Source organism: Mycobacterium sp. IS-1742, assembly GCF_001500125.1.
Taxonomy (GTDB): Bacteria; Actinomycetota; Actinomycetes; order Mycobacteriales; family Mycobacteriaceae; genus Mycobacterium.
Genome location: NZ_LQIV01000042.1, coordinates 170,235 through 226,051, shown reverse-complemented (window position 1 = coordinate 226,051; position 55,817 = coordinate 170,235). Strand labels below are relative to the sequence as shown.

The 55,817-nt window shown below is 69.0% G+C and carries 57 protein-coding genes and 1 pseudogene (2 of these 58 cut by a window edge); 21 read left to right on the top strand and 37 right to left on the bottom strand.

All coding sequences use genetic code 11. The annotated features are described in order from the left end of the window. Positions 1-553: the start of a flavin monoamine oxidase family protein gene (locus AU196_RS21670; RefSeq protein WP_059097123.1), read on the bottom strand. The gene continues 800 nt to the left of window position 1, outside the view; 553 of the gene's 1,353 nt are visible here — the first part of the coding sequence; its start codon is at positions 551-553; its stop codon lies beyond the left edge, outside the window. Between the two features lie 28 nt (positions 554-581). Between AU196_RS21670 and AU196_RS21665 the strand changes: the two genes are divergently transcribed. Next, a complete protein-coding gene (locus AU196_RS21665; RefSeq protein WP_059097173.1) occupies positions 582-1,565 on the top strand; it encodes a TIGR03617 family F420-dependent LLM class oxidoreductase in 984 nt (327 codons plus the stop codon). Positions 1,566-1,609: 44 nt separating this feature from the next. Continuing rightward, positions 1,610-3,094, top strand: a complete 1,485-nt coding sequence (locus AU196_RS21660) for a flavin-containing monooxygenase (RefSeq protein WP_059097122.1) — start codon at positions 1,610-1,612, stop codon at positions 3,092-3,094. Positions 3,095-3,138: 44 nt separating this feature from the next. On the opposite strand, the gene AU196_RS21655 is transcribed toward AU196_RS21660, so the two are convergent. Beyond that, positions 3,139-4,278, bottom strand: coding sequence for an Rv3169 family protein (locus AU196_RS21655; protein ID WP_059097121.1), 1,140 nt, complete (start codon positions 4,276-4,278; stop codon positions 3,139-3,141). Beyond that, complete coding sequence (locus tag AU196_RS21650) at positions 4,278-5,402, bottom strand: phosphotransferase family protein (RefSeq protein WP_059097120.1); 1,125 nt, start codon at positions 5,400-5,402, stop codon at positions 4,278-4,280. Before AU196_RS21650 ends, AU196_RS21655 begins: the two co-directional genes overlap by 1 nt. A 42-nt stretch (positions 5,403-5,444) precedes the next feature. Here AU196_RS21650 and AU196_RS21645 point away from each other — a divergent pair, with 42 nt between their 5' ends. Continuing rightward, on the top strand, positions 5,445-6,047 hold the full coding sequence (locus AU196_RS21645; protein ID WP_059097119.1) for a TetR/AcrR family transcriptional regulator: 603 nt from the start codon (positions 5,445-5,447) through the stop codon (positions 6,045-6,047). Here AU196_RS21645 and AU196_RS21640 read toward each other — a convergent pair. The 17 genes from AU196_RS21640 to AU196_RS21560 form a co-directional block, all read right to left on the bottom strand. Further along, positions 6,044-6,814 (bottom strand): enoyl-CoA hydratase, encoded by a 771-nt coding sequence (locus AU196_RS21640; RefSeq protein ID WP_059097118.1) that lies wholly within the window; start codon positions 6,812-6,814, stop codon positions 6,044-6,046. The genes AU196_RS21645 and AU196_RS21640 overlap by 4 nt on opposite strands. A 9-nt stretch (positions 6,815-6,823) precedes the next feature. After that, entirely contained in the window at positions 6,824-8,350 is a 1,527-nt protein-coding gene (gene nuoN / locus AU196_RS21635; protein WP_059097172.1) for an NADH-quinone oxidoreductase subunit NuoN, read from the bottom strand. Between the two features lie 38 nt (positions 8,351-8,388). Then, positions 8,389-9,945 carry an NADH-quinone oxidoreductase subunit M gene (locus tag AU196_RS21630; RefSeq protein WP_059097117.1) on the bottom strand — a complete coding sequence of 519 codons (1,557 nt, stop codon included), beginning with the start codon at positions 9,943-9,945 and terminating at the stop codon, positions 8,389-8,391. Then, positions 9,939-11,819, bottom strand: coding sequence for an NADH-quinone oxidoreductase subunit L (gene nuoL / locus AU196_RS21625; RefSeq protein ID WP_059097116.1), 1,881 nt, complete (start codon positions 11,817-11,819; stop codon positions 9,939-9,941). Before nuoL ends, AU196_RS21630 begins: the two co-directional genes overlap by 7 nt. A 63-nt stretch (positions 11,820-11,882) precedes the next feature. Further along, positions 11,883-12,182, bottom strand: a complete 300-nt coding sequence (gene nuoK / locus AU196_RS21620; protein WP_059097115.1) for an NADH-quinone oxidoreductase subunit NuoK — start codon at positions 12,180-12,182, stop codon at positions 11,883-11,885. After that, the gene (locus tag AU196_RS21615) at positions 12,179-12,934 is read right to left on the bottom strand and encodes an NADH-quinone oxidoreductase subunit J (protein WP_082695833.1); all 756 of its coding nucleotides are present in this window, start codon (positions 12,932-12,934) and stop codon (positions 12,179-12,181) included. The genes nuoK and AU196_RS21615 overlap by 4 nt, the downstream gene beginning before the upstream one ends. An 11-nt stretch (positions 12,935-12,945) precedes the next feature. Next, on the bottom strand, positions 12,946-13,470 hold the full coding sequence (gene nuoI / locus AU196_RS21610; protein ID WP_059097113.1) for an NADH-quinone oxidoreductase subunit NuoI: 525 nt from the start codon (positions 13,468-13,470) through the stop codon (positions 12,946-12,948). Beyond that, on the bottom strand, positions 13,463-14,713 hold the full coding sequence (gene nuoH, locus AU196_RS21605; RefSeq protein ID WP_059097112.1) for an NADH-quinone oxidoreductase subunit NuoH: 1,251 nt from the start codon (positions 14,711-14,713) through the stop codon (positions 13,463-13,465). The genes nuoI and nuoH overlap by 8 nt, the downstream gene beginning before the upstream one ends. After that, complete coding sequence (locus AU196_RS21600) at positions 14,710-17,103, bottom strand: NADH-quinone oxidoreductase subunit G (protein WP_059097111.1); 2,394 nt, start codon at positions 17,101-17,103, stop codon at positions 14,710-14,712. Before AU196_RS21600 ends, nuoH begins: the two co-directional genes overlap by 4 nt. Before the next feature lie 100 nt (positions 17,104-17,203). Beyond that, positions 17,204-18,520 carry an NADH-quinone oxidoreductase subunit NuoF gene (gene nuoF, locus AU196_RS21595; protein WP_059097110.1) on the bottom strand — a complete coding sequence of 439 codons (1,317 nt, stop codon included), beginning with the start codon at positions 18,518-18,520 and terminating at the stop codon, positions 17,204-17,206. Beyond that, positions 18,517-19,368: an NADH-quinone oxidoreductase subunit NuoE gene (gene nuoE, locus AU196_RS21590; protein WP_059097171.1), complete on the bottom strand. Its 852-nt coding sequence runs from the start codon at positions 19,366-19,368 to the stop codon at positions 18,517-18,519. The genes nuoF and nuoE overlap by 4 nt, the downstream gene beginning before the upstream one ends. Positions 19,369-19,396: 28 nt before the next feature. Continuing rightward, positions 19,397-20,737 carry an NADH dehydrogenase (quinone) subunit D gene (gene nuoD / locus AU196_RS21585; RefSeq protein ID WP_059097109.1) on the bottom strand — a complete coding sequence of 447 codons (1,341 nt, stop codon included), beginning with the start codon at positions 20,735-20,737 and terminating at the stop codon, positions 19,397-19,399. Then, a complete protein-coding gene (locus AU196_RS21580) occupies positions 20,737-21,432 on the bottom strand; it encodes an NADH-quinone oxidoreductase subunit C (RefSeq protein WP_059097108.1) in 696 nt (231 codons plus the stop codon). The genes nuoD and AU196_RS21580 overlap by 1 nt, the downstream gene beginning before the upstream one ends. Then, positions 21,429-21,983: a NuoB/complex I 20 kDa subunit family protein gene (locus tag AU196_RS21575; RefSeq protein WP_059097107.1), complete on the bottom strand. Its 555-nt coding sequence runs from the start codon at positions 21,981-21,983 to the stop codon at positions 21,429-21,431. Before AU196_RS21575 ends, AU196_RS21580 begins: the two co-directional genes overlap by 4 nt. Continuing rightward, complete coding sequence (locus AU196_RS21570; protein ID WP_059097106.1) at positions 21,974-22,345, bottom strand: NADH-quinone oxidoreductase subunit A; 372 nt, start codon at positions 22,343-22,345, stop codon at positions 21,974-21,976. Before AU196_RS21570 ends, AU196_RS21575 begins: the two co-directional genes overlap by 10 nt. A gap of 170 nt (positions 22,346-22,515) precedes the next feature. Further along, entirely contained in the window at positions 22,516-22,917 is a 402-nt protein-coding gene (locus AU196_RS21565) for an Rv3143 family two-component system response regulator (protein WP_059097105.1), read from the bottom strand. Positions 22,918-22,982: 65 nt separating this feature from the next. After that, positions 22,983-23,384, bottom strand: a complete 402-nt coding sequence (locus AU196_RS21560; protein ID WP_059097104.1) for a nuclear transport factor 2 family protein — start codon at positions 23,382-23,384, stop codon at positions 22,983-22,985. A gap of 52 nt (positions 23,385-23,436) precedes the next feature. On the opposite strand from AU196_RS21560, the gene AU196_RS21555 reads away from it, so the two are divergent. Further along, a complete protein-coding gene (locus tag AU196_RS21555) occupies positions 23,437-24,069 on the top strand; it encodes a class I SAM-dependent methyltransferase (RefSeq protein WP_059097103.1) in 633 nt (210 codons plus the stop codon). Between the two features lie 13 nt (positions 24,070-24,082). On the opposite strand, the gene AU196_RS26185 is transcribed toward AU196_RS21555, so the two are convergent. The 8 genes and pseudogenes from AU196_RS26185 to AU196_RS21515 form a co-directional block, all read right to left on the bottom strand. Then, a complete protein-coding gene (locus AU196_RS26185; protein ID WP_059097102.1) occupies positions 24,083-24,439 on the bottom strand; it encodes a DUF6285 domain-containing protein in 357 nt (118 codons plus the stop codon). Next, positions 24,436-25,395: a phosphotransferase family protein gene (locus AU196_RS21545; RefSeq protein ID WP_059097101.1), complete on the bottom strand. Its 960-nt coding sequence runs from the start codon at positions 25,393-25,395 to the stop codon at positions 24,436-24,438. Before AU196_RS21545 ends, AU196_RS26185 begins: the two co-directional genes overlap by 4 nt. Next, positions 25,392-26,630 carry an acyl-CoA dehydrogenase family protein gene (locus tag AU196_RS21540; protein ID WP_059097100.1) on the bottom strand — a complete coding sequence of 413 codons (1,239 nt, stop codon included), beginning with the start codon at positions 26,628-26,630 and terminating at the stop codon, positions 25,392-25,394. Before AU196_RS21540 ends, AU196_RS21545 begins: the two co-directional genes overlap by 4 nt. Positions 26,631-26,679: 49 nt before the next feature. After that, positions 26,680-27,297 carry a TetR/AcrR family transcriptional regulator gene (locus AU196_RS21535; RefSeq protein WP_059097099.1) on the bottom strand — a complete coding sequence of 206 codons (618 nt, stop codon included), beginning with the start codon at positions 27,295-27,297 and terminating at the stop codon, positions 26,680-26,682. Between the two features lie 6 nt (positions 27,298-27,303). Beyond that, entirely contained in the window at positions 27,304-28,209 is a 906-nt protein-coding gene (locus AU196_RS21530; protein WP_059097098.1) for a hydroxymethylglutaryl-CoA lyase, read from the bottom strand. Continuing rightward, on the bottom strand, positions 28,206-29,408 hold the full coding sequence (locus tag AU196_RS21525) for a CaiB/BaiF CoA transferase family protein (RefSeq protein ID WP_059097097.1): 1,203 nt from the start codon (positions 29,406-29,408) through the stop codon (positions 28,206-28,208). Before AU196_RS21525 ends, AU196_RS21530 begins: the two co-directional genes overlap by 4 nt. Then, positions 29,405-30,594, bottom strand: a pseudogene (locus tag AU196_RS21520) (alpha/beta hydrolase). The gene AU196_RS21525 and the pseudogene AU196_RS21520 overlap by 4 nt, the downstream one beginning before the upstream one ends. After that, positions 30,591-31,697 carry a homogentisate 1,2-dioxygenase gene (locus tag AU196_RS21515; RefSeq protein ID WP_059097096.1) on the bottom strand — a complete coding sequence of 369 codons (1,107 nt, stop codon included), beginning with the start codon at positions 31,695-31,697 and terminating at the stop codon, positions 30,591-30,593. Before AU196_RS21515 ends, AU196_RS21520 begins: the two are co-directional and overlap by 4 nt. Positions 31,698-31,846: 149 nt before the next feature. Between AU196_RS21515 and AU196_RS21510 the strand changes: the two genes are divergently transcribed. Next, positions 31,847-32,341: an SRPBCC family protein gene (locus AU196_RS21510; protein WP_059097095.1), complete on the top strand. Its 495-nt coding sequence runs from the start codon at positions 31,847-31,849 to the stop codon at positions 32,339-32,341. Here the strand turns inward: AU196_RS21510 and AU196_RS21505 are convergent. From AU196_RS21505 to AU196_RS21495, 3 genes are read right to left on the bottom strand one after another with little or no spacing between them, the layout of a single operon-like run. After that, positions 32,313-32,699: a nitroreductase/quinone reductase family protein gene (locus tag AU196_RS21505; RefSeq protein ID WP_059097094.1), complete on the bottom strand. Its 387-nt coding sequence runs from the start codon at positions 32,697-32,699 to the stop codon at positions 32,313-32,315. The two genes, AU196_RS21510 and AU196_RS21505, sit on opposite strands and share 29 nt — an antisense overlap. A gap of 28 nt (positions 32,700-32,727) precedes the next feature. After that, the gene (locus AU196_RS21500) at positions 32,728-33,864 is read right to left on the bottom strand and encodes an acyl-CoA dehydrogenase family protein (RefSeq protein WP_059097093.1); all 1,137 of its coding nucleotides are present in this window, start codon (positions 33,862-33,864) and stop codon (positions 32,728-32,730) included. Between the two features lie 40 nt (positions 33,865-33,904). Continuing rightward, a complete protein-coding gene (locus tag AU196_RS21495) occupies positions 33,905-34,471 on the bottom strand; it encodes a TetR/AcrR family transcriptional regulator (RefSeq protein WP_059097092.1) in 567 nt (188 codons plus the stop codon). A 301-nt stretch (positions 34,472-34,772) separates the two neighbouring features. Between AU196_RS21495 and AU196_RS21490 the strand changes: the two genes are divergently transcribed. After that, entirely contained in the window at positions 34,773-35,747 is a 975-nt protein-coding gene (locus AU196_RS21490; RefSeq protein ID WP_059097170.1) for an esterase family protein, read from the top strand. 19 nt (positions 35,748-35,766) lie between these two features. On the opposite strand, the gene AU196_RS21485 is transcribed toward AU196_RS21490, so the two are convergent. Continuing rightward, positions 35,767-36,765: an acrylyl-CoA reductase family protein gene (locus AU196_RS21485; RefSeq protein WP_059097091.1), complete on the bottom strand. Its 999-nt coding sequence runs from the start codon at positions 36,763-36,765 to the stop codon at positions 35,767-35,769. Between the two features lie 71 nt (positions 36,766-36,836). Here AU196_RS21485 and AU196_RS21480 point away from each other — a divergent pair, with 71 nt between their 5' ends. From AU196_RS21480 to AU196_RS21460, 5 genes are all read left to right on the top strand, one after another. After that, positions 36,837-37,064 (top strand): hypothetical protein, encoded by a 228-nt coding sequence (locus AU196_RS21480; protein WP_059097090.1) that lies wholly within the window; start codon positions 36,837-36,839, stop codon positions 37,062-37,064. A gap of 37 nt (positions 37,065-37,101) precedes the next feature. Beyond that, positions 37,102-37,623: a hypothetical protein gene (locus AU196_RS21475; protein ID WP_059097169.1), complete on the top strand. Its 522-nt coding sequence runs from the start codon at positions 37,102-37,104 to the stop codon at positions 37,621-37,623. Between the two features lie 126 nt (positions 37,624-37,749). Continuing rightward, complete coding sequence (locus AU196_RS21470) at positions 37,750-39,144, top strand: PepSY-associated TM helix domain-containing protein (RefSeq protein WP_059097089.1); 1,395 nt, start codon at positions 37,750-37,752, stop codon at positions 39,142-39,144. Continuing rightward, positions 39,141-39,623 (top strand): copper chaperone PCu(A)C, encoded by a 483-nt coding sequence (locus tag AU196_RS21465; RefSeq protein WP_059097088.1) that lies wholly within the window; start codon positions 39,141-39,143, stop codon positions 39,621-39,623. Before AU196_RS21470 ends, AU196_RS21465 begins: the two co-directional genes overlap by 4 nt. Next, a complete protein-coding gene (locus tag AU196_RS21460) occupies positions 39,616-40,785 on the top strand; it encodes a Dyp-type peroxidase (protein WP_059097087.1) in 1,170 nt (389 codons plus the stop codon). The genes AU196_RS21465 and AU196_RS21460 overlap by 8 nt, the downstream gene beginning before the upstream one ends. 4 nt (positions 40,786-40,789) lie before the next feature. Here AU196_RS21460 and AU196_RS21455 read toward each other — a convergent pair whose 3' ends face one another. Continuing rightward, entirely contained in the window at positions 40,790-42,004 is a 1,215-nt protein-coding gene (locus AU196_RS21455; RefSeq protein WP_059097086.1) for an acyl-CoA dehydrogenase family protein, read from the bottom strand. Between the two features lie 41 nt (positions 42,005-42,045). Further along, positions 42,046-43,449: an acyl-CoA dehydrogenase family protein gene (locus AU196_RS21450; protein ID WP_059097085.1), complete on the bottom strand. Its 1,404-nt coding sequence runs from the start codon at positions 43,447-43,449 to the stop codon at positions 42,046-42,048. A 118-nt stretch (positions 43,450-43,567) separates the two neighbouring features. Between AU196_RS21450 and AU196_RS21445 the strand changes: the two genes are divergently transcribed. Beyond that, entirely contained in the window at positions 43,568-44,383 is an 816-nt protein-coding gene (locus AU196_RS21445) for an SDR family NAD(P)-dependent oxidoreductase (protein WP_197415863.1), read from the top strand. On the opposite strand, the gene hisN is transcribed toward AU196_RS21445, so the two are convergent. After that, positions 44,380-45,177, bottom strand: a complete 798-nt coding sequence (hisN, locus tag AU196_RS21440) for a histidinol-phosphatase (RefSeq protein WP_059097083.1) — start codon at positions 45,175-45,177, stop codon at positions 44,380-44,382. The two genes, AU196_RS21445 and hisN, sit on opposite strands and share 4 nt — an antisense overlap. A gap of 24 nt (positions 45,178-45,201) precedes the next feature. On the opposite strand from hisN, the gene AU196_RS21435 reads away from it, so the two are divergent. Then, entirely contained in the window at positions 45,202-45,558 is a 357-nt protein-coding gene (locus AU196_RS21435) for a hypothetical protein (protein WP_059097082.1), read from the top strand. Here the strand turns inward: AU196_RS21435 and AU196_RS21430 are convergent. Together AU196_RS21430 and AU196_RS21425 are read right to left on the bottom strand one after the other, a co-directional pair. Then, positions 45,555-46,823: an HNH endonuclease gene (locus AU196_RS21430; protein ID WP_059097081.1), complete on the bottom strand. Its 1,269-nt coding sequence runs from the start codon at positions 46,821-46,823 to the stop codon at positions 45,555-45,557. The two genes, AU196_RS21435 and AU196_RS21430, sit on opposite strands and share 4 nt — an antisense overlap. 46 nt (positions 46,824-46,869) lie before the next feature. Beyond that, positions 46,870-48,246, bottom strand: a complete 1,377-nt coding sequence (locus tag AU196_RS21425) for an FAD-dependent oxidoreductase (RefSeq protein ID WP_059097080.1) — start codon at positions 48,244-48,246, stop codon at positions 46,870-46,872. A gap of 180 nt (positions 48,247-48,426) precedes the next feature. Here AU196_RS21425 and prfB point away from each other — a divergent pair, with 180 nt between their 5' ends. From prfB to AU196_RS21385, 8 genes are all read left to right on the top strand, one after another. Next, positions 48,427-49,545 (top strand): peptide chain release factor 2, encoded by a 1,119-nt coding sequence (prfB, locus tag AU196_RS21420; RefSeq protein WP_059097079.1) that lies wholly within the window; start codon positions 48,427-48,429, stop codon positions 49,543-49,545. Continuing rightward, entirely contained in the window at positions 49,535-50,497 is a 963-nt protein-coding gene (locus tag AU196_RS21415; protein ID WP_059097078.1) for a mechanosensitive ion channel family protein, read from the top strand. Before prfB ends, AU196_RS21415 begins: the two co-directional genes overlap by 11 nt. Next, positions 50,494-50,973 (top strand): Rv3103c family proline-rich protein, encoded by a 480-nt coding sequence (locus AU196_RS21410; protein ID WP_059097077.1) that lies wholly within the window; start codon positions 50,494-50,496, stop codon positions 50,971-50,973. The genes AU196_RS21415 and AU196_RS21410 overlap by 4 nt, the downstream gene beginning before the upstream one ends. Positions 50,974-51,013: 40 nt before the next feature. Next, positions 51,014-51,703 carry a cell division ATP-binding protein FtsE gene (gene ftsE / locus AU196_RS21405; protein WP_059097168.1) on the top strand — a complete coding sequence of 230 codons (690 nt, stop codon included), beginning with the start codon at positions 51,014-51,016 and terminating at the stop codon, positions 51,701-51,703. Next, on the top strand, positions 51,704-52,597 hold the full coding sequence (gene ftsX / locus AU196_RS21400; protein ID WP_059097076.1) for a permease-like cell division protein FtsX: 894 nt from the start codon (positions 51,704-51,706) through the stop codon (positions 52,595-52,597). A 3-nt stretch (positions 52,598-52,600) separates the two neighbouring features. Continuing rightward, complete coding sequence (smpB, locus tag AU196_RS21395) at positions 52,601-53,107, top strand: SsrA-binding protein SmpB (RefSeq protein WP_059097075.1); 507 nt, start codon at positions 52,601-52,603, stop codon at positions 53,105-53,107. Then, entirely contained in the window at positions 53,104-53,949 is an 846-nt protein-coding gene (locus AU196_RS21390; RefSeq protein ID WP_082695824.1) for a DMT family transporter, read from the top strand. Before smpB ends, AU196_RS21390 begins: the two co-directional genes overlap by 4 nt. 121 nt (positions 53,950-54,070) lie before the next feature. Beyond that, positions 54,071-55,817, top strand: the 5' portion of a protein-coding gene (locus AU196_RS21385) for a putative bifunctional diguanylate cyclase/phosphodiesterase (protein WP_197415862.1). 548 nt of this gene lie beyond the right edge of the window; 1,747 of the gene's 2,295 nt are visible here — the first part of the coding sequence; the start codon lies at positions 54,071-54,073; its stop codon lies off the right edge, out of view.

Sequence of the window (55,817 nt, the reverse complement as noted above, 5' to 3'; positions counted from 1 at the left end):
CGTGCAGCATCGACACCGCATCGGGTTCACACCCCCAGGTCACCCGCGACATGATCGCCATCAGGTCGCGGGTGGAGGCGCTCGCGTGCACCGACCGCAGCCACATTTCCAGGCTGAGATCGTCGAGGCGGTGCGCACTCGCCGCGGTCCACGGCGCGGCGAGTGGGATCTGCTTGCACAACCGCTCGAAGCGCCACTGGATGCGGCTGACGTCGAGCAGTTCGATGATCGACAGCCGCGGCACCGTGCTGCGGTAGGAGCGCACGCGCCCGCGCCAGCGGATGAGGTTCTTGCCACGGCTGTACGTGCGGACGGTGACGCAACCCAGTTCCCTCGCCAGCGCGGCGACCGCGTCCTGGGTCGGGCCGATGAACGTGGCGCCCAGGTCGACGGGGATCCCCGCGACCGTCGTGGTGTACGCCCGGCCGCCGACCCGGTCGCGTCCTTCGAACACCACGACGTCGTGGCCGCGGCGGGTGAGTTCGCGCGCCGCCGTGAGCCCGGCGAACCCGGCCCCCACCACGACGACGTCGGCGCCGGCCGATGCAGTCATCCGACTAGGCTCTCACGTCGTGCAGGTGATGACGGCGCTGTTCGGGCCGACAGATGCGATCGAACGAGCCCACGCCCTGCGCGAGGCGGGCGCCGACGGGGTCTTCACCTTCGAGGGACCCCACGACGTCTTCACCCCGCTGACGCTCGCGTCGACCGTGGGCGGGCTGGACCTGATGACCAACGTCGCGATCGCGTTCCCGCGCAATCCGATTCACCTCGCACATCAGGCCGTCGACCATCAGATCCTGTCCGGCGGGCGGTTCACGCTCGGTCTGGGCACGCAGATCCGCACGCAGATCGAGAAACGGTTCGGCGCCGAGTTCGACCGACCCGTCGCGCGGATGACCGAGTTGATCGCTGCGCTGCGGGCGATCTTCGCCACCTGGTCGACCGGGGAGCGGCTGGACTTCCGCGGGGAGTTCTACCGGCACACGCTGATGACACCGAACTTCACGCCGCGCGACAACGCGTTCGGACCGCCGCCGATCTACGTGGGGGCGCTCGGCCCGCGGCTGACCAGGGCGGCCGCCGAGCACGCCGACGGGCTGCTGGTGATGCCGTTCGGCACCAAACGGTTCCTGCACGAATCGACGATGTCGGCGGTCGCCGAGGGTCTCGGCGCCGCGGGGCGCGATGCCGCGCAGTTCGCCGTCGTCCCGGAGATCATCGTGTCCGTCGCGTCCGAGCAGAATCCCGACCACGCCGCCACCCGACAGTTGCTGGCGTTCTACGGGTCGACGCCGGCCTACCGTCCGGTGCTGGACCTGCACGGGTGGGGCGATCTGCAGCCGGAGCTGCACGCGATGTCCAAACAGGGCCGCTGGCAGGAGATGGCGACGCTCATCCCCGACGAGGTGCTGCACACCATCGCGGCCTGCGGCAGCCCCGCGGAGATCGCCGCGCACATCCGCGACCGGGTGGCCGGCGTTGCCGACAGGATCTGCCTCTACCAGCCCCGGCCGATCGACGTGGATTCGTTGGCCCGGATCGTCGACGCACTGCGCGGGTGAGCCCTATGGTGGGGTCGGTACGTAAGCGGACCAATGGAGGTTCCATGGGCAGCGTCGACGCTGATCACACCGATGTCCTGATCATCGGTGCCGGTATTTCGGGCATAGGCGCGGCCTACCGCCTGCAGGAGAGGAACCCGCGGCTGACGTACGCGATCCTCGAGCGCCGGGCGCGGATCGGCGGCACGTGGGATCTGTTCCGTTACCCGGGCATCCGCTCCGACAGCGACATCTTCACGCTGAGCTTCCCGTTCGAGCGGTGGACCAGGCCGGAGAACGTCGCCGACGGCGCCGACATCCGCGAATACCTGACCGCGACCGCCCGCAAGCACGGCATCGACTCCCACATCCGGTTCAACACCCACGTGCTGTCGGCGGACTGGGATTCGGCCACCGACACCTGGACCGTGCGCACCGAGCAGGACGGACAGCAGCGGACCTACTGCAGCAGGTTCCTGTTCTTCGGCACCGGTTACTACAACTACGACGAGCCTTACCGCCCCGTGTTCCCGGGGATCGAGAAGTTCGCCGGCGAGGTGGTCCACCCGCAGCACTGGCCGGAGTCCCTCGACTACACCGGCAAGAACATCGTGGTGATCGGCAGCGGTGCCACCGCGATCAGCATGGTCCCCGCGCTGGCCCGCGACGCCGGCCACGTCACCATGTTGCAGCGTTCGCCGACCTATGTGCTGTCCTCGCCGCGGATCAACCCGGTGGTGCAGGCCATCCGCAAGGTGTTCCCGGCGCGGATCGCGTTCCACCTCGTGCGGTTCTACAACCTGGCGTTCATCGTCTCCACCTATGCGCTGTCCCGGAAAGCGCCCCGCCTGGTACGGCGGTTCATCCGCAGTCAGGCCGCCAAGACGCTGCCCGAGGGTTATCCGGTCGACGTGCACTTCAACCCGCGCTACGACCCGTGGGATCAGCGGATGTGCCTGAGCCTGGACGACGACCTCTACTTGGCGATCGCCGAAGGACGGGCCGAGGTGGTGACCGACCACATCGACACGTTCGACGAGCACGGGGTCGTGTTGCGCTCCGGCGAGCGGATCGACGCCGACGTGATCGTCACCGCCACGGGACTGGAACTGCAGGCTCTCGGCGGCATCGCGCTCAGCATCGACGGGGCGGAGATCAAACCGCAGGACCGGTTCGTGTTCAAGGAGCACATGCTCGAGGATGTGCCGAACCTGGCGTGGTGCGTGGGGTACATCAACGCGTCGTGGACGCTGCGCGCGGACCTGACCGCGCGGGCCTTCGCCCGCCTCGTCGACTTCATGGACCAGCACGGCTACACGCATGCCTATCCGCACCTGGGCGACAAGCCGATGGCGGAGAAGCCGGCGTGGAACATCAACGCCGGGTACGTCCAGCGGGCGCCGCACGCCCTGCCGAAGTCGGGCACGCACCGGCCGTGGAACGTGCGGCACAACTATGTGCTCGACGCGATCGACCACCGCTTCGACCGGATCGAGGAGTCGATGGTGTTCGGCCGCGTGCCGGCGCCGGACCGGGTGATCTCGGCGTAGTACGTCGCGTCCGGCGCGACCAAGTACACCGAAATCGCCGGCCGCTACGGGGCCAGCGTGAGCCAGTCGGCGAAACCCGACGGGTCGTGGCGGCCGAGCGCACCGTGCTCGAACAGGCCCCAGCCCTCGACGGTGCGGCCGTCCACCTCACAGGTCGCGCGCCCCACGTGGTCGATGACACCGAACATCGCCCGCCCGGACACCGCGGGATCACTCAGGTCGTAATCCCTTCGCTCGGTGAACTTCTCGCCCTTCCACACCCCGTGCAGCCAATCGGCGTCACCGCCGTAACCGCCACCGATGTGGATGGGGACCGGCAGCTTGGATTCCACCTCGAACACGATCGGGGAACCGTCACCGGTCGTGGCTTCGATGGTGGCGCCGTAGGGGATCCGCGTCCCCGACGTGTAGTGGATGCGTACCCGCGGCCACCCCAACTGCTCGACGCGCCCGTCCCGCCACACCCTCGTGCAGTCGTTCAGGGAGCGGAAACCACTGGGGTCCTCCTGGATGATCAGCACGATGGCGAAGTCGTCGAACGCCATCGGGACGTACAGCCACCACATGCCTTCGAAGGGCGGATCGGCCGGGCGTCCGGCGGGTTCGGCCTCACCGATGGGCCGGATACCCCACGACCTGTCACGGCTGCCGATCCAGGTCTGCGGATCGACGGCGATCTCCTCACCGTCGAGCAGGATCCGTCCGCTCCAGGCGCCCACCTGGGCGAACCGCTGCGCATCCAGCGTGACCCGGTTGCCGGTCCGCATGATGTGCGGCTGCTCCTGCACGACGTCGAACAGCCCCTCCCAGGTGAGATCGACTGCGACACCCTCGGTTTCGTCCATCACGATGCGCAGTTTGCGCAACGGTTCGGTGACCTCCACGCGGTAGGCGCCGACGTGCTGGTTCAACCGGTCCTGGTCGATGCCGTCGGACAGGTGCACCGCGGTGTGCGTATCGCCGAGCAACCCCTTCTCGCCGCCGCCGCGCCGGGACAGCAGCACGAAAGCGTCCTTGACCCCGAGGTTGGGGTAATAGCCGATGCCGGTGATGAGGAAGATGTCGCCGCTTCGGTCATGGGCGTTGAAATAGGAACGGTCGTAGAAGTTCCGGTCCGAGGACCCCGGCCACGCGATCGGCTGCGGGATCTGGTGTACCGGGAATTCGTCCATGGGTCCGAGCATCACGCATCCTCTCCGATGAGGCGGCGCAGCAGCGCGCCGTGGTAGAACAGCGACTCGACGTCGGTGGGCTGTTCGATCTCGCCGAACCGGACACGGCGCGCGCTGGTGCGCATGAACACGCACGCCCAGATCGTCCCGGCGTAGACGAAGAACCAGTGCAGGTCGCCGAGTCGCACGCCGGTCAGGTCGGCGTAGGTGGCCTTGACGTCCTCCTCGCGCATGAAATGGGGCATTCCCTCGAGTCCGGCCAACCCGGTGAGTTCCTGGAACACCATGTGCGAGAACACCATCCAAGCCACGTCCATCTCGCGCGGCCCGAGCGTGGCCATCTCCCAGTCCAACACGGCGACCGGCCGGAAATCTCGGTAGAGGACGTTGCCCACACGGCTGTCGCCCCACTGCAGGACGGGGTCGGTCGCGGCGACCTCGGCCGGCCAGTGCGTCTCCAGCCACTCCAGTGCCCGTTCGACGAGCGCCGCGCGGCCGATGTCGGCGGCGGCGAACTCGTACCAACCCTTGAGCCAGTCGAGGTTTCGGCGCAGCGCGTTGTCCGTCGAGCCGCCGGCGAGGAAGCCGAACGTGGTCAGCGGGTCAGGGATGGAGTGCAATTTCCCGAGCACCTCGACGGTGCTGTCCTGTAGTCGGCGTTGCTCTTCGGGGGTGGCGTCGTAGAGCCAGTTGCCGCCGAAGGTGTAGGGCATGATGTCGGGCGGCACCACGCCCTCGATGTGGTCCATGAGGAAGAACGGCGCACCGAGGACCTCGCCGGTCGGCTCGAGCCACCGCACCGGCGGGACGGGAACGTCGGTCTTCTCGGCGACCAGTCGCAGCAGCTCGAACTGGTGGTCCATCCGGTATTCGGAGAACACCGGTACGTCTTCGGCGGTCGGGGCGACCCGGGCCACGAAGCGTTGCGGTGTGCCGTCCAGGACGACGGTCAGCACGATGGTCTCCGAACTCATCCCGTTGGCGTCGATGCCGCTCTCGACACGCACCTCGGGCGCGGCGCCGCCGGCCAGCTGGGTGGCCAGCCAACGCGACAGGATCTCGGGGAGGGCGGCGACGTCGCGACTGGAGTGCTGCAGGCGGCTGACGTCCGTCTCGACCGTCGGTTCAGATTCCATGCGATGTTCCTCCGGCCTAATTACGATACGATCAGTAGCGTTATGAAATCAGACACACCTGCGGTTGGCAAGGCTCAGACCGCGGGCCGTCCGCGTGACCCGCGTATCGACGCTGCCATACTGCGGGCCACCGCGGATCTTCTTGTGGAAAACGGTTATTCGAATTTGACGATGGCCGCCGTCGCCGAGCGCGCCGGCACCACCAAGACCGCGATCTACCGCCGATGGTCGAGCAAGGCCGAGCTGGTCCACGAGGCGGCGTTCCCCGCCGCGCCGACCGCGCTCGTCACTCCCGCCGGTGACATCGCCGCGGACGTACGCGCGATGATCGGTGCGGCGCGCGACGTCTACGTCAGGCCGGTGGTCCAGGCGGCGTTACCCGGGTTGATCGCCGACATGGCCGCTGACCCGGACCTCAACGCGCGGGTGCGGGCGCGTTTCACCGACACGTTCGCGGCTGTGCGCACCCGGCTCGCCGATGCGGTCGAGCGCGGTGAGGTGCACGACGGCGTCGATCCCGACCGCCTGATCGAGGTGATCGGCGGCGCGACCATGCTGGGACTCCTGCTGCATCCCGACGGAGGCCTCGACGACGAGTGGGTGGAGCAGACGAGCGCGATCGTCACCCGCGGTGTGGTGGCCTAATCGGTCGCGATCTGTGCGCGGTTGCGGGCGGTCACGTTGTCGAACCGGGCGCCGAGCCCGGTGAAGTCGCGGTCCTGCGACCCCGCGATGTCCTGTTCGGCGGCCAGGGCGGGGGCGATGACCGGGTCGGTGCCGCGGGTGTAGATCTCCTTCAGCCCGGCCATGGTCGGCGCGGGCACCTCGGCGACCTGGGCGGCCAGTTCGATGGCCCGGTCGAGGAGCCTCTCGTGGGGCACCACCTCGGTCACCAGGCCGATCCGCTCCGCCCGCTCGGCGCCGACCACCTCACCGGTCATCGACAGCCGACGCGCCATCGCGGCGCCGACCACCTGCGGCAGCCGCGCGGTCATCCCGCCGCCGGGCAGGATGCCGACGCGGGCGTGCGTATCGGCGAACACCGCGCGTTCCGAGGCGACGAGGAAGTCACACCCCAGCGCCATCTCCAGCCCACCGGTGAACACCGCGCCGTTGACCGCCCCGATGATCGGGGTGCGCATCTGCGCGACCCGGGCGATGCAGCTCTGCTGCTGGAACTCGGCGAAGTACTCCGTGCCGTCGCGGGCGGCCTCTTTGAGGTCGACGCCGGCGCAGAAGGCGGGATCCGCCCCGGTGAGCACCACGGCGTGCACCGACTCGGCGTCGTCGGCCTCGGACAGCGCCGCGTGGAGCCCGCGAATGAGGTCGCGGCTGAGCGCATTGCGTGCCTCCGGGCGGTTCATGGTCAGCAGCCGGACGTGGTCGATGTCGGCGACCTGGACGAGCGTCATGTACGCAAGCTAACGCAGGAACTGGTCGGCGTTGTTCGCCAGGTCGAGCAGCGGCTGCGGCAGCGCGCCGAGAGCCAACGTCACCGCGGCGGTCACCGTGACGGCGGCGGTGGTCAGCCCGCTGGGTACGACGATCTGCGGTGCGTCGGCCGGCGGATCGGTGAAGAACATCAACACGATCACCCGCACGTAGAAGTACGCGGCGACCGCGCTGGCGACGACGCCCACCACGACCAGCGGTATCGCGCCGCCCTCGCCCGCTGCCTTGAACACCGCGAACTTGCTGACGAACCCGCTGGTCAGCGGGATCCCCGCGAACGCCAGCAGGAACAGCGAGAACACCGCGCCGACAAGGGGATTGCGCCTGCCGAGCCCCGCCCAGCGGGCCATCGCCGTCTCCTCCTGCCCTTCGGCGTCGCGCACCAGGCCCACGACCGCGAACGCGCCCACCGTGGAGAACCCGTACGCGAACAGATAGAACAGCACCGACGACAGGCCCGGCCGGTTCTCGGCGATCACGCCGGTGAGGATGAACCCGGAGTGGGCGATCGCCGAATAGGCGAGCATCCGTTTGACGTCGGTCTGGGTCACCGCCGTGACCGTGCCGACGACCATCGTCAGGATCGCGACCGCCCACAGCACCGGGCGCCAGTCGTCGCGCAGGGCGGGCAGGGCCACGTAGAAGATCCGCAGCAGGGCGCCGAACGCCGCGATCTTGGTGGCGGCCGCCATGAACGCGGTCACCGGCGTCGGCGCGCCCTGGTAGACGTCGGGGATCCACGAGTGGAACGGTGCGGCGCCCACCTTGAACAACACCCCGACCAGGATCAGGCCGGTACCGGTCAGCGCCAGCGACGTCGTGCCGGTGTCCTTGGCGACCACGGCGGCGATCCCGCGCAGGTCGAGCGTTCCCGCGTAGCCGTACAGCATCGCGACGCCGTAGAGGAAGAACGCCGAGGAGAACGCGCCGAGCAGGAAGTACTTGAGTGCGGCCTCCTGGGACAGCAGGCGACGGCGGCGCGCCAGCCCGCACAGCAGGTACAGCGGCAGCGAGAGCACCTCGAGCGCGATGAACATCGTGAGCAGGTCGTCGGCGGCGGGGAACAGCAGCATGCCCGCCACGGCGAACATGGTCAGCGGGAAGACCTCGGTCTGTGCCACCCCGGCGCGGGCCGCCACCCGCTCGGCGACGCTGCCGGGCACCGCGGAGGCCTGTGGGGTGAACGCATCGAGTCCGCCTGCGGCGCCGTCGTTGTCGGTGTCGGCCCGGCGTTCCGCGATCAGCAGGATGCCGAGGACGGCGACGAGCAGGATGGTGCCCTGCAGGAACAGCGCCGGCCGGTCGATCACCACCGACCCCATCACGGCGGGCCTGCCGATCTCTCCGGACATCTGCCGGACCACCACGACGACGGCCGCAAGCGCGGCGACCGTGGCGGCCAGGGCGAGCGTCAGCTGTGCCGCGTAGCGGCGGCGCCTGGGCAGGAACGCCTCGATGAGCACCCCGGCGATCGCCGCGCCCACCACGATGAGCATGGGGGAGATCAGCCCGTATTCGACGGTCGGGGTGGGGATCACGGCGCGCCCCTCTCTGCCAGAGTCGGCGCCGGGTCCGGTTGGTCGATGGTCGTCAGCGTGTGCCCCACGGCCGGATCGATCACATCGAGCGCCGGTTTCGGATACACGCCCAGCACCAGCAGGAGCGCGATCAACGGTGCGACGACGGCGAGTTCACGCGGCACCAGGTCGCGCAACCGCTCGTTGCCCTCGGTCACCGGGCCGGTCATCATCCGCTGATACATCCACAGCACGTAGATCGCGGAGAGCACCAGCGCGGTGGCCGCCAGCACCGCCAGGACCGGATAGCGGGTGAACGTGCCGATGAGCACCAGGAATTCACTGATGAACGGCGCCAGCCCGGGCAGCGACAACGTCGCCAGACCCGCGACGAGGAACGTGCCGGCCAGCACGGGTGCGACCTTCTGCACGCCGCCGTAGGCGGTGATGAGACGTGAACCGCGCCGCGAGACGAGGAAGCCCGCGATGAGGAACAGCGCCGCGGTGGAGATGCCATGGTTGACCATGTAGAGCGCCGAACCGGACTGCCCCTGGCTCGTCATGACGAAGATGCCGAGGATGATGAACCCGAAGTGCGAGATCGACGTGTAGGCGATCAGGCGCATCACATCGGTCTGACCGATCGCGACCACCGCGCCGTAGACGATGCCGACGACGGCCAGCGTGATGATCACCGGGCGGAACAGCGTTGCGGCGTCGGGGAACAACTGCAGGCAGTACCGGAGCATGCCGAACGTGCCGACCTTGTCCATCACCGCCATCATCAGCACGGCGCTGGCGGGGGTGGCCTCGACCGCGGCGTCCGGCAACCAGCGGTGCAGCGGCCACAGCGGCGCCTTCACCGCGAACGCGAACATGAACCCGAGGAACATCAGGTTGAGCAGCGCGGGGTCGACCACGAAATCCCCGGCGGCCACCGCGCCGACGATCGCCCGGAAGTCGAAGGTGCCGGCCTCGAAGGCGTCGCTGCCCGCCGTCGTGACGTACAGCCCGATCACCGCGGCCAGCATGATGAGGCCGCCGAACAGGTTGTACAGCAGGAACTTCACGGCCGCCTTCGAGGCGGCCGCCCGGTCGGATCCGAACCCGCCGATGAGGAAGTACATCGGGATGAGCATGGCCTCGAAGAACACGTAGAACAGCAGCACGTCGAGGGCCACCAGCGACATGAACACCATGCCCTCGACGGCCAGGGTGAGGGCGAGGTAGGTGTGCACCGACCTCGCCTGCGGTGCGCTGTCGGCGTCGTGCCACCCGGCGATCACGAGCAACGGCACCAGCACCGCGGTCAACACAATCAACGCCAGCGCGATCCCGTCGACACCGAGGATGTAGCCCGTGCCGAACGACGGTATCCAGCGCCGGGATTCGACGAACTGGTACTGCTCGCCGCCGGGTTCGAACCCGACGGCGATGACGGCGGTGACCGCGAGCGCCACCAGCGACACCGCCAGCGCCACCCACTTCGCCAGCGCCCGTCGGGGCATCAGCATCACCAGTCCGGCGCCGACGATCGGCGCCGCCCACAGCACGCTCAACCAGGGAATCACCACAGGTTCACCACCAGGATCGCCGCCACCACCAGCGCCGCGCCTCCGAGCATGCCCAGCGCGTAGGACCTCGCGAATCCGGTTTGCAGACGGCGCAATCCGTCCGACGCGCGGGCCACCAGTGCGGCGAGGCCGGTCGCGGCACCGTCGACCGCCCGGTCGTCGACGCCGACCAGGCCCGCCGTCACCGCCTGACCGGGTCGCATGAAGACGGCTTCGTTGAGCGCATCGCCGTAGAGATCCCGGCGCGCGGCGACGGTCAGCGCCGAACCCGCCGGGACGTCGGCGGGCACCGCGCGGGTGGCGTACATGCGGTAGGCGATCGCGATGCCGACCGCGACGACAGACAGGATGATGATCGTGGCCACGACCACGGGGATCGCGTGCGCCTCCTCGTGGGTGCCGACGACCGGTTCGAGCCAGTGCGACAGCGTGCCGCCGACCGCCAGCAGCCCGCCTGAGGCCACCGAACCGACGGCGAGCAGGATCATCGGCGCGGTCATGACGGCAGGCGCCTCATGGGGGTGAACGCCGTCGGCCCAACGCTTCTCACCGAAGAAGGTCATCAGCATCACGCGGGTCATGTAGAACGCGGTGATGCCCGCGCCGAGGATCGCGGCGCCGCCGAGGACCCAGCCCTTCACGCCGCCGGCGCCCAGTGCGGCTTCGATGATGCCGTCCTTGGAGAAGAACCCGGCCAGCGGCGGCACCCCGATGATCGCCAGATAACCGAGCCCGAACGTGGCGAAGGTGATCGGCAGGGCCTTGCGCAGACCGCCGTAGCGGCGCATGTTCACCTCGTCGTCCATGGCGTGCATGACCGACCCGGCGCCGAGGAACAGTCCGGCCTTGAAGAAGCCGTGGGTCAGCAGGTGCATGATCGCGAACGCGTAGCCGGCGGGCCCGAGCCCCGCGGCGAGCACCATGTAGCCGATCTGGCTCATGGTGGACGCGGCCAGCGCCTTCTTGATGTCGTCCTTGGCGCAGCCGATGATCGCGCCGAACAACAGGGTCACGGTGCCGACGATGACGACGCCGAGTTGCGCGGTCGGCGCCAGGTCGAAGACCGGACCGGAGCGCACGATCAGATAGACCCCGGCGGTCACCATGGTCGCGGCGTGGATGAGCGCCGACACCGGTGTCGGGCCCTCCATCGCATCGCCCAGCCAGGACTGCAGCGGCACCTGGGCGGACTTGCCGCAGGCGCCGAGCAGCAGCAGCAGGCCGATCACGGTGAGTGTGCCCTCGCCGAGTTGCGGTGCGGCGCCGAACACTCCGGCGAACGACACCGACCCGACGGTGGCGAACATGACCATCAACGCGATGGCCAACCCCATGTCGCCGACGCGGTTGACGATGAACGCCTTCTTCGCCGCCGTGGCCGCGGACGGTTTGTGCGACCAGAACCCGATCAGCAGGTACGACGCCAGGCCGACACCCTCCCAGCCGACGTAGAGCCCGAGGTAGTTGTCGGCGAGGACCAGCAGCAGCATCGCGGCGAGGAACAGGTTGAGGTAGGCGAAGAACCGTCTGCGGCCGGGGTCGTGGGCCATGTACCCGATCGAGTACACGTGGATCAGCGAGCCCACTCCGGTGATCAGCAGCACGAAGCACATCGACAACTGGTCGAGTTGCAGGCCGAAGTCGACCTGCAGCCCGCCGACCGGCACCCACGAGAACAGCGCCTCGTGCACGGCGCGGTCCTCGGCGGGGCGGCCGAGCATGCCGGTGAACAGCACGGCGCCCACGACGAACGACGCGACCGCCGCTGCGGTGCCCAGCAGATGACCCCACCGGTCCGACCGGCGCCCGGACAGCAGCAGCACGACGGCACCGGCCAGCGGCAGCGCGATCAGCAGCCACACCCCAGCGCTCATCAGTGCTCTCTCTTCTTCGCGCGAGCGCTCATCAGTGCCTTTCCTTCTTCGCGCGAGCGCTCATCAGTGCCTCAGCAGGTTGGCGTCGTCGACCGACGCCGACCGGCGAGCCCGGTAGATGGTCATGATGATGGCCAGCCCGATGACCACCTCGCACGCCGCGACCACCATCGTGAAGAACGCCACCACCTGACCGTCGAGGTGGCCGTGCATGCGCGAGAACGCCACGAACGCGAGGTTCGCCGCGTTGAGCATCAGCTCCACGCACATGAACACCACGATGACGTTGCGCCGCAGCAACACCCCGGCCGCTCCGACGGTGAACAGCAACGCGGAGAGGTACAGGTAGTTGTCGGGGTTCACCGGCGGCCGTTCCTCTCGTTGTCCGACGGTGGCACCTGACGTGGCTGCAGGATCGTGCTGACCGACGACTTCGCACCGCTGCCGTCCGGCAACCGGCCGGGCATGTCGACGGCATTGTGGCGGGCGTACACACCGGGATTGGGCATCGGGGTGGCGTGACCGCCTTCCTGGAAGCGTTCGATGGACAGTTCCCGCTGCGTCTTGCGGTGTTCGAAGCGTTCCCGGTGCGCGAGCACCATCGCGCCGAGCGCCGCGGTGATGAGCAGCGCGCCGGTCAGTTCGAACGCCCACAGGTAGCGGGTGAAGATCAACGCCGCCAGCCCCTCGACGTTGCCGCCGGTGTTGGCGTCGGGCAGGCCGGTGAAGCCGGCCACCGAGACGGTGCCGATGCCCGCGATCAGCAGGACGCCGAACCCGACGCCGACCACGATGGCCGCGACCCGTTGTCCGCGAATGGTTTCCACCAGCGACTCCGACGAGTCCACGCCGACGAGCATCAGCACGAACAGGAACAGCATCATCACCGCGCCGGTGTAGACCACGACCTGCACGACCCCGAGGAACAACGCCTCCTGGGCGATGTAGAGCACGGCCAACGCGATCATCGTGGTCGCGAGGAAGATCGCCGAGTACACCGCCTTGGGCGCCCACACCACACCCAGCGCCCCGATCAGGGCGATCCCGCCGAGGACCCAGAACACGACGGCCTCGCCGGTGGAGGTGCGTGACGCGCCGTCGGCGGCGAGCACCAAGACCTCCGGGCTCACCGGATGTCCTCGGTGACAGGCCCGATGCGACCCAGGTAGTAGTCGTCGTCGGTGGCGCCGGGCGCCATCGGATGCGGCGGCGCCAGCATGCCGTCGCGCAGCGGCGCGAGCAGCTTGTCCTTACCCCAGATCAGGTCCGCCCGGTTGTCGTCGGCCATCTCGTAGTCGTTGGTCATCGTCAGGGCGCGGGTCGGGCACGCCTCGATGCACAGACCGCAACCGATGCAGCGCAGGTAGTTGATCTGGTAGACGCGGCCGTAACGCTCACCGGGGGAGAATCGTTCGTCGGCGGTGTTGTCGTCACCCTCGACGTAGATCGCGTCGGCCGGGCAGGCCCACGCGCACAGTTCGCAGCCGATGCACTTCTCGAGACCGTCGGGATACCGGTTCAGTTGGTGGCGGCCGTGATAGCGCGGGGCGACCGGACCGGGTTTCTCCGGATACTCCTCGGTGATCGGTTTCTTGAACAGCGTGCCGAACGTGACGGCGAAGCCTGCGACGGCGTCCCACAGCTTAGGCATCTGTCGTCTCCCTGCTGGCGGCCGCGCGCGTGGTGGGCGCGCCGCCGGGTATCGGCGGAATCGGGAACACGTCCGCGGCGGTGCGCTCGGGCACCGTCCGGTCGGCGCGGAATCGCATGGTGCGCCACAGGATCGCGGCGAGCACGAAGGTGACCACCGTGCCCACGATCATCAGGCCGCTCGCCCAGCCGCCGTGGCCGGTGCTCCGCAGGCTGTGGGCCGTCGCGACGATCATGATCCAGGCCAGCGACACCGGGATCAGCAGCTTCCACCCGATCGCCATGAACTGGTCGTAACGCAGCCGTGGCAGCGTGCCCCGCAACCAGATGTAGACGAACAGGAACGCCCACACCTTGGCGGTGAACCACAGCAGGGGCCACCATCCGCTGTTGGCGCCGTCCCACAGGCTGATCGGCCACGGAGCATGCCAGCCACCCAGGAACATGGTGGTGGCCAGCGCCGAGACCGTCGTCATGTTGACGTATTCGGCGAGCATGAACATCGCGAACTTCAGCGACGAGTACTCGGTGTGGAAACCGCCCACAAGTTCGCCCTCGGCCTCGGGCAGATCGAACGGCGCCCGGTTGGTCTCGCCGACCATCGACGTCACGTACACCAGGAACGACGGCAACAGCAGGAAGACGTACCAGGTGGAACTCTGGGCGACGACGATGCCCGACGTGGACATCGTGCCGGCGTAGAGGAAGACCGTCGCGAACGACAGCGCCATCGCGATCTCGTACGACACCACCTGGGCGCTCGACCGCAGGCCGCCGAGAAGCGGATACGTCGACCCCGACGCCCACCCGGCGAGCACGATGCCGTACACCCCGACCGAGGTGACGGCGAGGATGTAGAGCACCGCCACCGCGAGATCGGTCAGCTGCAGCGCCGTGCGGTGCCCGAACACCGACACCTCACCGCCCAGCGGGATCACCGCGAACGCGAGGAACGCAGGAATGACCGAGATCACCGGAGCCAGAAGGTAGATCGGCTTGTCGACGCCCGCGGGGGTGATGCCCTCCTTGAGGGCCAGCTTGATGCCGTCGGCCAGGGACTGCAACAAACCCTTGGGACCGACCCGGTTCGGGCCGAACCGCATCTGCATGCGGCCCAGCACCTTCCGCTCGATCAGGATCGCGGCCAGCACCGTGAGCACCAGGAACGCGAAGACGCCGACGGCCTTGGCGAGGATCAGCCACAACGGGTCGTGGCCGAAGAGCGTGGGATCGGGGTGGGTCACGGGGCGGCCCGCCCGATCGAGACGACGGCGCCGGTGCTCACCCCGAGTTGGCGGTGCACCTGCGAGCCGGGGGAGTTCAGCGGCAGCCAGACGACGCCGTCGGGCATGTCGGTGACGGTGAGCGGAAGCGTGATCCGTCCGCGGTCGGTGCCGACGGTCACCGGCTCTCCTGGCGCCGCGCCGAGGGCCCGCGCGGTGGGTGCGGACAGCCGGACGACAGCGGGCGGCGCGGTGCCCGCCAGATACGGTTCCCCGTCCTGCATCCGCCCGAGGTCGAGCAGCAGCCGCCATCCCGCCAGCACCGCCTGCCCGGGCCCGATCTGCGGGGGCACCGCCGCCTCGTGTTCGCACGGGGGCCGCGGACCGTCCCACCAGCCCAGCCGGGCGAGTTCTTCTCCGGCGGTCTGCGCATCCGGCAGGCCGAGGTGCACGCCCATCTCGTCGGCCAGGAAGTTGAGCACCCGCAGGTCGGGAATGGCGTTGCTGCGCAACGCCGGACCGAACGGGCGCAGGCGGCCCTCCCAGTCGAGGAACGCCCCGGCCTTCTCGGCCACCGGCGCCACCGGGAAGACCACGTCGGCGACCCGTGTGACATCGCTGTCGCGCAGTTCGAGGCTCACCACGAACGGTACGGCCGCCAGCGCGGCAAGGGCGGCGTCCGGATCCGGCAGATCGGTCACGTCGACGGCGCCGCAGACCAGCGCGCCCAGCGCGCCGGAGCGTGCGGCCTCGAGCATCGCGCCGGTGTCACGGCCCGGGGTGCCCGGCAGGTCATCGACATGCCAGGCGGCCGCCAGTCCGGCGCGGGCGGCGCCGTCGGTGACCGGACGGCCGCCGGGCAGCAGGGTCGGCAGCGCGCCGGCCTCGACGGCGCCGCGCTCACCGGCGCGCCGCGGGATCCACGCCAGGCGGGCGCCGGTCGCGGCGGCCCGCCGCGCGGCCGCCGTCAACGCACCGGGTGCGGTGGCCAGGCGTTCACCGACGAGGATGACCGCGCCCGGCAGTCGCAGCAGCGGCTCGTCGGTCAGCCCGTCGAGCGCGGCGGGTTCGCTGCCGGGAACGGCGGCGACGAGTCGGCCGGACAGTTTGGTCAGTCCGCGGCCCGCGAACGGCGCGACCGAGAGCACCTGCAGTCCGTGTTTGCGGACGGCCTTGCGCAGCCGCAGGAACACGATCGGGGACTCGTCCTCGGGTTCGAACCCGGCCAGCAGGACCGCGGGAGCGTTCTCCAGGTCCGCGTAGGTGACCTGCATCGGCCGGGCCGCCACGTGCGCGGTGAGGAAATCGGCCTCCTCGGCGCTGTGCGGCCGCACACGGAAGTCGACGTCGTTGGTGCCGAGCACCATTCGCGCGAATTTCGCATAGGCGTAGGCATCTTCGACCGTGGCCCGGCCGCCCACCACCACGCCTGCCCGGCCGCCGGCGGCGGCCAGTCCGGTGGCCGCGACCGCGAGCGCCTCCGACCACGACGCCGGCCGCAGGGCGCCGTCCTCGCCACGGACCAGCGGCGTGGTGATGCGGTCGCCGACTCCTGCGTAGGTGAACGCCCAGCGTCCCTTGTCGCAGTTCCACTCCTCGTTGACCTGGGGGTCGTCACCGGCCAAGCGGCGCAACACCTTTCCGCGGCGGTGATCAGTGCGCTGCGCGCAGCCCGAGGCGCAGTGCTCACACACGCTGGGGGTCGAGACCAGGTCGAACGGCCGCGCGCGGAACCGGTACGCGGTCCCGGTCAACGCGCCCACCGGGCAGATCTGGACGGTGTTGCCGGAGAAGTACGACTGGAACGGTTCGCCGGGGGCGATACCGACCTGTTGCAGCGCACCGCGTTCCAGCAGTTCGATGAAAGGGTCACCGGCGATCTGCTGGGAGAACCGGGTACACCGTGCGCACAGCACGCAGCGTTCCCGGTCCAGCAGCACCTGGGAGCTGATGTTGATCGGTTTCGGGAACGTGCGTTTGACGTCGGTGAACCTCGTCTCGGCGCGGCCGTTGGACATCGCCTGGTTCTGCAGCGGGCATTCGCCGCCCTTGTCGCACACCGGGCAGTCGAGCGGATGGTTGATCAGCAGCAGTTCCATCACACCGCGCTGGGCCTTGTCGGCCGCCTCGGAGGTGAACTGCGTGCGCACCACCATGTCCTGGCTCACCGTGGTGGTGCACGACGCCATCGGCTTGCGCTGGCCCTCGACCTCGACGAGGCACTGCCTGCACGCGCCGACAGGGTCGAGCAGCGGGTGGTCGCAGAACCGGGGGATCTGGATGCCGATCAGCTCGGCGGCCCGGATCACCAGCGTTCCCTTCGGCACACTGACCGTGACCCCGTCGACGGTGAGCTCGACCATCTCGACCGGCGGCGCGCTCGGCGTTCCGGTGTCGGCGGTCTGCGTCATCGGCGGCACCTCCTACCCGCGAGTGTGCGATGTCGTACGCCTTGCGCGGCGCGTCGCGGACGACACCGCACACTCGGCGGTGGGGTGGCGCGCGGAGAAGTCACACCCCCACCTCCTGTCCGGCCATCAGCGTCGAGGCGTGGGGATCAAACGGGCAGCCGTCCCCGAGGTGCGCGAGGTACTCGTCGCGGAAATACTTGATCGACGAGATGATCGGGCTGGCCGCCCCGTCGCCCAACGCGCAGAACGATTTTCCGAGGATGGTGTCGGAGATGTCGAGCAGCTTGTCCACGTCGGCCTCGGTGGCGTCGCCGCTCTCCAGGCGCGCGTAGATCTGGGCGAGCCAGTAGGTGCCCTCGCGGCACGGTGTGCACTTGCCGCAGGATTCGTGGGCGTAGAACTGCGTCCAGCGGCGCACGGCGCGCACCACGCAGGTGGTCTCGTCGAAGATCTGCAGCGCCTTGGTGCCGAGCATCGACCCGGCCGAGGCCATCCCCTCGTAATCCAGTGGCACGTCCAGGTGCTCGCCGGTGAGCAGGGGTGTCGAGGATCCCCCGGGCGTCCAGAATTTCAGTTCGTGGCCGGCGCGGACGCCGCCGGCGTAGTCGAGCAGCTCGCGCAACGTGATCCCCAACGGCGCCTCGTACTGACCCGGCCGGGTGACGTGGCCGGACAGCGAATACAGCGTGAAGCCGGGCGATTTCTCCGACCCCATCGAGCGGAACCAGTCGATGCCGCCCAGCAGGATGGGCGGCACGCTCGCGATCGACTCGACGTTGTTGACCACCGTCGGAGAGGCGTACAGGCCGGCGACGGCCGGGAACGGCGGGCGTAACCGGGGCTGACCGCGGCGGCCTTCCAGCGAGTCCAGCAGTGCCGTCTCCTCACCGCAGATGTAGGCGCCCGCCCCGGCGTGCACGACGAGCTCGAGGTCGAATCCGGAGCCGCGGATATCAGTGCCCAGGTATCCGGCTTCGTAGGCTTCGGCGACGGCGGCCTGCAGCCGGCGCAGCACCGGCACCACCTCACCGCGTACGTAGATGAACGCATGGTGGGCGCGAATCGCGTACGAGGCGATGATCGCGCCTTCCACCAAGAAGTGTGGCGTCGTCAACAGCAGCGGGATGTCCTTGCACGTCCCGGGTTCCGACTCGTCGGCGTTGACCACGAGGTAGTGGGGTTTGGCGGCCGCTCCGTCCTCACCCTGGGGGATGAAGGACCACTTGGTGCCGGTGGGGAAACCGGCGCCACCGCGGCCGCGAAGCCCGGAGTTCTTCACGGTGGCGATGACGTCGTCGGGCGCCATGCCGAGCGCCTGTTCCAGCGCCCGGTACCCACCGTGGCGCCGGTAGGTCTCCAGCGTCCAGGGTTCGGGTTCGTCCCAGAACCGGCTCAGCACCGGGGTGAGCGCCGTCATGAGCGCGGTTCTGTTCCGTGGGCGGGCCGGGGCACGGCGGCGTCCGGCGCGGGTGCGGGTTCGTCCCTGGTGGAGTCAGCCGCCTCGGTGATCTCCGGATCAGGCTGTGTGCCCGCGCCTTCGGCGTCGGAAGGATCCGGCGCCGACATTCCGTTCGCACGTGCCACCCGCAGACCGGCCAGCGTCGCATCGCCCGTCCCACCGGGATTGGTGACCGCCCGCGGGTCGCCGAGTCCGGCGAGGGTGCGCGCGGTCTCCCGGAACGTGCACAAGGGCGCGCCCCGCGTCGGGGTGACCGGTGTGCCCGCACGCAGGGAATCGACGAGATCGCGGGCCGACGCGGGCGTCTGGTTGTCGAAGAACTCCCAGTTCACCATCACCACCGGGGCGTAGTCGCATGCCGCGTTGCATTCGATGTGTTCGAGGGTGACCCGCCCGTCGGCAGTCGTCTGCCCGGCGGATACGCCGAGATGCCCCTCCAACTCGTCGAGGATCTCGTCGCCGCCCATGATCGCGCACAGGGTGTTCGTGCAGACCCCGACCAGGTAGTCGCCGGTCGGCGTGCGACGGTACATCGAGTAGAACGTGGCCACCGCCGTCACCTCGGCGGCGGTCAACCCGAGTACGTTGGCGCAGAACGCGATTCCCGCCGAGGTGAGGCAGCCGTCCTCGCCCTGCACCAGGTGCAGCAGCGGCAGCAACGCCGAACGGGCCTGTGGATACCGCGAGACGATGCGCGCGGCGTCGTCGGTCAGGCGGGCCGCGACGTCGTCCGGATAGGCGGTGGGGCCGCCGACCGGCGGGCCGGGCTCCTCCGGACGTTGCCCGAGTTCGAGGAAGACGCTCATGATCGTCTCTTCTTCGCGCAAGCGCTCATCAGCGGTCCACCCCGCCCATGACCGGATCGATCGACGCGACCGCGGAGATCGCGTCGGCGACCATGCCCCCCTCGCACATCGCGGCCACCGCTTGCAGATTCGTGAACGACGGGTCGCGGTAGTGCACGCGGTAGGGTCGCGTGCCACCGTCAGAGACCATGTGCACGCCGAGTTCACCGCGCGGCGATTCCACCGCCGTGTACACCTGCCCGGCGGGCACCCGGATGCCTTCGGTCACCAGCTTGAAGTGATGGATCAGCCCTTCCATCGACTGGCCCATGATGCGGGCGATGTGGGCGGGCGAGTTCCCGAGACCGTCGGGCCCCAGCTCGAGGTCGGCCGGCCAGGCCAGCTTCTTGTCCTCGATCATCACCGGTCCGGGCTCGAGGCGGTCCACACACTGTTCGACGATCTTGAGCGACTCCCGCATCTCCTTCACCCGGATCAGATAGCGACCGTAGGCGTCGCACCCGTCGTCGGTGATCACGTCGAATTCGTAGTTCTCGTAACCGCAGTACGGCTGGGCCCGGCGCAGATCGTGCGGCAGCCCGGTCGAGCGCAGCACCGGCCCGGTGATGCCCAGCGCCATGCACCCGGCCAGGTCGAGGTAGCCGATGCCCTGCGTGCGGGCCTTCCAGATGTAGTTCTCGTTGAGCAGGTTCTCCAGGTCCCGCAGCCGGCCCGGCAACAGCGCGAGCAGGTCGCGGATGCGCGCGACGGCGCCGTCGGGCAGGTCGGCGGCCAGCCCGCCGGGCCGGATGTAGGCGTGGTTCATCCGCAGGCCGGTGATCATCTCGAACACCGACAGGATCTCCTCGCGCTCCCGGAAGCCGTAGAACATCGCGCTCATCGCCCCGAGTTCCATACCGCCGGTCGCCAACGCGACCAGATGCGAGGAGATGCGGTTGAGCTCCATCAACATCACCCGGATCACGTTGCAGCGTTCCGGGATCGCGTCGGTGACCCCGAGCAGCTTCTCGACACCGAGGCAGTACGCGGTCTCGTTGAAGAACGGCGACAGGTAGTCCATCCGGGTGACGAAGGTGACGCCCTGGGTCCAGTTCCGGTACTCCAGGTTCTTCTCGATGCCCGTGTGCAGATAGCCGATGCCGCAACGGGCCTCGGTGATCGTCTCGCCCTCGATCTCGAGGATCAGCCGGAGCACCCCGTGCGTCGAGGGGTGCTGCGGCCCCATGTTCACGACGATGCGTTCGCCGGCCTGCGCCTGTTCGGCGGCGGCCACCACCTGTTCCCAGTCCTCACCGCCGACGACCACCACGGTGTCGGTGCCCGAGCGCGCGTCACCGCCCGCGGCGGGCGGGTCAGGGGGAGTGTTCATCAGTTGTAGGCCCTCCGCTCGTCGGGCGGTGGTATCCGGGCGCCGTGGTACTCGACGGGGATGCCGCCCAGCGGGTAGTCCTTGCGCTGCGGGTGCCCGACCCAGTCGTCGGGCATCTCGATCCGGGTCAGCGACGGGTGGCCGTCGAAGATGATGCCGAAGAAGTCGTAGGTCTCCCGCTCGTGCCAGTCGGTGGTGGGATACACGGCGAACAGCGACGGGATGTGCGGATCTTCGTCGGGGGCGGCCACTTCCAATCGGATCCGGCGATTGTGGGTGATCGACATCAGCGGGTAGACGGCGTGCAGTTCGCGCCCGGCGTCCCCGGGGTAGTGGACGCCGCTGACGCCGAGGCACAGTTCGAACCGCAGGGCCGCGTCGTCGCGCAGCGCCTTGGCGACGACGGGAAGCCCGGACCGGGTGATGTCCAGCGTCAATTCGTCGCGGTACACGACGACGCGTTCGACCGATGCGTCGTAGTCGTCCTGGCCCAGTGCCGCGATCAGCGCATCGACGACGTCGTCGAAGTAGCCGCCGTACGGCCGAGGTGAACCGCCGGGCAGCCGGACCGGCCGGACCAGCCGGCCATAACCCGACGTGTCACCAGAATCCCTGGCGCCGAACATCCCTCGACGCACGCCGATGATCTCGGTGTCGCCCGTACCGTTCGGGGTGGTGTGGTCGGCCTCCGTCACCGCAGCAGACCCTTCAACTCGATCGTGGACGGCACCGCCAGCGCCGCCTGTTCGGCTTCCCGGATGGCCTCGTCGCGATTGACGCCCAGCGGCATCTGCTGAATCTTCTCGTGCAGCTTGATGATTGCGTGCAGGAGCATCTCCGGCCGCGGCGGGCAGCCGGGCAGATAGATGTCCACCGGGACGACGTGGTCGACGCCCTGGACGATGGCGTAGTTGTTGAACATGCCGCCCGAGGATGCGCACACCCCCATCGCGAGCACCCATTTGGGTTCGGCCATCTGGTCGTAGATCTGCCGCAGCACCGGTGCCATCTTCTGGCTGACCCGGCCGGCGACGATCATCAGATCCGCCTGCCGCGGGGTCGCCGAGAAGCGCTCCATGCCGAACCGGGAGATGTCGAATCGAGGCCCGGCGGTGGCCATCATCTCGATCGCGCAGCAGGCAAGTCCAAAGGTCGCGGGCCACAGCGAACCGCTGCGGACATACCCCGCGACCTTCTCGACCGTCGACAGCAGGATGCCGCCCGGCAGGCGTTCCTCTAGTCCCAATTGAGCCCTCCCCGACGCCACACATAGGCGTACGCGACGAACACGGTGAGCATGAACAGCAGCATCTCCACCAGGGCGAACAGACCGAGGCTGTCGAACGCGACCGCCCACGGGTAGAGAAAGACGATCTCGATGTCGAAGACGATGAACAGCATCGCGGTCAGGTAGTACTTGATCGGGAACCGCTGGACGTTGACCGCGGTGCGCTCGGCCCCCGGCAGGGGTTCGATCCCGCATTCGTAGGCCTGCAGCTTCGCCCGGTTGTACCGGGTCGGCCCGACGACTCCGGCGATCACCACCGACACCACCGCGAACACCGCCGCGATGGCGCCGAGCACCAGGATCGGCGTGTACAGGTCCATACCGGCCAAACGCTCCCTCGGGGCTGTCGATGTGAGCTAACCCACAGCCTAGCCGTGTTTGGGATCTGCGCCACACCTTTTGGTTAGTACCGTTCACCAGTGCGGCGCGCGCCGTCGGCCTGCCCGGGCATGCGTGAACGCCCCAGGGCGACAGTGGGTTTGGGGATCGGCTACTGCGCGGAGAGCCGCAGCAGCGACACGACCGCCTCACCGAGGCGGATGGGGTCGATCGGATGCGGTACGGCGGCTTCGGCACGCGACCAGGTGGCCAGCCAGGCGTCGTCCGGTCGGCCGGTCAGCACCAGGATCGGCGGGGCGTCGGTGATCTCGTCCTTGATCTGCTTCGCCAGGCCCATACCGCCCGTGGGGGTGGCTTCGCCGTCGAGGATGGCCAGGTCGAAACCGCCCGCATCGAGCTGTTTGATCACCATCGGGGCGGTTGCCACGTCGAGGTAGTCCAGCTCCGGCAGCTCAGGGTGGACCCGCCTACCGAGCGCCAGCCGCACCGCCTCCCGCGTCTGCGGATTGTCGCTGTAGACCAGGATCCGCAGCGTACGGGGGGCGTCAGCCATGGCGCCGATGCTAGCGGCTGCGTACGCCGCGCCGATCGACTCCGGAGGTTTGTCCTTGAGGCCGTCTACTCGGGCGTGTCGCCGAGCAGCGGCGCCATGTCGGCCGGGTCGAAGTACTCGTCGATACGGGTGATCAGGCCGTCGTCGCGCACCAGGATCACGATGCAGACCCGCAGCGCGATGGATGAGCCGTTGGTGCCGGTGGCGTGCAGGACGTGCTGCTGGACGAAACCGCCGGCGAACAGGCGCCGGTCGAGTATCTCGTACCGACGCTGCGTGGTGTGGTCGATGAACCAGAAGATCACCCGCAGCGCCCGGGCACGGTCGTTGTCCCGCCGGTCGCCGGAATGCCACACCAGCACGTCGTCGGCCCACATCGCCTCCACGGCGGCGGTGTCGCTGCGTTCGATGGCGTCGAAGAGGCGATCAGCCACCCCGACCACGGTGTCGATCGGTACGTCAGCCATGTCGCACCCTTCCGCTTGACCTGAAGTTCCGTTGAGGTACGACACTGCGGGCATGCCTGAGACGACACCCCCGAAGTCCCTGTTCGATGAGGTCTACGCCGGCGGCGTCGCGCCCTGGGTCATCGGCGCACCGCAACCCGCGATCGTCGACCTCGAACGGCGCGGCGCCATCCACGGCGCCGTCCTCGACGCCGGCTGCGGGGCCGGCGAACACACCATCCTGCTGACCGGCCTCGGCTACGACGTGCTCGGTGTCGACTTCTCCGCCCGCGCGGTCGCGCTGGCCCGGCGCAACGCGGCCGAGCGCGGCGTGGCGGCCCGCTTCGAGGTGGCCGACGCGTTGCACCTCGACGGCGGCCCACGGTTCGACACCGTCGTCGACAGCGCGCTGTTCCACGTCTTCGACGCCACCGATAGGCGGCGCTACGTGCAGAGCCTGGGCTCGGTGTGCCGTCCCGGCGCCGTCGTCCACATCCTGGCGCTCTCCGATGCCGGCCGGGGTTTCGGACCGCAGGTCAGCGAGGCCGACATCCGGACCGCGTTCACCGACGGCTGGCGGGTCGAAGCGCTCGAGACGGCCACCTACCGAGGTGTGGTCGGCCCTGCGCACGCCGAGGCGCTCGGGCTGCCGGTGGGCGCACGCGTCGACGAACCGGCGTGGCTGGCCCGCGTGCGGTTCGGCTGACCGCATCGCGCGCTCAGCCCTCCTCGTCATAGCCCGGGTGCGCTACGCGGAGCCGGTGCCGCACGACCGTGCGCAGCGCCGGGAGCAGTTCCGGGGCCCGGCCGTCGAACTCACCGGCGCGGATCGCGGCCGCCAACTGGGCCTCGTCGTCGAACCCCAGGGCGGCCAGCGCGCCGACGGCCTCCCCGCAGGACGCGTCGGCGAGTTCGCGTTCGACGGTGCGCAGCACGTTGGTCGCGACCCGGAGGTGGAACCCGACGTGACCGGTGTCGGCGGTGGCCGGTCGGACCTCCTTGTCGAGGAAGTCGGCCACCGCCGCGACGAGTTCGGCCGCGGTCGGTCTGCCGTACAGCCACTGCGGCCCCGTCATCGCGGCCCCCCGCCGTCGAGGAGGTCGAGCAGATCCCATTCGGTCTCGCAGACGCGGCGCCCGATGGCCGCCAGTTCGACCGAGGGGGTCTGCCCGCTGAGGTGCCGTTCGGCCTGGAAGCGGCAGATGACGCCCCACCGCAGCGTCGCGACCGTCAGCCACCAGCGGAACGCCGACCGGTCCAGGGTCTGGCCGCTGGCCGCCTCGTACGCGCCGAGGAACTCCTCGACGCTGCCCAGACCGCCTGCGCCGAGCCGCTCGGGGGCGCCGAAGCGCCACGCCCGGATGCAGAACCAGGCGAGGTCCTCGTAGACCTCCCCGACGTGCACGAGTTCCCAGTCGAGGACCGCCGCGAGGCCGGTGTCGTCGACGATCAGGTTGCCCATCCGGAAATCACCGTGCACCAGCCGGTGCGGGGTGGGCGGCGGCCGGTGGGCCGCCAGCCAGCGAAACGCCCACTCGAAAGTGGCTGTGGTGTCGCCCATCTCGTCGAGGCGTTCCCGCCATTCGGTGATCTCGTCCGTCTCGGACAGCCCGATGTCGCACGGATCGGCGCGGTGGATGGCCGCCAGTGCCTGCGCGCATTGGGTGAGCAACCGGCTGCGCCCGGTGTCGTCGAGCGACCGGTAGATGCGGCGGACGATCGTCTCACCGCCGATCGCCTCACAGATGAGGTACGGATTGCCCAGTGCCGCAGTGTTGTTGTCGGCGGTCAGGATGTGGGGGACCGGTGCGCCGACGGCAGCGGCGCGTTGTTGGGCTCGGGCCTCGAGTTCCATCCCGGCGTGCACCTCGTCGGGCGGGCCGGTGCGCAGGATGAGCGCGCTCCTGGAGTCCGCGGCCACCGCGTCGAAGGCCCACGTGGTCCGGCTCGCGCCACCGGTCAGCGTGGTCAAATTCTCGACCGTCACCTCACCCAGGATCGGGTGCAGCACCGCCTCGAGTTCGGACTTCACTTGCGTCCGAAACCGAACAGCCGCTGGGCGACCCGCCGGATCTGGATCTCCTCGGCGCCTTCGGTGATCCGGTAGCGACGGTGATGGCGGTAGATGTGTTCGAACGGTTCGTGCCGGCTGTAGCCGACACCGCCGTGCACCTGCATCGCCCGGTCGGCGGCCTCGCACACCAGCCGGTTGGCGCGGTAGTTCGCCATCGACACCTTGTCGGAGACCTCCATGTGATGGCTGCGGTCGAGTTCGGTGGCGGCGTAGTACACCAGCAACCGCACCATCTGGGCCTCGGTCTGCAGTTCCACCAACGGCCACTGCACCGCCTGGTTCACCGCGAGCGGCTTGCCGAACACCATGCGCTGTCCGGCGTAGCCGACCGCACGGTCGATGCAGTACTGGGCGGCGCCGAGACTGCTCGCCGCCTGGCGGATCCGGTTCTCGTGCAGGAAGGTCTGGCCCACCTCGAGTCCGCGGTCCACCTCGCCGAGGACCGCGTCGTCGGGTACCCGCACGTCGGTGAGCACCACCTCGCCGTGGTCGGTGGGCATGTTGAACGTCCACCAGTAATACGGCACCTCGAAACCGGGCGTATCGGTCGGCACGAGGAAGGCGGTGATGCCGCGGGCCTGACCGGGTTCGCCGGAGGTGCGGGCGAAGATCAGGTCGTGGGTCGCGCGGTGCACACCGGTGTTCCACCGCTTGGTGCCGTTGATGATCCAGCCGTCGCCGTCGCGCTCGGCGCGGGTCTCCAGCCACGTCGCGTCGGATCCGTGGTCCGGTTCGGTCAGACCGAAGGCCATCGACCGCTTCCCGGTCAGCATGGCCTCGATCCACTCGGCCTTCTGCGCCTCGGTGCCGAAGCGGTCCATCATGATGACCTGCGGGAAGTTGCCGACGATCGACGACTCGTCCTGCAGGTCGTTGTGCAGGCCGAGGCCCTTGTGCGCCAGGTGTTCCCGGATGACGGCCATGTCGATGTTGGACCCGCCGCGGCCGCCGAACTGCTCGGGCAGTCCGTACCGCAGCCATCCTGCCGCGTCCGCGCGTCGGCGCATCTCGTCGAGCAGATCCTCCCACGCGCGCTGCGGGATGCCGCCGTTCTCCCAGTCGGTGCGGGCGTATTCGCGGTGGCGGTCGAAATACTGAATGTGTTCGCGTTCGAGCGGTTTGATCTCGGCTTCGATGAACGCGTCCATCTCCTCGAGCAAGCCGGGTAGGTGGTCCGGAAGGGTGAAGTCCATGTCTCTCCTTGCGTCGAGTGCGCGGTTGTTGGCGGGGTTACTCATCGGATCAGAAGCCATACAGCGTCTTCTTCCAGATGGTCGACAGCGTGGAGATGGCGTCGGCGTCGCTCATCTGCAATCCGAGCCCCGAGGTGCCGACCATCACGACCGTGAAGTTCTCGAACAGCAGCGCGATCGCCGCCGCGGTGTACTCCGCGTTGAGTTCGGCGCCGTACCCCTGGTCCTGGGCGTGCCGCACCGACGCGGCGACGACGTCCATCCCGACGCGGCGGAACTCGTGCTGCAGGTCGGCGAAGCGCCGTTGACCGGTCGCCAGTTGCGCGACGGCGATCATGATGCCGATGTTCTGTTTGAAGGTGTTCCAGTAGCCGGTGACCACCGTGGTGAAGAAGGCGCCGTCGTCGGGGGAGGAGGGCAGCGGCACACTGGAACCCGACGGGGCGACGACATCGTCGAGGAAGGACTGCGCCAGCGCGGCGAGCAGATCCTCCTTGTCGTCGAAGTAGCGGTAGAACACCGCGGGCGACTTACCGGCGGCCGAGGTGATGTCGGCCAGGGTTGTACCGTGAAAACCCCGCTCGGCGAACAACTTCCGGGCCGCCAACTCGATGGCGTGCCGGGTCTGGCGGCCCTTGCTGCTCAGCGTCGACGACTCCGGGGCCATACGTGCTCAGCCGGTGATCCGGTCCCCGGCGCGCAGCAGCGCGCTGGGCAGGTCGTGTCCGACGACCGTGCGGGCGACGCCGGCGGCGGCGATGGCGCTCTGCAGGTCGACGTCGCTGTCGATACCGCTGTCGCGCAACAGGTAGACCAGATCCTCGGTGGCGATGTTGCCGCTCGCTCCGGGTGCGAAGGGGCAGCCGCCCAGACCGCCCACCGAGGCGTCGAGGCGGGTGATCCCGGCCTGGATTGCGGCGTACGCGCTGGCGAGCCCGGCGCCGCGGGTGTTGTGGAAGTGGGCGCCGAGCGGCAGGTCGCCGATGCGGGGACGCACCAGCGCGACGAGATCGCTGACGCGCCGCGGCGTCGCCGTGCCGATGGTGTCGGCTACCGCCAACCGGTCGGCACCGAATCCGACTGCCGCGTCGACGATCTCGACGACACGCTGCGGCGGTGTCGGTCCGTCGAACGGGCAGTCCCATGCGGTCGCGATGATCACCTCGACGGTGGCGCCGCTGTCGTGGGCGATCGCGACGATGTCGGGGATGGCCGCGACCGACTCCGCGCTGGACCGCCCGACGTTGGCGCGGCTGTGGCCGTCGGCGGCCGACACCACGTACTCGAGCGAACGCAGGCCCGCCGCGATGGCTCGTTTGGCGCCGTTCGGGCTGGCCACCAGAGCCGAGAACTCGACCTGGTCGAATCGGCCGAGTTCAGCGGCGAGTTCGGCCGCGTCGGCGAGTGCGGGCACCTTCGACGGCGAGACGAACGCGGTGGCCTCGATCTCGCGGACACCGGTCGCCACCACCGCTTCGAGCAGTTCGAGCTTGGCCGACAACGGAATCGGTGTCTCGATCTGCAGGCCGTCGCGCAGCGAAACCTCGCGGATGTCGACCTTGGCGGGCAATGTGCTCACAGCACCCCCTCGGACCGGAGTTCGGCCAGTTCGTCGGCGGTCTTGCCCAGGATCCCGGCATAGACCTCGTCGTTGTGTTGACCCGGCCGCGCGGGTCCCGCGTTGCGGATGCCGCCCGGCGATTCCGAGAGCACCGGAACGATGCCCGGCCCGAGCACGACACGGTCGACCCTCTCATCGAAGTGCTCGGCGATCATGCCGCGCGCCTGCAGTTGCGGGTCGTCGACCACCTCGGCGACGGTGTTGATCGGTCCCGCGATGACCCCGGCCGCCGACAGGGTCTCGATGATGTCGCCGGGCTGCCGTTCCGCCGCCCAGTCGCCGATGATCTTGTCGAGTTCGTCCTGATTGCGGCCCCGCGCACCGTGGTCGGCGAACCGGCCGTCGGTGGCCAGTTCGGGTTGCCCCATCGCGGTGCACAACCGACGGAACACGGTGTCCTGGTTGGCCGCGATGACGACCCAGCTGCCGTCCGCGGTGCGGTAGATGTTCGACGGGGCGATGCCCTCGAGCCGGGTGCCCGACGGTCCGCGCACTACGCCGCCGACGTCGTAGTCGGGGATCGTCGACTCCTGCACCGCCAGACAGGATTCGGTGAGGGCGGTGTCGACCACCTGGCCCTTTCCGGTGACGGTGCGCCGGTACAGCGCCGCCAGCGCGCCCTGCGCGGCGAACATCCCGGCGAGACTGTCGCCGAGCGAGAGGGCCAGCCGCGGCGGCGGGCCGCCCGGGAACCCGTTGAGGTGGCGCAGGCCGCTGGCGGCCTCGGCGACCGACGCGTAGCCGGCGCGGTGCGCATCCGGCCCGGTCTGGCCGTAACCGGACACCCGCACCAGGATGATGCCCTCGTTGCGCGCACTGAGGACGTCGTAGCCGAGGTCCCAGCGTTCGAGGGTGCCCGGCCGGAAGTTCTCGACAATGACGTCGGACTGTTCGACGAGGTCGAGGAAGAGGTCCCGGCCGCGCGGCGTGCGCAGATCGAGCGTGATCGCCTTCTTGTTGCGGGCGTGCACGGTCCAGAAGAAGCGGTGGCCGTCGAGTTCGGCCTGACCCCAGGTGCGCAACGGATCCGGCGCCCCTGGCGGTTCGATCTTGAGCACCTCGGCGCCCATGTCGCCGAGCAACCGACCGGCGAACGGGCCCGAGATCAGCGTGCCGACCTCGATGACCCGGATACCGTCCAGCGCGCCTGCCGTCATTCGCCCTCCGAGAAGAATCCGTGGCGGTGCAACCAATCCGTGCAGATACCGACCGCCTCCCGCAGCGTCTCACGCTGATCGGACCCGGAGTAGTAGTGGTTCGCTCCGGCGATCTCGTGCATCTCCTTGTCGGGATGTCCGATCGCCTCGAACAGTCGCCGGGTGTGGCTCGGGGTGCAGGCGTCATCGGCAAGGTTGCCGATCACCAGCGCGGGCACCGCGATGTCGGGGCCGGCCTTGACCGCGTCACCGTTCGCGTCGTCGTAGCTCCACTGCGACAGCCAGCTGCGCAGCGTGCAGAACCGGGCCAGCCCGACCGGGCCCATGTTCACCACCCGCGGGTCACCGAGGTAGCAGGTGCCGGGCTTGCGGTCGTTGGGATCGACGTTCGGGTCCAGCCAGCGGGGGTCGGCCATGGTGCCGTGCACGACGAACGCGAACTCGTCATCCGGCCGGCCACTCGCCCTGAGCTCGGCCAGTTGTCCTTGACCCACGCCGTGATTCGCCGGTTCCGCGCGATCTGGGCGGCACGGTAGCGCTCGAGGAACTCGGGTGTGTAGGGCGGTTGGTTGGGGTTGTCGGGGTTGTACAGGTCGAGTTCGGGGTCGCGGTCGGTCGGATCCGACTCGTCCAGGATCGAGGCGTCGAGCCATTCGGTCAGCGTGCCGTGGCGGCTGATGTGGGCGGCCAGCAGCATGATGCCGTCGGCCGGGATCAGACCGAGCCGGGTGAGGTCGGGTCCGTCGCCGGACGGGCTCGCGGTCACGGTGGGATGCTGCGCCTGCTGCTGGTAGAACACCGACAGCGACCCGCCGCCGCTCCACCCGGCGAGTACCACCTTGGAGTAACCCAGCCGGTTCTTGGCATCTTTGACCGCCTCGCCGAGGTCTTCGACGACCTTTTCCATGAGCAACGCCGAATCGGTTCCGCGAAAACGGCTGTTGCAGTAGATGACGTGGTGGCCGGCCTTGGCCAGCGCGTTCATCATCGGCAGATACGCGCCACCGCCGATCGGATGCATGAACACCAGCACGGTGTCCGACGGTTTGTTTCGCGGCCGCAGCAGATGGCTCTCCAGCACGACCAGTTCGGCGACACCACCGTAGACGTCGCGCACCCCCGAAGTGTTCTGGTAGGCAACGAGATACGGGATGCGGTCGTATTCGTACCTGATCGCCGTCGTCACGAGTGCTGCCCCAGGTCGTTGGCGAGCACCTCGGGTGAGGGAATAAGCCGCCTGCGGGTGTCGACGGCGATCACCTGCCAGTCCACCCGCTGGTACTCGTCGAATTTGCGGCGCGCGCGTTCCCGCGCCTTCTCCGGAGCACCGTGGTGCACACCCTGAGGAGCGTGGGAGATGAGTCCCGGCGGCATCGGGATGCCGTACAGCGTGCCGCCGTGGAAGAACGCGATCTCGTCGTAGTCGACGTTGCGGTGATACCACGGTGTGCGCTCGGTACCGGGCACACCTTCGGCCGGCTTCGGCAGGAAGTTCATCACGTACACCCCGGTGGCCTGCATGAACAGGTGCGCGGTGGCGGGCAGGTGCACGCTGTCGGAGGTGACGACGTGGTAGTCCTCGATGTTGAACGTGAAGGCGAAGTTGTCACCGCGCCAGCCTTCGACGTCGAGCGGATGGTGTTGGTAGAACAGCGATGTGGGGCCGCCCTCGTGAAAGAGCCGCACCTCGTACTCGCCGTCGACCCGTGGACCGACGCCGTCGTCGAGGGGTTCCGGGTCGGGGATGGCGGCCTGGGTCGGGTCGAAGGGGAAGTGGCGGCCGAGCGGACCGGGCGGCGGGACCCGGAACTCGTCGGTGGACTGGATCATCAGCAGCGTGGTCTCGGCGTCGGGGATCTGCCGGAAGGTGCATGCCTTCGGGATGTAGACCCAGTCGCCGGCGCGGTAGCGCAACGGGCCGAACTCGGTCTCGAGCAGACCCGAACCGGTGTGGACGAACGACAGGAGGTCGCCGTCGACATAGCGGGCGAAGTACGGCATCTCGTCGGCGCGCCGGGACAGCAGAACCCGGCAGTCGGCGTTGGAGAACATCAACAGCGGCGCGCCGTCGGCGTCGGTGGCGTCCGCCGGCTTGAGTTGGTCGCTCAGCACGTCGAGGGGCCGCAGCGGTCCGACGGTGCGGAACGCGGTGGGATCGTTGCGCCGGTACATGTTGGCGGTGCGTCCGGTGAACCCGCCGCGGCCGAGTTCGTCGTCTTTCTGGCCGTCGAGGTCGGCGTGCGGCCGTCGCGGCGTCTTGCCTTTGCGCAGGTGAACGAACGATTCCATCGGAGTCTCCCGTGACTGTTCATGGGCAGCGGTGACAAACTAAAACTGACGTTACTTTTATCTTCCGGTCGGCACAAGGGCCTCCGATGACTTCCGGAACCCCACGCGGTCTTCTCCTTCACACGACACCACGAACGAGGAGTGGGCGAATGCCGAATGACGTGATGACCGCGAGGACAACCGTCGACGCCCCCGTGGACGCGGTGTTCGCGGTGCTCGCCGACCCCGCATCCCATGCAGCGGTCGACGGCACGGGATGGGTGCGGGAACCGCTCGACCGCGCCCCGCTGACCGCCCAGGGGCAGATCTTCGAGATGGCGATGTACTTCGACAGACCTCCGGACGGCCACTACCGGACGGCGAACAGGGTGATCGCGTTCGACCCACCCCGTGTCATCGCATGGGAGACGGGCCAACGCAACGGCCACGAACTCGAATTCGGCGGCTGGTTCTGGCGGTACGATCTCGCGGCGGTGGGTGCCGCCCGCACCGAGGTGACGCTGACCTACGACTGGTCGGCCGTACCCGCCGACCTGCGGGAGCAGATCACGTTCCCGCCCTTCGGTCAGGACCACCTCGACAACTCGTTGCGCAACCTGGCCGGTCTGGCCCGACTCAGTCGGTCAGGTCCACCCGCACCGTGAGCAGGTCGGTGCCGAACGTGCGGACACCGAAGCTGTTGAACTGGGGGAGTTCTCGCAACCGGGCATGCGGATCGTCGTCCGGCATCAGGTGGGCGACGCCGGAATGCCAACGGCCGCGCAGCCGCACCCGCACGTGCGGGTCGGCCTTGATGTTGCGGATGTACTGCGATCGTTCGCCGAACTCGGAGACGAACCAGAACTGATCGCCGACCCGCCTGCCGCCCAGTGGTGTTCGACGCGGCCGACCTGACGTGCGGCCGGTGGTCTCGAGCAGTGTCTGGAACGGCAGCCGGCGCATCACCGGGTTGGCGATGCGCTTCTGGAACGTGTGGGTCACCGTGTCACGCAGTCCGGTCATCGGGGTGCTCCTTGTCGGTCGTCGGTCGTCACACCATCGCGAACGGAGGGAGCTGTGCGCCGATCGACAGCGCGCCCGCCAGTTCACGGCTGGTGTCGTAATCGAAGATGACATGACCGGCGAGCACGTCGACGTCGCGTCGGGCGCGCTGCAGCGGATTCGTCACGAAATGGGCGCTCGCACCCGAGGCCGCCAGCAGCATTCCGATGACCGCCCGGGATTCGTGCACGATGTGCGCGGCGGCCAGCCGGGCCCGGGCCCGGACGGTCAGCGGCACCGTGTCGCCGGCGCGCACCAGCGTCTCGATGCCGTCGACGGTGTCATCGAGCAACGCCCGCAGCGCGCGCAGCCGCACCTCGGCCTCCGCGAGCCGGGCCTGGGCGAGCGGTTTGTCCTTCTGCCGCACGCCCTCGTAGGCGAGCACGCGTTCGCCGAGGCGTTCGGTGTATATCTCGGCGACCCGTTCGGCGCTGCCGAGTGCCGGCATCGCGGCCAGGAACGCCAACGCGGGCACCATCGGCCAGCGGTAGGTCGCCGAGTCGTGCAGTGCGGCGCCGGGCGCGGTGCCCGCGTAGATGTCGGTCACGCGGACCAGGCGGTGCCCCGGAACGAACGCGTCGGTGATCACCACGTCGTTGGAGCCGGTGGCCCGCATGCCGTCGGTGTGCCAGACGTCCTCGACGGCGACGTCGGCGATCGGAAGCAGGGCGAGTGCGGGATAGATACCGTCGTCGGGTCCGCACAGCGCGCCCACCATGATCCAGTTGCCGTGCATCACCCCGGTGGCCCACGACCACCGCCCGCTCAACCGCACTCCGTCGCCGTCGGGGCGGCCACGGCCGGTGGGTGCCAGTGGTGCCGGTGCGAGGAACGGCCGGTCCGCGAACGCCTCGGCCTGGGCCTGTTCGTCGAACAACGCGAGCAGCCAGTTGTGCAGGATGTAAAAGCCGATGGTCCAGGCGCTCGAGGCGCAGCCGTGCGCCATCTTCCGCACCGGCCCGAGGATCTCCGGGTAGGCGGCCTCCTGTCCGCCGAAGCGGGCGGGCACCAGCAGATCGGTCAGCGTCGAGGCGATCAGCTCGTCCACCGTGGCCTGGGGCAGGCGACGCAACTGTTCGGCCTCGTGCGCCCGGGCGGCGAGGTGGGCCACGAAGTCGGGACTCATGCGCGGGACCCTACCGTACTTTTTAGTATGGAAAGCGGGCTCAGTGCCGCAGCATGAGTCCCAGGAACCGCTCGTGCCGGGCGCGCTGCCCCGCCTCGGGAACGCGACCGGACAGATGGATGAAGCCGACCCCCGCGGCGAAGATGGCGTTCGCCCGCAGATCCGCGTCCTCCGCGTCGAACCCGTCGTCGAGCAGCGCCTGGCGCAGTTTCGCCACCAGCGCCCGGTCGGCCGCGCGCACGCTCGCGGCGACGGCCCGGTCGCTGCGCGCCCATTCCCGCATCGCGCGTTCCCTGGTCCAGTGCGGCGCGCTGACCAGTTCGGACATCATCTGCGACAGGCGTTCCCGCGGCGGCAGCCCGGCCATGGCGTCCCACCGCCTGCGGTCGTCGTCGCGCATCCGTCCCCACTGCTCGACCAGCGCGGCGCGGTAGGCAGGCATATCGTCGAAGTGCCAGTAGAAGCTGCCCTTGGTGACGCCCAAACGGTCGCAGAGGCGGTCGACCTTGAGCGCGGCCAGGCCCTCCTCGGCAACGATCACGTAACCCTGACGTATCCAGTCGTCGACGGAAAGCCGTCCGCCGCCGGACGATCGAGGCCTCGGCATGGGCCCAGACATTAACCGTTTGCGCAGGTGACGCGGCGTTGGACGAGGCGCTTCGGAGCAGTGCTTCGTTCGCAATTCCCCGGGCGGGCGCGCTGCCTGCACGTTTATGGGGTTTTCTCGGTTAATGGCCCATGTTTTACTCAGTGGCGCAACAACTGAATCTCTCGGTCCGCTCTCTGCCGCACGGTCAGTGGAGCGGGCGCGGACAACGCAGTGCAGAAAAACGCTGCGGTGCCAATGGCGACTGTGTCCGCTGGGTCGAGCGTGATACGCGGTAACCGGAAGATGGATGGATTGCTTCATGACGATCGTTGACAAGATTCGAGGCCATTGGGCACGCCGATTCGCGGTGGCCGCCGTCGTGGCGGCGTTGCTTCCCGGCGTGATCGGCCTGACCGGCGGTTCGGCACTCGCGGGGGCGTTCTCGCGGCCGGGACTGCCGGTCGAGTACCTGATGGTCCCCTCACCGTCGATGGGACGCGACATCAAGGTCCAGTTCCAGAGCGGTGGCCCCGGATCTCCTGCGGTCTACCTGCTGGACGGCCTGCGCGCCCGTGAGGACTTCAACGGCTGGGACATCGAGACCCAGGCCTTCGAGTGGTACCTCGACTCGGGCCTGTCGGTGGTGATGCCGGTCGGCGGACAGTCGAGCTTCTATACCGACTGGTATGCCCCGGCGTGCGGCAAGGCCGGCTGCCAGACCTACAAATGGGAGACGTTCCTGACCTCGGAGCTGCCGAACTGGCTGGCGGCCAACCGGGACGTCAAGCCGACCGGTAGCGCCGCGGTGGGCCTGTCGATGGCCGGCTCGGCGTCGCTGGTGCTCTCGATCTACCACCCGCAGCAGTTCATCTACGCGGCCTCGCTGTCGGGCTTCCTCAACCTGTCCGAGGGCTGGTGGCCGTTCCTGGTGAACCTGGCGATGGGCGATGCCGGTGGTTTCAAGAGCGAGCCGATGTGGGGGCCGGGCGGCAGCGAGGCGTGGCTGCGCAACGACCCGATGGTCAACATCGACAAGATCGTCGCCAACGGCACCCGCATCTGGGTCTACTGCGGCAACGGCAAGCCGGGCGAGCTCGGCGGCGCCGGCCTGCCCCAGGAGTTCCTGGAGAGCCTGACGCTGCGCACCAACATCACCTTCCAGGAGCGCTACATCGCCGCCGGCGGTCAGAACGGGGTCTTCAACTTCCCGGCCGGCGGCACGCACACCTGGCAGTACTGGGGTCAGCAGCTGCAGCAGATGAAGCCCGACCTGCAGCGCGTGCTGCTGGGCTGAGCCCGAAGGGCCGGCGGCGTCAGAAGCCGCCGGCCACCCGTACCACTGCCCGGCCGGAATACCGGCCGGCGCGCACCTCGTCGATCACCTCCGCGACGTCCTTCACGTCGACGTCGTGGGAGAGATCGGCGAGGTGTCGTGGTTTGAGGGGTCCGCCCAGCTTGGCCCACAACTCGCGCCGCGGTGCGATCGGCAGCTGCACCGAGTCCATGCCGAGCAGCGCCGCGCCGCGCAGGATGAACGGCAGCACCGTCGTGTTCAGCCCCGGGCCACCGGTCAGCCCGCTGGCGGCGACCGCACCGCCGTACGCGAGGGTGCTCAACACGTCGGCGAGGGTGGCGCCGCCGACACAGTCCAACCCACCCGCCCAGCGCGCCTTGCCCAGCGGTCGCGGCTTGGCGTCCGGATCCTCCGGGAGCCGGCCGATGACCTCGGCCGCGCCGAGCGTGCGCAGCAGATCCGCCTTGTCGGACTTCCCGGTCGAGGCGACGACGTGGTAGCCGAGCGCCGAGAGCAGGTCCACGCTGACCGATCCGACGCCCCCGCTCGCGCCGGTCACCACGATCGACCCGTCATCGGGGCCGATGCCGCGCCCGGTGAGGGCCTCGACGCTCATCGCGGCGGTGAAGCCCGCGGTGCCGATCGCCGCGCCCTCGTGCGGGCTCAGGGGGCCCAGCGCCACGACCTGGTCCGCGGGAAGGCGGGCGAACTCCGCGTACCCGCCGTGCTTGCCGGTGCCGATGTCATAGCCGTGCGCCAGCACCAGGTCGCCCACACCGAACTCGTCGCTCCGTGAGGCCACCACCTCACCGGTGAGGTCGATGCCGGGAACGATCGGATAGTCGCGCACCACACCGCCGTTGGGCGTCACGGCCAACGCGTCCTTGAAATTCACGCTCGAGTAGTGCACCCGGATGGTCACCTCGCCCGGCGGCAGCGCGGACTCCTCGAGGGTGTCGACCGCCAGGTCGATCCCGTCTTCGGACTGGCGCGCGACCAACGCCTGAAAACTGTTCATAGCCGTTCACGTTAGTGAGCCGACGGACCGTCCGGCGTAAACTGGGCGCACACCTTGAGGAGGTGTGAGCCATGAAGAAACTCCTCGTCACCGTGGCCACGCTTGTGGTGTCGACGGGAATCGCACTGACCGGGGCCGGTAGCGCCCAAGCCGACGACGACCCCGGCCTCTGCTGGGACGGCTGGATCTGGAGCGCGTGCGTGTCGGGACCGGGCTGGGTCGACTGGACGCCGTGGGGACACTGGAACCCCGGACACGGGCCCTGGGACGTTCACCACGGCGGTAAGCACTGGAAGTAGCTCCGCGCCCGGGCGGTAAGGTTCGCCCGTGAGCACGGTGACCTCTCGCGCCGGCGCCCTGTGCGGCGTACTGGTCGGTGCGTGCTCGGGTCTGGTCGCCATGGCCGCCCACGCCCTGGCCGGAGGCGACGTGCCCACGGGTCCGACCCTGGTGCTCGTCGCGCTCGTCTGCTCGGCGGTCGGCGCCCTCGCAGGCGCCGACGGCCGAGCGCGTGTCGCCGGGCTGATCACCGCGGTCGGTGTGGGACAACTCCTCACGCACGTGGTGCTGGCGGTGTCCGCCGGTCACCACGGCGGCCACGAGGTGATGCCGTCGGCGCCCATGGCGTTCGCCCACGCACTCGCGGCCGTCGTGCTCGGTCTGCTCATCGGTCTCGTCGGCCACCTGTACCGGGTCTGCGCATCGGTCCTGTGCTGGCTGATGCTCACCCTGGTACACCGGGGACGCCCGGCGGCGCCACGCCGCCACCGCACGACATCGATTGTCGTGCAACAAGTTCTGCTTCGTTCCGGGCTGGGGATGCGGGCTCCGCCGTCGGCGGTGTCGTTCGGCGGCTGAGGCCGCACCACACTCCCACGCCTGCGTCATCCGCGGGCGCGCCCCGTCGGCGCCATGTGCCGCGCGCCGACGTTCCGTGGCGCGTGATCGTTCGCGCCACCCACCTCGGACGAAAGCACTTCACGCATGACGACCACACCCGAGGGTCGCCTCGACCCTCCCGCACCCCGACAATCCGACCCTTCCGCGTTCGCCGCGCTGCTGCGCCGACTGCACTTCTACGCCGGCGTGTTCGTCGGCCCGTTCCTGATGATCGCCGCCGTCAGTGGCGGCCTGTACGCGATCGCGCCGTCGATCGAGCAGTTCGTCTACCGCGACCATCTGCACGTCACCACCTCCGGTGACTGGCGTCCGGTCGCCGAGCAGATCCGGGCCGCCCAGGCTCTGCGCCCCGACCTGACGGTCACCGCCGTCCGCCCCGCCGGGGAATCGGGTGAGACCACGCGTGTCCTGTTCGACGACCCCGCACTCGGTGAATCCGAGCGCCGCGCGGTGTTCGTCGACCCGGCGACCGCGCAGCCGATCGGTGACCTCCCCGTCTACGGCAGCAGCGGCGCACTGCCGGTCCGCACCTGGATCGACCAGTTGCACCGCAGCCTGCACCTGGGCGAACCGGGACGGGTGTACAGCGAACTGGCCGCCTCGTGGTTGTGGGTGATCACGCTGGCGGGCGTGGGCCTGTGGTGGGCCAGGGGCCGGCGCGGGAGGCGGTTGCTCACCGTCGACCGCGCGGCGCGGGGCCGCACCCGCACACTCCACTGGCACGGTGCCGTGGGCCTGTGGATCGCCGCCGGCCTACTGTTCCTGTCCGCGACCGGACTGACCTGGTCGCATTACGCCGGTGACAACATCGCCGCACTGCGGACAGCGCTGTCGTGGACCACGCCGACGGTGTCGACGGCCGTCGGCGCGCCGGGGCATGGGCACCACGACGGCCACGTCACTCCCGGCGGCGATGCGCCGCGGGTCGACGAGGTGGACCGCGTGCTGCGCGTGGCCCGGGACGCCGGTGTCGCAGGCCACGTGGAGGTGTCGATCCCGGCGGGCGCCGACACCGCGTTCACGGTCGCCCAGACCCGCGAGCCGTGGGTGATGTCGACCAACGCCGTCGCCGTCGACGGATCGACCGGGCAGGTGACCGACACCTCGTGGTTCGCCGACTGGCCGCTGGCCGCGAAGCTGTCCGCCTGGGGGATCCAGCTGCACATGGGTCTGCTGTTCGGTCTGGTCAGCCAGGTGGGCCTGGCGGTGCTGGCGGCCGCGCTGGTGACGGTCATCGTGCGCGGTTACCTGATGTGGTGGCGCAGGCGACCCACCCGCGGCGGCGGGACGGCCGGACGACCGCCCACACGTGGTGTGCTGCGCGGCGTCTCGCCCGCGGCGGTGGTGGTGCTGGTGTGTGCTGCCGTGGCGGTCGGATGGTTCGTCCCGTTGCTCGGGCTCAGCCTGCTCGCCTTTGTCGCCGTCGACGCCGCGATCGGATTCGCGCAGCGGCGCAACGCCGGCGGAGGTTCGCGATGAGGGCGGCGCTCGTGGCGTGGACACTCGTCGCCGCCGTGCTCGCCGGGTGTTCGGGTGCTGGGCAACCCGCGACGGATGCCGCGGCCGTGCGCGTGCACGACGCCTGGGTGAAAGCGGCCGATGGCGGGATGACCGCCGCGTTCGCGCAATTGAGCAACGACGCCGACCGGGAGGTGCGCATGACCTCGGCGAGCACCTCGGCGGCCGGGCGCGTCGAGTTGCACGAGGTGGTCCGCGGCGGCGACGTGCCGTCGATGCAACCGAAGCAGGGTGGAATCACCCTGCCCGCCCGCGCGGACATCCATCTGGCGCCCGGCGGGGACCACCTGATGCTGATGGACCTGACTGCGCCGCTGACGCCCGGATCGGACGTCGACATCACCGCGACGTTCGCCGACGGTTCGACACTGCCGATCACCGCTCAGGTTCGCGAGTTCCCCGGTGCCGAGGAACATTACGGCAGGGGCCACCATGGGTGACCGGATCAGCAGGCGCACGCTGCTCGGCGCCGGACGGGCGGCCGCGGGCATCGCCGGGGTGGGGTTCACCGCGACGGCGGGCGCCCGCGGTCTGCGGCCGCCTGCCGTCGCCACGGAGCCGTTTCACGGCGTGCACCAGGCCGGTATCGCCACGCGCCCGCAGGCTTACACGACGCTGATCGCGCTGGACCTGCGCCCCGGTCATGCCGACCGTACGACGCTGCGGTCGATCATGAGGTTGTGGAGCGAGGACGTCGCGCGTCTGACCCAGGGGCTTCCTGCGCTCGCCGACACCGAACCCGAACTCGCCGCCGACCCGGCAAGGCTCACCGTCACGGTCGGCTACGGCCCGGACCTGTTCGACACCGTGGGGCTGAGCGCGTATCGGCCCACCGCGCTGAGGCCGCTGCCGCACTTCGCCGTGGACCGTCTCGAATCGCGCTGGTGTGGCGGTCAATTGCTGGTGCAGCTGTGCGCTGACAACCTCCTCACGATCAGCCACGCCTGCCGGGTGCTCACCAAGAACGTGCGCACGATGACCACCATCCGCTGGATTCAGCGCGGTCACCGCAACCCGGCGGGTTCGTCGATGCGCAACGTCATGGGCCAGGTGGACGGGACGGTCACCCTCGACGACGCCGCCCTGGACGATCACGTGTGGTCGTCGGGCGGGGACCAACCGTGGTTCGCGGGCGGCACGGTCTTGGTGCTGCGGCGGATCCGCGCCCAGATGGACACCTGGGACGAGGTGGACCGGCACTCCAAGGAGATGTTCGTCGGCCGCAGACTCCGCGACGGCGCGCCGCTGACCGGTTCGCGCGAGCACGACGAACCCGATTTCACCGCAGCGGTCAACGGAATCCCCGTGATCCCGGAGAACTCGCACATCGCGCTCGCCCGACATCGCTCGGCGGGCGAACAGTTCCTCCGCCGCCCGTACAACTACGACGACACGCCATCGGACGGTGAGATCTCCGACAGCGGACTGCTGTTTCTGGCCTACCAGCGTGATCCGGCCTCACAGTTCGTACCGGCTCAACAGCGCCTGTCCGACGCCGATGCGCTCAACCCGTGGATCACTCCGATCGGGTCGGCGGTGTTCGCGATCCTCCCGGGTGTGCGCGAAGGGGGGTACCTGGGTCAGCAGCTGTTCGAGATGTGAACGGCTACTTCAACTGTGCCGAGGTCAGGCCGAGCAGGCGGCGGGCCACCACGAGTTGCTGGATCTGCTGGGTGCCCTCGAAGATGTCGAGGATCTTGCTGTCGCGCGCCCACTTCTCCAGCAGGGATTCTTCGGAATACCCTGCGGTGCCGGCCAATTCGACCACCTTCAGGGTGACGTCACTACCCACCCGGGCGGCCTTGGCCTTGGCCATCGACGCTTCCTTCGAGTTCGGGATCGCGTTGTCGGCCTGCCAGGCCGAGCGCACGGTCAGCAGGTAGCCGGCCTCCCAATCGGCCTCCAGCCGAAGGAATTCGGCCGCGGCCGCGCTCTGGGCGTGTGCGGGCTTGTCGTAGGAGATCTCGACGCCGGCGTCGGTGAGGATCTTGCGCAGCTCCTCGAGCGCGGCGCGCCCGATGCCGACGGCCATACCCGCCACCACCGGCCGGGTGTTGTCGAAGGTCTCCATGACCCCGGCGAAACCCTTCTCGACGTGGATCTCGGGGTCCCCGAGGAGGTTGTCCTTCGGGATGCGGGCGTTGTCGAAGCGGATGACCGCGGTGTCGGAGGCCTTGATGCCGAGCTTGTCCTCGAGTCGCTCGACGGTCACGCCGGGGTGGTCGCGCGGCACGATGAACGATTTGATCGCCGCGCGCCCCAGCGACTTGTCCAGCGTGGCCCACACGACGATGTGGCTGGCGCGCGAGCCGGCGGTGACGAAGATCTTCTCGCCGTTGATCACGTACTCGTCGCCGTCGAGGCGGGCCGTCGTCGACACCGCCGCGGAATCGGAACCGAAGCCCGGCTCGGTGATGGCCATGGCGGCCCACACACCCTTGCCGAGCCGGTCGAGCTGTTCATCGGTCGCGACCCCGGAGATCGCCGCGTTGCCCAGGCCCTGCCGGGGCACCGACAGCATCAGACCGACGTCGCCCCAGCTGATCTCGGTGACGTTGAGGACCGCGGACATGTTGCCGCCGTTGACGTTTCCCTTTGGACCGTCCTCGGCGTCGCGGAACGCCTCGGCGCCCGCGAACGAGATGGTGTTGGCTTCAGAGATGCCCTCGAACAGCGTGGCGAGCGTGTCCAGCTCGACCGGGTACTCGTGTTCTCGCAGGTCGTACTTGCGTGAGATCGGCCGCAACATCTCCGCGGCCCCCTGATGGGCCTTCTCGATGACGGCGTGCAGCTTCTTCGGCAGTTCCAGGTTGATTGCCATGACGAATCCGTTTCTGACTAGAAGACGACCTAGAGGACGGCCTAGAGGACGACGACGCCCTCGGCGACACCGATCACGCGCAGATCGCGGTACCAGCGTTCGACGGGATGTTCTTTGGTGTATCCGTGACCCCCGAGCAGCTGGACGCCGTCGAGGCCGATCTGCATGCCCTTGTCGGTGCCGAGCCGCTTGGCGAGCGCGGCCTCCCGGGCGTAGGGCAGACCCTGTTCGGCGCGCGATGCGCCGCGCCAGGTGATCAGGCGCAGGCCGTCGAGTTCGATGGCGATGTTGGCGCACATGAACGCCACCGCCTGACGGTGGGCGATCGGCTCGCCGAACGCCTGACGCTCCTTGACGTAGGGCACCACATAGTCGAGCACGGCGTGCGAGGTGCCGACGGCCAGCGCCGCCCAGCCGAGCCGCGAGAGGGCGATCGCCTCGCGGTAGTCCTCGGCGGCGGCGGCGTCCTCGCCGAGCCGGTTGCCCAGCGGGACCGCCACGTTGTCGAGTTCCACCCGGCCCAGCGCCGCGGCACGCACCCCCATGCTGGGGTCGGGGGTCACCGTGAGCCCTTCGGACGCCGACTCGACGATGAACATCGCGGGCTTGCCGTCCAGCTGCGCGGCGATGATGAACACCTCGGCGTCGGCGGCGGCGGGAACCAGCGACTTCGTCCCGGTCAGCCGGTAGCCGCCGGGGGTGCGGACCGCCGTGGTCTTGAGTGCGGTCGGATCGAACAACGGGCGCGGTTCGGCGATCGCCAGACATGCCTGCGGCACGTTCTCTCCGGCGAAAGCGGGCAGGTAGGTGGCCTGCTGGTCGGCGCTGCCCCAGTGGGTGAGCGCTGCGGCCACGCCGCCGGGCGCCAGGATCGGCAGGGCCAGACCCATGTCGCCGTAGGCGAGTGCCTCGGCAACCAGGGCATTGGTGATGGTCGAACGGTGTTCGGCGATCCCCTCGAAGTCCTCGGGGATGTTGACCGCGGTGATGCCGAGTTCGGTGGCCTTCGCGATCAGGTCCGGCGGGTAGGCGGCTGCGGCGTCGGCGTCGTGAGCGGCCGGGCGCAGAACCTCCTCGGCGAACTCCTTGACGGTCTCGACGATCATCTTCTGGTCGTCGTCGGGGGTCAGGTCGAAGTAGTCCGACCCCTTGGGCGCGCTGGTCAGGCGGGTGGGCTGCTTGCCGAGGCCCTGGATCCGCTTGAACTGGCGGGTCGAGGCGCCCGCGGCGGAGAACACCTGCTTCACGCCGTATTTCAAGCCGCGATTGAGCGGATCGCGCAGGTTGTACCGGTCGAGGAACTCCTGGCCCACCAGCGGTGTGATCAGCGCCAATCCGATGTCCGTCGGTGTCCGCTTGTGTCGCTGCAGGCCCACGGCGCTCTCGTGATCGGTGCGCTTCGGGCGGGCCGATGTGCCGTTCTTGGACGGCAGGGTGTTGGTCATTCCAGCTGCCTCACGTTGTCGGGGCGATGGCCATGACCGTATCTTACTCCGGAGTAAGGTCAGGGCGACCTGTTATCTACTTCACACCTGTCAAGCGCGGTCCGGCACAATGCCGCACATGCGCAGACACGCCGCCGCGATCGATGCCTACGCCGGCGGTTGGGCTCTGGTCAGCGGCGCCGCCCGCGCCGAGGGCCTCGGGTTCGCCTTCGCCCGCCGCCTCGCCGCCGCAGGTCTCAACCTGGTCCTGACGGACGTTCTCGACGCCGACTTGTATGAGCGAGCCGACGAACTGGTGTCGCGGTTCGGTGTGGACGTGCGCACGGCCGTCTGTGACCTCGGGAGCCCGGCGCCGTATTCGGAACTCGAGGCCGCCGTGGCCGGCATCGACGTCGACGTCCTGGTGTGCAACCACATGTTCACCCCGGCGGACACGCCGACGATCCTCGACATGCCGCTGGACACGCACAGCCGCATGATCGACATCAACGCCCGCGGCTATACGAACCTGATCCACCGCTTCGGGACGCAGATGCGCCGCCGCGGCCGCGGCGCGATCATCATCGTCGCGTCGGGTGCGGGTTTGACCTCCGCGCCCTACACCGGCGCCTACTCGGCGAACAAGGCGTTTCAGATCGCCCTCGGGGAGGCGCTCTGGTACGAACTGCGCGGCACCGGCGTCGATGTTCTCGTGATGATCGGCGGGCTGATGAACACCCAGGGAGACGCCCTCGACCAGTACCCCCGGTATCTGATGGCCGAACCCGAAGACGTTGTCCGCGAGGTGGTTTCGGCAGTAGGGCGCAAACACCTCGTCGTGCCCGGACTCGCCAACCGGTTGTTCCTGCTGGCGCAGACTCGGTTGATGTCGCGGCGCAGGACCGTCTCGGCGATCGGGCGGTTCATGGCCAAGGGTCTCGGCAAGTCCCGCTAACCCGCGAGGTGGCCCAGTGCCGCGTCGTGGAGCAGGCCGTTGGACGCGACGACGCTGCCGCCGTGCGGACCCGCTCCGCCGTCGAGGTTCGTGAACGTGCCCCCGGCTTCGCGCACCAGGACGTCGATCGCGGCCAGATCCCACAGGGACACCTCGGGTTCGGCGGCGATGTCCACCGCGCCCTCGGCCAGTAGGCAGTACGACAGGAAATCGCCGAACCCCCGGACCCGCCAGACGGCGTCGGTGAGGTCGATGAACCGGTCCCGCAGACCACGTTTCGCCCATCCGGACAGGCTGGAGAACGACAGGCTGGCGGAGTTCAACTCGCCGACCTTCGACACCGACAGCCTCCGCGGCGACTCGCCGGCGACCGCGACGAAGGCGCCCAGCCCGTCGGCCGCCCACCAGCGCCGCTGCAGGGCGGGTGCGCTCACCACGCCGACCACGGGCACACCGTCGTTCAGAAGCGAGATCAGCGTCGCCCAGATCGGGACGCCGCGCACGAAGTTCTTCGTCCCGTCGATCGGGTCGATCACCCATTGGCGGCCGCGGAAAAGCGCTGTGCCACCGAACTCTTCGCCGAGAACCGCGTCGTCGCAGCGCTCGCCGGAGAGCGCCTGACGCAGGTCGCTCTCCACCGAACGGTCAGCGTCGGTCACCGGCGTCAGGTCGGGTTTGGTCTCGATCCGAAGGTCGAGTGCGCGGAACCGGTCGACGGTCACCGCGTCGGCGTGGTCGGCGAGCCGCAACGCCAACGCCAGGTCGTCGGCCAGGCTGGGGGAACCGGTGCTCATGCCTGCAAGTCCTACCATGGCCGTGTGTGGGAATTCGCCGTGCTCCTGTTGTTGATCGGGGCCATCGCCGTGCTTGCCGCGCCGTGGATCATGCGAAGCCGGGGTCCCCGAGGGGAACTCGCGCAGGGGACGCTGCTCGTGACCGGCGTCAGCCCTCGGCCGAACGACGTGACGGGAGAGCAGTTCGTCACGATCTCCGGTGTGATCAACGGCCCGACGGTCAACGAGCACGTCGTGTGTCAACGCATGGCCGTCGACGTGAACAACTGGCCGACGATGGGCGCCCTGTTTCCCATCGTGTATTCGCCGAAGAACCCGGACAACTGGAACTTTGCGCCGCCGGAACCACCCGACGGGCACCTGCCGCCGCCCCCGAACTAGGCGGCGTGGCGGCCGGCGGCGGCCAGATCGATGCCGATCCTGACCTCGAGGTCGCTGAGGTCGACGACCGTCACACCGGGCAGTTTCCGAGCCACGGATGCGTACCGGGCGCCGGTCGGTGTGGTGAACTCTGCGCGATGGCGGCCCTGCTCATCGGTCGACGTGCTCACCCGCCACCGGGGCGCCTCCTTGCTGTAATTGCAGCGTTCGCACAAACCCAATCCGTTGTGCGCGCTGGTGCGGCCGCCCCGGCGGGCGGGCTCGGCGTGGTCGCGGTGGCGGATCGGCGCGTCGCAGTAGGGGGTGCGGCAGGTGCCGTCGCGCAGGTCGATGAACGCGGCCAACCCTGTGGGGAATAACCGTTGTCGTGACTCCATCGCCACCAGAGCGCCCGATCGGGGATGGCGGTACAGCCGCCGCAGCGTCGCCGTCGACCGCGTGTCGGTCACCGCGGCGTTGACCAGGTGGCGGCCCACGGAGGCGGGCACCGGTCCGTATCCGGCGATGTCGGCGGGCACGTCGTCACCGCCGAAGAGTGTCTCGTCGGTGATCGCGAGGTTCACCGCTATCGGGACGGGAACGTCGGCCGGTCGCCCGGTGACCCGCTCCACCAAGGTGTCGGCCATGACCTGACCGCGCGACCGGTCGTCGAACGTGGTGTCGGCCGCCCTCTTGAGCGCTGCGTACACCGCCACCCCCTGAGCGACCGGCAGCAGCGCCGTCAGGTAGGTCATCGTGTCCGGCGCCGGCCGGCAGGTCACGGTGCGCTCGGATGCGGCTTTGGCGGCCCGGTCCACCACCGCCTGCGGATCCAATCGATACGCGATCTTTTTCGCCTCGGCCTCGATGCGCCTGTCGCCCATGCCTTCCAGCCCCGACACGTCGGCGCACATCTCTTCGTCCAGCGCGCGCCGGTCCTCGACCGACAGCCACGCCGACTCCCGCACGAGCACCGTCGCCCGCCACTCCGAGAGGGCACCGCACTCCAGCGCGGCCAGGGTGTGCGGCATCTCGTGGACCAGGGCCCGGGCGAATCCGAGATGGCGCCCACCCTTGTTCGGGCAGTCCCGCCGCGCCAGCGCCACCTCCGAGGCCAGGCCGCGGCCGCGCTGTCGCGCCGGTACCCCGGCCGCCGCCTCCGCGGCGCGACGCAATTCGTCGAGCCGGGCGGTGGCCCGCGCGGGCGCGGCCGCGGCCGCCGACTTCTCCCGTTCCAGCGTCGCGATCCGCTCGATCAGCGCCGCCTCACCATCATCATCGAACATGTGTTCGACAGTACCGCGGGGGTACGACACACCTGATCGGTCGGTGTCAGCCGTGCCCGATGCGGAGCAGCTCGGCCACGCTGGTCAGCTTCACCCTCGGTCGGCCCGCCGTCTCCCCGGCAGACCGTTCGTGCTCGTCGATCAGTTTCCAGTGGTCGTCGGTGACCAGCTTGGGTTGCCGGGACACCAGCCACTCGACCAGCCGGTCGGCGTGGTCGTCGCCGAACTCGGCCAGCGAGGCGCCACTCAGATCGGCGATGACCGTGTCGACGGTCGCCTGGGAGTCCTTCTTGTTGCTGCCGATGACGCCCGATGGTCCGCGCTTGATCCACCCGACCACGTACTCGTTGCGCCTGCCGTCGATCCGGCCGTCGGTGTGGGGGATCGTGCCGCTGCGCTCGTCGAACGGCAGACCGGGTGTCGGCACGCCGCGGTAGCCGACCGCGCGCACCACCAATTGCGCGGGCAGCTCCTCCCGTTCGCCGGTGTCCTTCGCGACCACTCGGCCGTTGTCTGTGACGAGTTCGTTGCGCCCCAACACGATCGACTCGACGTGCTCGCGGCCCTTGATCTCGATCGGCGACGTGCGGAACCGGAACACGATGCGGCGGCTCGCTCCGCGCGGCGAACGTTCGGCATAACCGCGCAGCACCTTGATGTTCTGCTTGACGGTCTTGCCGGCCGCCTCGAGGTCCTCGTCGGTGATGTCGGCGAAGTCGGCGGGGTCGACGATGACGTCGACGTCGCCGAGACCCTCGAGGTCGCCGAGTTCGCGCAACTCGAGCGTGGTGAACGTGGCCTGCAGCGGGCCGCGCCTGCCGATGACGACGACCTCCTCGACCCCGCGCCGGTGCAGCGATTCGAGCGCATGGTCGGCGATGTCGGTGCTGGCCAGCGCTTCGGGATCGGTGACGAGGATGCGCGCGACGTCGAGGGCCACGTTGCCGTTGCCCACCACGATCGCGCGGCCCGTCGACAGGTCCGGCCCCATCTGCTCGAAGTGCGGATGGGCGTTGTACCAACCGACGAAGTCGACGGCTGCGACGCTGCCGGGCAGGTCCTCGCCCGGGATGTTCAGGGAGCGGTCGGACTGCGCGCCCACCGCGTACACCACCGCGTCGTACCGGTCGGCCAACTCGTCGGGGTGGACAAGCTCGCCGACCGCGATGTTGCCGAAGAAGCGGAAGCGCGGGTCGTTCGAGGTCTTGTCGAACTGTGCGCTGATGGACTTGATCTTCGGATGATCGGGCGCCACCCCGGAACGCACGAGACCCCACGGAGTGGGCAGCATCTCGAGCATGTCGACACGCACGTCGCGGTCCGCGTCGTCGCTGTCGGCGAACTTGAGCAGGGAGGAAGCGGCGAAGTAGCCGGACGGGCCGGAACCGACGATCGCCACGTGATACGGGCGCTGCTGGGGCATATGAGGGTGCCTTCTGTCGCTGCCCGGCCACGCGCAAGGGGCTGTCGCGACGCGATCGGGCTGGTTACCAGTCCGACTCTAAACGCGACGGCTCCACGCCGAGGGCAAGTCGCGACGAACTCGCCGGTGCCGCGGGCGGGCCCGCGACCGGCCACGCCGCGGCCGGTACCCTGAATCTCCGTGGATCCCGACCGCCAAGCCGACATCGCCGCCCTCGACGCCACCCTTACGACGGTGGAGCGGGTGCTCGACGTCGACGGTTTGCGGAACCGGATCGAGAAGCTCGAACAAGAGGCCTCCGACCCGAATCTGTGGGATGACCAGAGCCGCGCCCAGAAGGTGACCAGCGAGCTGTCGCACGCGCAGGGTGAACTGCGCCGGGTGGAGGAACTCCGCCAGCGCGTCGACGACCTCCCGGTGCTCTACGAGCTCGCCGACGAAGAGGGTGGCGCAGAGGAAGTCGCCGAGGCCCTCGAGGAAGCCAACGCCGAACTCGCCAAGCTGCGCGAAGACATCGAGGCGATGGAGGTCCGCACCCTTCTGTCCGGCGAATACGACGAACGCGAGGCCGTCGTCACCATCAGGTCCGGCGCGGGCGGTGTGGACGCCGCCGACTGGGCCGAAATGCTGATGCGGATGTACGTCCGCTGGGCCGAACAGCACAAGTACCCGGTCGAGGTGTTCGACACCTCCTACGCCGAAGAGGCGGGCATCAAGAGCGCGACCTTCGCGGTGCACGCGCCCTACGCCTACGGCACCCTGTCGGTGGAGCAGGGCACCCACCGGCTGGTGCGCATCAGCCCGTTCGACAACCAGGGCCGCCGCCAGACGTCGTTCGCCGATGTCGAGGTGCTCCCGGTCACCGAGACGACCGACCACATCGAGATCCCGGAGACGGATCTGCGCGTCGACGTGTACCGCTCCAGCGGGCCGGGCGGGCAGTCGGTGAACACCACCGACTCGGCGGTCCGCCTCACACACATCCCCACCGGCATCGTCGTCACCTGCCAGAACGAGAAGTCCCAGCTGCAGAACAAGGTCGCGGCGATGCGTGTGCTGCAGGCGAAACTACTCGAGCGCAAGCGGCAGGAGGAGCGCGCGGAACTCGACGCGCTCAAGGGCGACGGCGGCAGTTCGTGGGGCAACCAGATGCGCTCCTACGTGCTGCACCCCTATCAGATGGTCAAGGACTTGCGCACCGAGTACGAGGTCGGCAACCCCACCTCGGTCCTCGACGGTGACATCGACGGATTCCTCGAGGCCGGGATCCGCTGGCGGAACCGGCGCGATGACGAGTAGCGCGACGCTGGCGATCGGGTTCGCCGAGGGATGGCACGACTTCTGGCACGGCGACATCGGCATCTGGGTGATGACCCGGGGTCTGCAGATCGCGCTCCTGGTGATCGGGGCGCTGCTCGGTGCCCGGTTCATCAACTGGGTGGCGCGCCGGGTGACGCGGCGCATCGACGCCGAGTACCAGGAGAGCGATCAGCTGGTGCGTTCCGAGAGCGCCAAACACCGGCAGGCGGTGGCGTCGGTGATCTCGTGGGTGTCGATCGCGGTGCTGTTCGTCGTGGTCGGCGTGCAGATCACCGCGGTGCTCAACATTCCCGTCGGGTCGCTGGTCGCTCCCGCGGCCGTCCTCGGCGCGGCGCTGGGCTTCGGCGCCCAGAAGCTCGTCCAGGACCTTTTGGCCGGGTTCTTCATCATCACCGAACGCCAGTACGGCTTCGGCGACCTGGTGCAGCTGAACATGGTCGGCGCGACGGACGCCGCCGAGGGCACCGTCGAAGAGGTCACGCTGCGCGTGACCAAACTGCGCACCAGCGAGGGCGAGGTGTTCACGGTCCCCAACGGCAACATCGTCCGCTCGTTGAACATGTCCAAGGACTGGGCGCGGGCGGTCGTCGACATCCCGGTGCCCACGACAGCGGACCTCAACAACGTCAACGAGCTGCTCCACCGGGTGGGCGAGAACGCGATGGACGATTCCAAGCTGAGCGCGCTGCTGCTCGACACCCCGCAGCTGATGGGTGTCGAGAGCATCGAGGTCGACACGGTCAACTTGCGGATGGTGGCGCGCACCTTGCCGGGTAAACAGTTCGAGGTCGGCCGCCGTCTGCGGATCCGCATCATCGCCGCGCTGAACAACGCCGGCATCGCCACCAAGGACCACACCCCGAGGGTCGACACGATCGCCGGTCACGGGGAAGCCCCACAGCAGAGCCGCTCGGCGGAGTCCAGGCAGTGATCCTGCGACGGCTGCTGCGCCATATGCAGAACGAGCAACGGGTGTGGCCGCGGTACATGCCGGGAGGCCGGGTGCGCACCTCCACGCTGGGCCTCATCGTGGCGTTCATCGCGCTGTTCTGGCTGTATCAGGTCTACGAGCCACCGGCTCAGCCCGCGCAGAACCCCGCCCAGCAGGTCGTGCCACCCGGGTTCGTACCCGACCCCGACTACACCTGGGTCCCCCGCACCCAGGTCGAGGCACCGGTGACGACCACGTCGCGCCCGCCGCGTACGACGACGACCACGGCGCCGACGACCACGAGCCCGACGGAGACCACGACCACCACGCCGACGACCTCGACGCCGCCGTCGCCGACGACGACGGTGATCGACCCCGACGGCCCCGGTTTGCTGCCACCGCGAACGATCACCCAGACACCGGCGTCCGAGCCGGTACCGCCGCCGGTGCCCGGGCTGCCGCTGCCACTGCCGTAACCGGCCGCGGGGTGACGCCCCGCTACACTGGCGAGCCGTGATGATCACCCTCGACCACGTGACCAAGCAGTACAAGTCCTCGGCGCGGCCCGCGCTGGACAACGTGTCGCTGCAGATCGACAAGGGTGAATTCGTGTTCCTCATCGGGCCGTCCGGATCGGGCAAGTCGACGTTCATGCGCCTGCTGCTCGCCGAGGACACGCCGACCTCCGGCGACATCCGGGTGTCGAAGTTCCACGTCAACAAGCTCCCCGGCCGGCACATCCCCGGCCTGCGGCAGGTGATGGGCTGCGTGTTCCAGGACTTCCGGCTGCTGCAGCAGAAGACGGTCTTCGAGAACGTCGCGTTCGCGCTCGAGGTCATCGGGAAGCGGTCGGAGGTGATCAACCGGGTGGTGCCCGAAGTGCTCGAGATGGTCGGGTTGTCCGGCAAGGCCAGCCGTCTGCCCGCCGAACTGTCCGGCGGCGAGCAGCAGCGCGTGGCGATCGCCCGGGCGTTCGTGAACCGGCCGCTGGTGTTGCTGGCCGACGAGCCGACCGGGAACCTCGACCCGGAGACGAGTAAGGACATCATGGATCTGCTGGAGCGGATCAACCGCACGGGAACGACCGTGCTGATGGCCACCCACGACCATCACATCGTCGACTCGATGCGCCAACGCGTTCTCGAACTCGAGTTGGGCCGCCTGGTCCGCGACGAGCAGCGCGGTGTCTACGGAATGGATCGCTAAGTGCGCTTTGGGTTTCTGATCAATGAGGTCCTGACCGGGCTTCGTCGCAACGTCACGATGACGGTGGCGATGATCCTGACGACCGCGATCTCCATCGGCCTGCTCGGCGGTGGTCTGCTGATCGTGCGGTTGGCCGACAACTCCAAGGACATCTACCTGGACCGGGTGGAGAGTCAGGTGTTCCTGACCCCGGAGGTCTCGGCGAGCGATCCGACGTGTGATGCCGACCCGTGTCAGGGTCTGCGCACGCAGCTGGAGGAGAGAAACGACGTCCAGTCCGTCGTGTTCCTCAACCGCGACGACGCCTACGACGACGCCATCCGAAAGTTCCCGCAGTACAAGGACGTCGCGGGCAAGGACGCGTTCCCGGCGTCGTTCGTGGTGAAGCTGGTCGATCCCGAGCAACACCAGGAGTTCGACAAGGCGATGGTCGGACAACCCGGGGTCCAAGGGGTGCAGAACCAGAAGGACCTGGTCGACCGGTTGTTCGCGGTGCTCGACGGGTTGAGCAATGCGGCGTTCGCCGTGGCTCTGGTTCAGGCCATCGGCGCGGTGCTGCTGATCGCCAACATGGTGCAGGTCGCGGCGTACACCCGGCGCACGGAGGTCGGCATCATGCGGTTGGTGGGCGCCAGCCGCTGGTACACCCAGTTGCCGTTCCTGTTGGAGGCGATGCTCGCCGCCCTGATCGGCGTCGTCATCGCGATCGTCGGACTGGTGGTGGTGCGGGCGGCCTTTCTGGACAACGCGCTCAACCAGTTCTATCAAGCCAACCTGATCGCCCGGATCGACTTCGCGGACATCCTCTACATCTCACCGATCCTGTTGATCGTGGGCGTGGCCATGGCCGGTGTCACCGCATACGTCACACTGCGCCTGTACGTGCGAAGGTAGGGCGTGGCAGCCAAGAAGGCCGGCAAGGCCGGGGCGACCAAGGACCGCAACAACCAGGTCGTCGCCAGTAACCGCAGGGCGCGGCACAACTACGCGATCCTCGACACCTACGAGGCGGGCATCGCCCTGATGGGCACCGAGGTGAAGAGTCTGCGCGACGGGCAGGCGTCGCTGGCCGACGCGTTCGCCACCGTCGACGACGGCGAGATCTGGCTGCGCAATTTGCACATCCCGGAGTATCACCACGGCACCTGGACCAACCACGCACCGCGGCGCAACCGCAAGCTGCTGCTGCACCGCAAGCAGATCGATCAGCTGGTGGGCAAGATCCGCGACGGCAACCTGACCCTCGTACCGCTGTCGCTGTACTTCTCCGGCGGCAAGGTCAAGGTCGAGCTGGCGCTCGCGCGCGGTAAGCAGGCCCACGACAAACGCCAGGACCTGGCCCGTCGCGACGCCGAGCGTGAGGTCGTCCGCGAGCTGGGGCGCCGGGCCAAGGGCATGTCCTGATAGGGATCCTGTTCGCGCTGGCGTCGGCGGCCGGCTACGGGGTCAGTGACTTCGTCGGGGGGATCGCCGCGCGACGGGTCGCCGCACTGCGCGTGGTGCTGATTTCCTACCCGGTCGCAATGGTGTTGCTCACCGTGTTGGCCGTGGCCGTCGGCGGGTCGATCTCGCCCGATGCGGTCGTCTGGGGTGCGCTCAGCGGGCTGTCGCAGGGACTCGGCGTGTGGTGGTTCTACGCCGCACTGGGCGCGGGCCCGATCTCCGTGGTGTCGCCGCTGACCGCCGTGCTCGTGGCCGCTCTGCCGATCGGTGTCGGACTGACGCTGGGGGAGCGCCCGGGGATCATCGCGACGGTCGGCATCGTGGTCGCGCTGGTCGCCGTCGTCCTGGTCAGCCGCGAAGCGACCGACGAGGACGTCCGCGTGCACCGGTTCACGAAGACCGTCGCCTGGTTGACGGTCGGGGCGGGGCTGGCGTTCGGTTTGAACTTCGTGCTGATCGACCGCGCGCCACCGGAGGCCGGGCTCTGGCCGCTGGTGTTCGCGCGGGTGGCGGCGACCGTTCTGGTGGTGGCGATCGCCGCTGTCACCAGACAGATGAAGGCGCCCACCGGGGTGCCGCTCAAGCTGGCGGTGCTGGCCGGCGTGCTCGACACCGGGGCGAACGTGGCCATGCTGCTCGCGCTGCAGGCGTCGCTGTTGTCGTTGTCCGGCGTGTTGATGTCGCTCTACCCGGCGGCGACGGTTCTCCTGGCGATCGTCGTCCTGCGGGAGCGGGTGACGCGCTGGCAGGCGCTCGGTATGGCCCTGGCTCTCGGCGCCGTCGCGATGATCGCGGCCGGGTAGACCGTCGTTCCATGCTTTGCCCGGATCGAAAGTACCTGTGACGGCCTCGTCCGTTCGCGTGCGGTCCGAACGCGTTGCCGTGGCATCATAGGTCTGATTGCCAGCAAACTGCGGGGGGTCTGTGTCCGTCAAGAGTGCGCAGTGGCGCCTCGTGATCTTTGCCGTCGTGGCGGTGCTGGCGTGGGTGAACGCGCTTGCGCTGTTAGGCGACGAGGTCGCCCGCTGGGCGGCCGCCGCGATGCAGGCCACGGTCGGCATCGCGGCGCTGATCGCCGCAGTGCTGGTCGCGCGGCGAACCGCGGGGGTCGCGCGGTGGTGGCGCTTGCTGGTGATGGCCGCGATGGGCAGCTGGCTGGTCGCCGAGGTGGCGTGGTTCCTCGGTGGTGGCGGAACTGGTGGTGAGCATGCCCCGCCGGTAGCTGTCGTCGCCTACTTCCTGCCGCCGGTGCTGTCACTGGCCGCGATGATCGTGCTGGCCCGCGGCGGGGGAGGACTGCGGGGTCGGCACAGCGGGTTGCGGCATTCACGGGTCGTGGCGATGCTCGACGGTCTCGTGGCGGCGTCGGCCTTCGCGATCCTGGCGTTCATCGCGGGCCTGGGCGCGATGACCGGTGCGGCGCTACCCCGGTCCCAGAACGTGACGGTGGTGGTCGCCTATTCGCTGCTGGAGCTTGCGGTCGTGGTGGTTGCGGCGCTGATGGCGATGGCCTACCGGCGCGACCGGCCTGACCGCGTGAACTATCTGCTCCTCGCCGGCGGGGTGCTGACCATTGCCGCGTCGGACCGGCTGGTCGCCTATCTACGGACGGTCGGGGTGGAATCAGGTGACCTCTGGGGCGGCGTCGGTTTCACCCTCGGCCCGCTCATCATCTTCTTCGCCGTCATCGAAGTGCGACCGACGCCGTTGACCGGCCGCGGTGAGGAGGCGATGGACTGGCTGCAGGCCTTCCTGCCCTACATCGGGTTCCTGTGCATCATCGGCTTGCTGTCCTACCACCTGCTGATCGGGAAGGAGATGCCCACCGCGGTGATCGCCGTGGCGGTGACGATGATCGCTCTGGTCACCGCCCGGCAGGTGGTCGCGATGCGGGCGCAGCGACTGTTGACCCGTCAGCTCTACGAGGCGCAACGCCGGCTGGCGCACCAGGTGCACCACGACCCGCTCACCGGACTGCCCAACCGGGTGCTGTTCGCCAAACGGCTCGACGAGGCGATGCACGACGGCAAATTCGTGCTGATCTTCGTCGACATCGACGACTTCAAAGAGGTCAACGACCAATTCGGTCACGCCGCAGGTGACGATCTGCTCTGCGCGGTGGGCGAGCGGCTTCGCCAGTGCGTCGGACCGTCGGACACGCTCGCGCGCATCGGCGGAGACGAGTTCGCGATCCTGGTCGAAGGGGAGCATGAGGCGCCCGAAGTCGTCGCGGACAAACTCCGGGTGGCGCTGCGGGATCCGTTCGCCGTGCACGGCTCGTCGGTGCGGGTGCGGGCGAGCATGGGACTGGTCCGGCCCTCGGCCGACGAACCGAATCCGACGTCGGACGATCTGCTGCGCCAGGCCGACATCTCGATGTACGCCGGGAAGCGGCTGGGCAAGGACACCGCGGTGGTCTACCGGCCGTCGTCGGGGGTGTCGGTCGACTTCCCGAGTGCGCTGCGGCATGCGGACGGCGGGGTACCGAAGGGGTTCAGCCTGGCCTACCAGCCGGTGGTCACGCTGCCGCACGCCACTCCGGTCGCCGTCGAGGCCCTGGCGCGGTGGACCGCGCCGAACGGGATGCAGATCTCGCCGGAGACCTTCGTCGCGGTGGCCGAAGGCGCCGGCCTGGGCGGAGCGCTCGACGCCATGGTGCTGGACCTGGCCT

What these genes read in the sequence shown, in the direction of transcription:
- AU196_RS21665 (WP_059097173.1), top strand. Translation starts at nt 582, where the DNA reads ATGACGGCGCTGTTCGGGCCGACAGATGCGATCGAACGAGCCCACGCC.
- AU196_RS21660 (WP_059097122.1), top strand. Translation starts at nt 1,610, where the DNA reads ATGGGCAGCGTCGACGCTGATCACACCGATGTCCTGATCATCGGTGCC.
- AU196_RS21655 (WP_059097121.1), bottom strand. Translation starts at nt 4,278, where the DNA reads ATGCTCGGACCCATGGACGAATTCCCGGTACACCAGATCCCGCAGCCG.
- AU196_RS21650 (WP_059097120.1), bottom strand. Translation starts at nt 5,402, where the DNA reads ATGGAATCTGAACCGACGGTCGAGACGGACGTCAGCCGCCTGCAGCAC.
- AU196_RS21645 (WP_059097119.1), top strand. Translation starts at nt 5,445, where the DNA reads ATGAAATCAGACACACCTGCGGTTGGCAAGGCTCAGACCGCGGGCCGT.
- AU196_RS21640 (WP_059097118.1), bottom strand. Translation starts at nt 6,814, where the DNA reads ATGACGCTCGTCCAGGTCGCCGACATCGACCACGTCCGGCTGCTGACC.
- nuoN (WP_059097172.1), bottom strand. Translation starts at nt 8,350, where the DNA reads ATGCTCATCGTGGTGGGCGCGGCGATCGCCGGGGTGCTCATCGAGGCG.
- nuoL (WP_059097116.1), bottom strand. Translation starts at nt 11,819, where the DNA reads ATGAGCGCTGGGGTGTGGCTGCTGATCGCGCTGCCGCTGGCCGGTGCC.
- nuoI (WP_059097113.1), bottom strand. Translation starts at nt 13,470, where the DNA reads ATGCCTAAGCTGTGGGACGCCGTCGCAGGCTTCGCCGTCACGTTCGGC.
- AU196_RS21600 (WP_059097111.1), bottom strand. Translation starts at nt 17,103, where the DNA reads ATGACGCAGACCGCCGACACCGGAACGCCGAGCGCGCCGCCGGTCGAG.
- nuoF (WP_059097110.1), bottom strand. Translation starts at nt 18,520, where the DNA reads ATGACGGCGCTCACCCCGGTGCTGAGCCGGTTCTGGGACGAACCCGAA.
- nuoE (WP_059097171.1), bottom strand. Translation starts at nt 19,368, where the DNA reads ATGAGCGTCTTCCTCGAACTCGGGCAACGTCCGGAGGAGCCCGGCCCG.
- nuoD (WP_059097109.1), bottom strand. Translation starts at nt 20,737, where the DNA reads ATGAACACTCCCCCTGACCCGCCCGCCGCGGGCGGTGACGCGCGCTCG.
- AU196_RS21570 (WP_059097106.1), bottom strand. Translation starts at nt 22,345, where the DNA reads ATGGACCTGTACACGCCGATCCTGGTGCTCGGCGCCATCGCGGCGGTG.
- AU196_RS21565 (WP_059097105.1), bottom strand. Translation starts at nt 22,917, where the DNA reads ATGGCTGACGCCCCCCGTACGCTGCGGATCCTGGTCTACAGCGACAAT.
- AU196_RS21560 (WP_059097104.1), bottom strand. Translation starts at nt 23,384, where the DNA reads ATGGCTGACGTACCGATCGACACCGTGGTCGGGGTGGCTGATCGCCTC.
- AU196_RS21555 (WP_059097103.1), top strand. Translation starts at nt 23,437, where the DNA reads ATGCCTGAGACGACACCCCCGAAGTCCCTGTTCGATGAGGTCTACGCC.
- AU196_RS26185 (WP_059097102.1), bottom strand. Translation starts at nt 24,439, where the DNA reads ATGACGGGGCCGCAGTGGCTGTACGGCAGACCGACCGCGGCCGAACTC.
- AU196_RS21540 (WP_059097100.1), bottom strand. Translation starts at nt 26,630, where the DNA reads ATGGACTTCACCCTTCCGGACCACCTACCCGGCTTGCTCGAGGAGATG.
- AU196_RS21535 (WP_059097099.1), bottom strand. Translation starts at nt 27,297, where the DNA reads ATGGCCCCGGAGTCGTCGACGCTGAGCAGCAAGGGCCGCCAGACCCGG.
- AU196_RS21525 (WP_059097097.1), bottom strand. Translation starts at nt 29,408, where the DNA reads ATGACGGCAGGCGCGCTGGACGGTATCCGGGTCATCGAGGTCGGCACG.
- AU196_RS21515 (WP_059097096.1), bottom strand. Translation starts at nt 31,697, where the DNA reads ATGGAATCGTTCGTTCACCTGCGCAAAGGCAAGACGCCGCGACGGCCG.
- AU196_RS21510 (WP_059097095.1), top strand. Translation starts at nt 31,847, where the DNA reads ATGCCGAATGACGTGATGACCGCGAGGACAACCGTCGACGCCCCCGTG.
- AU196_RS21505 (WP_059097094.1), bottom strand. Translation starts at nt 32,699, where the DNA reads ATGACCGGACTGCGTGACACGGTGACCCACACGTTCCAGAAGCGCATC.
- AU196_RS21500 (WP_059097093.1), bottom strand. Translation starts at nt 33,864, where the DNA reads ATGAGTCCCGACTTCGTGGCCCACCTCGCCGCCCGGGCGCACGAGGCC.
- AU196_RS21495 (WP_059097092.1), bottom strand. Translation starts at nt 34,471, where the DNA reads ATGCCGAGGCCTCGATCGTCCGGCGGCGGACGGCTTTCCGTCGACGAC.
- AU196_RS21490 (WP_059097170.1), top strand. Translation starts at nt 34,773, where the DNA reads ATGACGATCGTTGACAAGATTCGAGGCCATTGGGCACGCCGATTCGCG.
- AU196_RS21485 (WP_059097091.1), bottom strand. Translation starts at nt 36,765, where the DNA reads ATGAACAGTTTTCAGGCGTTGGTCGCGCGCCAGTCCGAAGACGGGATC.
- AU196_RS21480 (WP_059097090.1), top strand. Translation starts at nt 36,837, where the DNA reads ATGAAGAAACTCCTCGTCACCGTGGCCACGCTTGTGGTGTCGACGGGA.
- AU196_RS21470 (WP_059097089.1), top strand. Translation starts at nt 37,750, where the DNA reads ATGACGACCACACCCGAGGGTCGCCTCGACCCTCCCGCACCCCGACAA.
- AU196_RS21465 (WP_059097088.1), top strand. Translation starts at nt 39,141, where the DNA reads ATGAGGGCGGCGCTCGTGGCGTGGACACTCGTCGCCGCCGTGCTCGCC.
- AU196_RS21460 (WP_059097087.1), top strand. Translation starts at nt 39,616, where the DNA reads ATGGGTGACCGGATCAGCAGGCGCACGCTGCTCGGCGCCGGACGGGCG.
- AU196_RS21455 (WP_059097086.1), bottom strand. Translation starts at nt 42,004, where the DNA reads ATGGCAATCAACCTGGAACTGCCGAAGAAGCTGCACGCCGTCATCGAG.
- AU196_RS21450 (WP_059097085.1), bottom strand. Translation starts at nt 43,449, where the DNA reads ATGACCAACACCCTGCCGTCCAAGAACGGCACATCGGCCCGCCCGAAG.
- AU196_RS21445 (WP_197415863.1), top strand. Translation starts at nt 43,568, where the DNA reads ATGCGCAGACACGCCGCCGCGATCGATGCCTACGCCGGCGGTTGGGCT.
- hisN (WP_059097083.1), bottom strand. Translation starts at nt 45,177, where the DNA reads ATGAGCACCGGTTCCCCCAGCCTGGCCGACGACCTGGCGTTGGCGTTG.
- AU196_RS21430 (WP_059097081.1), bottom strand. Translation starts at nt 46,823, where the DNA reads ATGTTCGATGATGATGGTGAGGCGGCGCTGATCGAGCGGATCGCGACG.
- AU196_RS21425 (WP_059097080.1), bottom strand. Translation starts at nt 48,246, where the DNA reads ATGCCCCAGCAGCGCCCGTATCACGTGGCGATCGTCGGTTCCGGCCCG.
- AU196_RS21415 (WP_059097078.1), top strand. Translation starts at nt 49,535, where the DNA reads ATGACGAGTAGCGCGACGCTGGCGATCGGGTTCGCCGAGGGATGGCAC.
- ftsE (WP_059097168.1), top strand. Translation starts at nt 51,014, where the DNA reads ATGATCACCCTCGACCACGTGACCAAGCAGTACAAGTCCTCGGCGCGG.